This window comes from Nocardia sp. NPDC059228 (genome assembly GCF_042754245.1).
Taxonomy (GTDB): domain Bacteria; phylum Actinomycetota; class Actinomycetes; order Mycobacteriales; family Mycobacteriaceae; genus Nocardia.
The window spans coordinates 1-57,262 of the sequence record NZ_JBHZAL010000011.1; the positions used below are offsets into that span (position 1 = coordinate 1).

The following is a 57,262-nucleotide window of genomic DNA, read 5'->3' on the forward strand; positions in this document are numbered from 1 at the left end:
TTTTTTTTTTTTCCTGGTGGGTGGTGGTTGGTTTGTCCTTGGGGCCCTCCGCCTCCCCCCCCCCCCCCCCGCGCGCGCTTCTACTTCTGGGGTCGGCGGGGGGGGCGCCCGCCGCGGGGGCCCGCCCCCGCCACCGGCCCTGCTCAATGCCGCGGACGCCTCAGGGCGTCTCGCGCACGCGATACCGCAACGCGGTCTCCGGCCCGGGCGCCCGCGGACTTCAGCACCTCGAATTCCGGCGCGACCACACCCGGCGGCAGCCCCTTCTCGTCCAGGCGGCGGCGCAGGGCTCGCAGCTCACCCCAGAGGGAAACCAGCACCGCACCGAATCCGGCCGCCACCCCCATCGCGACCACATGGTCCACCGGCAGACCGCCGGGCACCCGCGGCTCCGCCAGCGTCGCCACGGCCGTCACGCCGGCCAGGACGATCAGCACGATATTGCGCGCCACCGTGCCTCGCCCGATCGGGGCGGCGCTGGCGGCTCCGAAACATGAACAGACGGGGCGTTTTCCCTGGCGCAGCAGGCGCACCACCGCACCGGTGAACATGCCCAGCAGCAGTATCGCCACCAGCGCCGCACCGGCCGCGGTCCACGGCGGCAGCAGCGCCACCGCCACCACGGCCTCCACCGCCGGGAGCGCCCAGGCCACCGCGGGTATCCAGGCCAGCGGGATCCCGAACTCCCCCACCGCCTTCCGGGTGCCGGGCCCATCGGCGAGCTTTCCCCACGCCGACAGGCCGAACACCACGGCCAGCACCAGACGCGCGACCCACACCACGTAGTCGATAGCCATGACCGCACCATCGCACACTCATGTGGACAGCGAATTACGAATCCGGGGAACAGATCTCATCCGCGCGATCGGGCGGCCACGGCGACCGCCACGAAGGTCAGCACGCAGCCGATGATCGCCGACACCGAGAGCCCGACCCCGGTCGGCGCCACCACGTCCAGCACCAGCGACGCCAGCAGCTGGCCCGCCACCGAGGTCAGGCCCAGCAGCAGCACCCCGATCCAGCGGACCACCAGCACCGCCAGCGCCACGAACGAAATGCCGATCAGGCCACCGAGATACAGCCACGGTTCGCTCGGCAGCGGCCCGAGACCACCGCGCCGGACCAGCACTCCCGCCTCGATGACCACCAGCGCCGCCGTGCCGGTCGCGAAGTTGCCCAGCGTCGCCGACAGCGGTCCGCCGACCGCACCCACCCGGCCGTTCACCGCCTGCTGCCAAGCCACCAGCAGGCCGGCGACCAGCGGTAACGCCACCAGCAGCATCGAGGCCGTCGAATGCCCGCCGGCCGGGCCGGTGCCGCTCCGTCCGATCACCGCGAGCAGCACGGCGACCAGCCCCAGCACCGCCGCACCGATCCGCCCGGCCGTCACCGGCGTCGGTCCGCCCGGACCCCAACCCAGCCGATCCACCACCAGACTGCTCACCAACTGCCCGGCCACCGCAGCCACCGTGAACGCCGTCACCCCGATGGTCGCCACCGTGAGCCCCTGACACGCAACGAAATACGCGCCCGACAGCCCACCCAGCAGCTGCCACCATCGCAGCTCCCCCGTATCGAGCGCGGCCCGCACCCGCCCGACCCCCGCCCGCAGGCGCCCGCTGCCCGCGAACACGACGGCCAGGATCAGCAATCCACTCCCGAAACTGATGGTGGCCGCCGCAATCCCATCGCCCAGCCGCTGCCCCAGCTCCCCATTGATCCGCGCTTGCAGGGCCACGGCCGCGCCGATGGACCCCCCGAACCCCAACCCCGCCCACTGCCGCATCGCCACCGCCCGATTGTCCCCGCCTTTCCCGGCATAGAGCCTGCCGACCAGATCATGTCGCGCGTCGCTCCGACACGCCACGCCGCGCTGCGCTCGGATCCCGTTCCGGCACAGGACGACCCGCAACCACGGTCGGGCGCTACCCGCCGCCGCCCTGCCGCTCCGGATCAGAGCTGCTCCGAATCTCGTGCAGCAGGCCCCGGCACCAGATCCGAGCCCGCTGCCGCTCGGGGCAGCCAGGTGGGGACCAGGACCGCGGCCAGTAGCAGCGGCACTCCCAGCAGGGCGACCATGACCGGCAAGGACAGCCAGGTCGTGGCCACCGCGGCGAAAACGAAGACCAGCAGGGCGATCATCTCGGTGGCGAAACCGGACACCGAGGTCACGGTCGCACGGGCCGGGCCCGAGATGGCGTCCTGCAGCCGGGCCGAGGCGATGACATCGGCGTTGTAGTCGATGCCGTAGGCGACGCCCACCGCCGAAAAGCCCACGGCCGTCAGCACATACAGGGCCCCCGGGTGGCCGGCGGCACTACCCGCCAGCAGCGCACCACCGATGAACAGGACCCCCGCCACGGCCAGCGCCGACGCCATCACGCGGGCGGATATGCCCTCGGTGCGGCCCGCCAGCGTCGCGCCGGCCAGGGCTCCGGCTACCGTGACACCCACCAGGATCGCGGCCAGCGACGGCCCGGCGCCGGCGTGGTCGGCCAGCAGGGCGAAATATTCGTCGAACGCGGTGATGCCGTTCAGCAGCGCCACCAGGATGACCCCGCGCCGAATCACCCGCACCCGCAGGGCCTCTCGCATACCAGCGCGCAGCATGGCCAGGTAGCCGCTGGATTCCGGTTCAGCCGTGCGGGTTTCGGAGGTGGGGTCACCGTCATCCGGTCGTGCGCTGTCCGGCTCCTGCTCGGCCACACCGTCATCCGAGTCCGCAGCGTCGGTATCCGGGGCCTCGACACCACCGTCCGGGTCTTCGAGCTGCTCCACCTCCGCCGCGGACACCGACTTCGGCGCGGTCGGCAGCAGGGCCGCGGTGGCGGTGTGCACGGCGGCGATCGCAACGCTGGACCAGGCGACCAGCGCGTAGCCGCCCCACGCGTAGAGCGGGGCCGCGACCAGAATGCCCGCCAGCGCTGCCGATTCGGTGGCGGCGCGGACATGGCCCATCAGCCGCGGGTATCCGGCCGGCGCGGCACGGGCGTGCAGGTCGTCGTAGATCAGCGCCTCGAAGGTGCCCGAGCGGAGCGCGCCCGAAGTACCCCACAGCACGAAGCCGACGGCGAATCCCAGGTAGGAGGGGTACAGGGTCCACACCGCGAAGCCCGCCGCCAGCAGCGCACCCGACAGCACGAGCAGGCCGCGCCGCGAGACCGTATCGGCCCAGGCGCCGGAGGGAATCTCCAGCAGGAACGAGGTCGCGGACCAGATGGCGAACAGCGACGAGATCTGCGCCGCGTTCAGGCCGTGGTCGGCGAACAGCAGCGCGTAGATCGCGTAGAGCGGGATCAGGTCCGCCGTGACGGCGAACAGCATCGCCCGCAGCGTCAGCGCGCGTATCGAGTCGGTTGGTACCCGTATCGAGTGGAGCGGTACGCGTGTAGAGCCCACGCGCTCGGCGTGCGCCCGGGGCAGCGCACTACGGAGTACGAATCAACAGGCGTAGATGAGCAGCCGCATGGGATCAACCCTGCGCGCCGGGCGCCCCACCGTCAAGCGGATTGTCCAGCGGTACCCAGCCATTGGTCGACGGCTCGCCTTCCGACACCGCCGCGCCGACCAGGCCGTGCCGGTCATTGAGGTCGTTGATGAGCTCGGACACCGGGTGCGAATCGCTGTAGTGGTAGCCCTGGGCCAGCGCGAAACCGAGCTCGGTGAGCACGGCTGCCTGGTATTCGGTCTCCACGCCCTCGGCGATGACCTGCAGGTCCAGCGACTTGCTCAGCGCCGCGATCACGCCCAGCAGCGGCGGCGCGGGGGAATCCGACTGGATGGACGCCACGAAGGACTGGTCCACCTTGAGGATGTCCGACGGCAGCGTGGCCAGCCGGCTGAGCGAGGAGTAGCCGGTGCCGAAATCGTCGATGGCGATGCGGACGCCGAACTCGCGCAGCTTGTGCAGGTTCGTGATGGCCGTCTCGGATTCGGCGGCCAGCTCGCTCTCGGTCACCTCGAGCACGAGTTGCTCGGCGGGCCAGCCGGTTTCCGCGAGGATGCCGGAAACCCGGTCGGCGTACTCGGTTTCGGCCAGCTCCAGCCCGCTCACATTGACGTTCAGGGTCAGATCCAGCTGGGCGAAGGTCTCCTGCAACCGGGCGGCATCGGCGCAGGCCCGCCGCAGCACCAGCTCGTCCAGATCGGAGATGAGGTCGTATTCCTCGGCGACCCGGATCAGCCCCTCGGTGGTCACATCGGGCTGCGCGTGCGAAGACCAGCGCAGCAGCGCTTCCACGCCGACCGCGCGGGTCGCGCCGTCGGTGAGACTCACGATCGGCTGATACTGCACGTCCAGGGTGCCGCGATCGATGGCCTCCCGCAGCTCCACCGCCAGCGGCAGCTGCCGCGAGGACTCCAGCACGGTGCGATTGCGGCCCGCCTGCTTGGCCCGGTACAGGCCCACATCCGCACGCGACACCAGCAGCGACCCGGATTCGCCCGGCTGCCAGGACGTCACACCCGCGGAACAGCCGGTGGTGACGGCCGCGCGCAGCTCCTCGGTCAGCAGGATCGCGGCCTGCTCGGTGGTCCCGGGCAGCAGCAGCGCGAACGCGTCACCGCCGTAGCGGGCCAGCCGCTGCTCCGGCGCAAGCAGTTTCGACCACGAGTCGGCCACCCGCTGCAACACGGCGTCACCGGCCCGGTGCCCGAGGTGATCGTTGATCTTCTGGAAGCGGTCCAGGTCCACCAGCACCAGGGCCAGGCCCTGGCCGGTGCGGGTGGCGTGCGCGATGGCATTGCTCAGCGCTCGATCGAAACCACGCCGGTTCAGCAGCCCGGTCAGCACATCGATATCGGCGTCCGACGCCATGCGCGTCAAAATGCCGACCACGATGCCGATTCCGAAAGTGATACCCGCCGGAATGATGCCCGACCACCACGGCAACCCGCGCGACGGCACCACCCACAGACAGCAGACGATGGCGAACGCTATGTGCCCGCCCAGCCAGCGCCAGGAGAAGAAGATGGCGGCATCACAGGCGACGAACACATAGAACGCCGCCAGACTGATCGCGCCGACCGTATTCGGAAACCAGTGCACCGCAACGGTCACCAGCACGGTCGCGGTCGCCACATACGCGTGATGCACCGAATGCGGCAGCCGTGGACCCCAGATCAGCAGACTGATACCCAGCAGCAGCGCCACGAACGCCGCCGCACCCACCAGCGGCCGATTGCCCTCGTTACCCGGAGCGACCGCAGTCAGAACCAGGCCCAGGACCCCGCCCATGACGTAGAACGCCCCGGTGGTCCGAGCCATGACCATTGCCGTCGCCAGCGCCGACGCCGCCCGTACCCGGGTCCGGGTATCGCCGCGGGACCCGATTCCTCGCACGCTGCCTAGCCTAGACACAAGCCCTGCCACCAGTAGACACAACCGACGGAATAAGCCACGCCGAGTAGCGAATATTCAGCGAGGTACCAGCACGTCGGTGCCCACGAAAGGCACCAGCGCAGCGGGCACCCGCACCGAACCATCGGCTTGCTGATGGTTCTCCAGCAAAGCGACAATCCACCGAGTCGTGGCCAAAGTGCCGTTCAGGGTGGCGGCGATCTGCGGCTTGCCGTTCTCGTCCCGGTACCGGACACTCAGCCGACGCGCCTGGAACGTCGTGCAATTCGAGGTCGAGGTGAGCTCGCGGTAGGTCTGCTGCGTGGGAACCCAAGCCTCGCAATCGAATTTGCGGGCGGCCGAGCTGCCCAGGTCGCCGGCGGCCACATCGATCACCCGGTAGGGCACCTCGATGGCGGCGAGCATCTCCTGCTCCCAGGCCAGCAGCCGGCGGTGCTCGGCGTCGGCCTGGTCCGGGGTGGTGTAGACGAACATCTCCACCTTGTCGAACTGGTGCACGCGGATGATACCGCGCGTGTCCTTGCCGTAGCTGCCCGCCTCCCGGCGGAAACACGACGACCAGCCGGCGTAGCGCTTGGCGCCCGCGCTCAGATCCAGGATCTCGCCCGAGTGATAGCCCGCCAGCGGCACCTCCGAGGTGCCGACCAGGTACAGGTCGTCGTCCTCCAGGTGGTAGACCTCGGCGGAGTGCTGGCCCAGGAACCCGGTGCCCTGCATGATCTCCGGGCGCACCAGCACCGGCGGGATCATCATGGTGAACCCGTTGGCCACCGCCTTCTGCGCGGCCAGCTGCAGCAGGCCCAGCTGCAGCAGCGCGCCGTTGCCGGTGAGGAAATAGAAGCGCGAGCCCGACACCTTCGCGCCGCGCTCCATGTCGATCAGGCCCAGCGACTCACCCAGGTCCAGGTGATCCTTGGGCTCGAAATCGAACTCCCGCGGCGTGCCGATGGTGTCGAGCACAATGTAGTCGTCCTCGCCGCCGGCGGGCGCGCCCTCCTGCACCACATTCGACAGCGCGCGCTGGGCGGCGTCGAGGTCGGCGTCCGCGGCGGTCTCGGCGGCCTCGGCCTCCTTCACCTTCGCCGACAGTTCCTGACCCAGCTGCAGCAGCGCCGGACGCTCGTCCGGGGACGCCTTGCCGACCTTCTTGCCCAGGGCCTTCTGCTCGGCGCGCAGATTGTCGGCCGTCGCGACCGCGGCGCGGCGGGCGGCATCCGCCTCGAGCAGGGCATCCACCAGGGAGGGGTCCTCACCGCGAGCGCGCTGCGACGCACGGACCACATCCGGGTTTTCCCGCAGGAATCGAAGGTCGATCATGGCCATTGAGCCTAGTAGGCGACCGCCAGTGGATTTCGTGTAGGTCCACGGCCTCGGTATTCGATCTTGATCGGCGCGGTTTCGCCCCCGATCCCGCCGATCCACCCCACGACCGGCCGATATCCACCCTAGGGTTAGCGGCATGGGACGGCAGGGAGTCCGGCAGCGGCTCCGCCGTGGTCTTTCCAAGGAGTGAGCATGCCCCAATACACCCCGCACACCGCCGATTTCGTGGTCGTCGGAGCCGGATCCGCGGGGGCCGCAGTGGCCGCGAAACTGAGCGAGCGACCCGGCGTCAGCGTCGTGGTCCTGGAGGCCGGCGGCGAGGACAGCGACAAATTCGCCCACATTCCCGCGGCGTTCAACCAGCTGTTCCAGGGCCCCAACGACTGGAACTACCGCACCGAACCCCAGCCCGAGCTCAGCAACCGGCGCGTCTACTGGCCGCGCGGCAAGATGCTCGGCGGTTCCTCCTCCATGAACGCCATGATGTGGGTGCGCGGCTTCGCCGCCGACTACGACGAATGGGCCCGCTACGCCGGACCGAGCTGGTCCTTCGAGCAGGTGCTCCCCATCTTCCAGCGAATGGAAGCCGTCGAGGAGGCCGGCGAGCCCGGTGAAGGCCGCAAGGGACCGCTGCACATCTCCCGCCAGCGCAGCCCGCGCCCGCTCACCCACACCTACCTGCAGGCCGCCACCGAAGCCGGGTACCCGGTGGAACGCGCGAATCAGGATCGGCCACAAGGCTTCTCGCAGACCATGGTGACCCAGAAGCGCGGCGCGCGCTGGAGCACCGCCGACGCCTACCTGCGGCCGGCGCGCCAGCAGGGACGCAATATCACCGTCATCACCGACGCGCACGTCACCCGGGTGCTGTTCGAGGGCAAGCGCGCCACCGGAGTGGAATTCCGGATCGGCGGCGAGACCAAGCAGATCACCGCCAAGCGCGAAATCATCCTGTCCGGCGGCGCCATCAACAGCCCGCAACTGCTCATGCTCTCCGGCATCGGCGACGGCGACCGGTTGCAGGAGCTGGAAATCCCCGTCGTGCAGCACCTGCCCGAGGTCGGGCGCGGCCTGCGCGACCACCTGGCCGCGCCCATCATCTACCGCACCAGCGGGGGCAGCCTCTACGGCGCGGACAAGAACCTGCTCGAGCTCGCCAACTACCTGGTGCTGCGGCGCGGGCAGCTGACCTCGAACATCGGTGAGGCCTACGGGTTCGCGCGCAGCCGCGAGGATCTCGACCTGCCCGACCTGGAACTCATCTTCGCGCCCGCGCCGTATATCGCCGAGGGACTGGGTGATCCGGACGGGCACGCGCTCACCTTCGCCGCCGTGCTGCTCAAGCCGGAATCCATCGGCAGCGTCACCCTCACCTCCCCGGACCCGTTCACCGCGCCGCGCATCAACCCGCGCTACTGCGCCGAGCCCGCCGACCGCGCCGCCCTGCTCGCCGGCCTGCGCATCTGTACCGAACTGGCGAACCAGCCGGCGCTGAAGGAGCACATCGGCGAGCTCATGCAGCCCGCCGTGCCCTCCGACACCCCGATGGAGGAGATGCTGCGGCACTGCCTCGAGGACCACTCGCACACGCTGTACCACCCGGTCGGCACCTGTGCCATGAGCCGCGACGAATCCAGCGTGGTGGATCCGGAACTGCGGGTGCGGGGCATCGAGGGCCTGCGCGTGGCCGACACCTCGGTCATGCCGGTGATCACCCGCGGCCATACCCACGCCCCGGCGGTCATGATCGGTGAGAAGGCGGCGGACCTGATCCTGTCGTGACGACCCGTACTGCACGCTGAACGCCGCAATAACAGCACCCGAAGGTTCGCGGCCCGGCTCGATTCTGGACGGCGCTCCGCCGCCCCGCGCTTGCAGCGGAGGAGCGGAGGAGCGGAGAAGGAAAGAACCGAGCTTCCGGCTCCATAGACCTGCGCCTCGGCCGCGAACCCGCCGGAGCGAAGCGGAGGCAATTAAGCTCAGTCGCGATGCCTGAGCAAAAGATGCCTCCGCAGTGGCCCGCGCCTCCGTCCTCGCAGCGTCCCGGGCCGCCGAACCGTCGGAAACCGACGGCGCTGGATCGTTTGCTGACGCCGTTCCGCGCCATGGAATCCAAGCTGGACCAGAACGGTCCGCTCTCGGCGTCGACGGTCCGGTGGGGACTGCTGGCCATGGCGGTGGGCGTCACGCTGGCCGTACTCATCACCATGTTCGTCTCCAACGGCTTCGACTCCAATCGCGTGAAGGCGCACGCGCCGGGGGCCGCCCAGCCCACCGGCGCGGTCGCGGGCGCGGCCTTCGGCACCGCCCGGGAGGGCGACTGCCTGACCTGGTCCAAGGCCAACGCCGGCGACCTCACCAAGGTCGACTGCGCCAGCAAGCACCTGTTCGAGGTCACCGCGGACATCGACCTGAGCAAGTACCCGGGCAAGGAGTTCGGGCCCGGCTCCCGCTTCCCGGACTCGCTACGCTTCTCCGAGCTGCGCGACGAGCACTGCGTCAGCGCCGCCCAGGAATACCTCGGCGGCCGCCTGGACCCGCGCGGCAAATTCGTTGTCGGCCTGATCAATCCGGGTGAGGCGGGCTGGAAGGCGGGCGAGCGGACGCTGCGCTGCGGCCTGCAGGTCTCCGGCAGCCAGGGCCTCGCCACCAAGCCCATCACCGGCAGCGTGCGCGACATCAACCAGTCGAAGGTCTACGACCTCGGCACCTGCATCGGCATCAAGTCCAACCTGCCCACCGATCCGGTCGACTGCACCCAGCCGCACGCCTTCGAGATCGTCTCCACCGTGGACCTGGCCACCCACTTCAACGGCGGCCCGCCCTCGAAGGACGACCAGGACAAGTTCATGGAGGACGAGTGCGCCAAGGACGCCGGCGACTACCTCGGCGCCCCCGACGCACTGCGCAACAAGACCCTCACCCTGTTCTGGGACGCGCTCGACGCGCGCAGCTGGCTGGCCGGTTCCCGCAGCCTCAACTGCATGGTCGGCAAGGGCGCCGATCAGGAGGGCTTCGCCACCATCACCGGATCGGCCAAGGGCGACATCCAGATCGACGGCCAGGCCCCCGTGCCGCCGCCCAACAACGGCCGCTACACCCCGCCGCCGCTGCCCGGCGCGGCCCCGCCGGTCATCCCCCAGCCACGGTGATGCGGCGGAAGCTGTAGGCATGCCCGTCTCCATGTCCGACGACCGCTTCGAGGAACTGGTCGGCGACGCCCTCGATCTGATTCCGCGAGAGTTGTCACAGGCGATCGACAATGTGGTGGTGCTCATCGAGCCGCGCAGCGACGAGGACCCCCACCTGCTCGGTCTCTACCACGGCATCGCCCTCACCGACCGGGACTACAGCCACTACGGGGGCGCGCTGCCGGACACCATCACCATCTATCGCGAGGCCATCCTCGGGATGTGTCACAGCGAAGAAGAGGTGGTCGAGGAGGTGGCGATCACCGTGATTCACGAGATAGCGCACTATTTCGGGATCGACGACGAGCGCCTGCATCAGCTGGGCTGGGGCTGACCAGCGGCATCGGGAACCGATCGGCGAACCTCCGCGTCCAATCCTCACAGCCGGGGTGGAACGGAGAAGGGAGCTCGATCATGGTCGGCCACGTGCTGGTGCAGCCCGAGGTGATCCTCGCGGCCGCCCTGGAACTCGATCTGCTCGCCGAACGCCTCGCCGCGGCCGCGAGCGCGACGGGTCCGGCCACCCATGTGCTTCCGTCCGGCACCGAAGAGGTGTCCTTCCTGGCCGCGGCGCATTTCAACAATGCCGCGCTCACCCACGACCACTCGGTCGCCCAGGGCATTCTCGAACTGCATCATGCCGCCGCCACCCTGCGCAGCCAGCTGGCCCAGTACCTGGCCCAGGACGCCGTGCGCGCGGCCGATATCGCCGCGATCCAGGTCTAGAGGGGAGACGCACCATGACGCTGGGAATCACGGGGGTGTTCTGGCTGCCCCGGATGGCCGAATTCAATTCCCTCTGCCTCGATTCCGGGGCGCACGCCATTCCGATCGCGGCCGCGGGCAGCGCCTGGGGCGCGCTCACCGCCTCCTGGGTGGACGCCACCACCACGGTGACGCGGGTGATGGCCGAGATCGGGGCCGGTCTCGAAGGACTGAACGGGCTCGCCGTGCTGGCCCGGCTGGGCGGTTTCACCGTATGGGCCGAACAGCAGGCCGTCATGGCCGGCGTGATGGCGGGCAAGGCCGCCGCCAATGCCACCGCCTACACCGTGGCCTCCCTCGCCATGCCGAGCCTGCCGGAGATCGCGGCCGTGGAGACCGCGCGGGTGGCCGCGTATTCCAGCGGCGGCGCGCTCAACGGCACCGCGGAGGCAGCCGAGGCGGCCAAGCTGGCGCTGGACATCCGGGCCGCGCTGGTGATGGAAACCTATGAGGCCGCGACGAGTTCGATGGTGGCCACGCCCGGCCAGTTCCTGATGCCGCCACCCATCGCCGTGGGCGCGGGCTCGGCCGATGCGGGTGGCGACGCGCTCGCCCTTGGCAGCGATCCGCTGCGGGCGGCGCTCGGCGCGGCCGCCGTCCTGGCGCAGAATCCGGCCGTCACCAGTGCCCTGTCGCAGGTTGCACAGGTGGCGGGAACGGTGGTCACCAGCGGTATGACCAGCGCGGGAAACGTTGCTGGTACAGCGATTACGGCGGTCGCGAATGCGGTGACGCAAACGCCTGGCCTCGGTACCTCCGGCCCGCCGGTCACGGCGGACGCGGGTGTCTCGACCGCCGGCGCGGCGCTGGCCACGCAGGCGGTGTCCGTCACCGGCGGCGGCGCGTCGGTGAACATCGGAAACGGCGCGGGCACACTGAAGTTGCCCGAGGGCTGGGGCGCGGGTCTCGGAAACACCGGTGGCGCACCGCCTCCCGCGGCACCGATCGCCGAACCGGTGACCGTGACCACCACCCCGGCCGCGACCGCGCCGGTCCGGTCGGCCGCAACCAGCCCGCTGCTCGGCACCCGGGGCAGCGACGAGGAAGAGTCCCACCGCGGCCACCACTACGGCCGCTCGGTGCAGGTGTTCGCCGACGGCCGGGTCATCGCGCCCGCGGTCATCGGTGGCGACGCACTGGCCGACCGGTGACCGTGCTCGGCGCGGGCCGCGGGCCGTCGACGCTGCGATCGGTCACGCTGTCGCTCGACGAAATGCAGTATCTCCTGGAGACATTGGGGATCGACGAGCTGCCCGTGGTGCTGGATGCCATGGGCCGCTACGACAATGCCGCCGACCACGACACCGCCATGGCCACGGCGGCCGCCGCCCTGACCGAGCGTGACCTGCTCGACGGCGACGAGGTGCATCCGGAACTGGCCGAACGGCTGCGCGTGCTCTACCGGCCGCACTGGGTGCTGGCCGTGCGCTGGTACGTGGCGGGGCAGGTCAACCGGTGCTGTGTGGCCAAGGGCGACGACATCGAGGTGGTGGCGCTGCGCGGCCCCGGCTCCTGTGTCGTCGACGCGGCCGGTCACGATCTGCCGGGCACCGTGATGGCCGCGCTCGGCCCGGCCGATGCGCTGGAACTGTCCGGAATGAACGCGCCCACCGCGGATCTGGCTCCCGTGTTCGACGACGCGGGCGATGCCGCCACCACGGCCGGCCGACTGGCCGCGGTGGGCACACCGGCCCGCGACGCACCGATCCTCGCTTCGGCTCTGGTGCAGGTGAATTCGCACGCGGAGATCGTCGGCGTGCACTACGGCGACGGCACGCGCGACGTGGCGAGCACCCACCTCGCGGTGTACAACACCCGGCACGGCCGTTTTCTCGCCTGCACCGGCACCGCCGCGGACGGCACGAAGTGGACGTCGCTGGCGGGCGGCACCCCGGCCCGGCTGCGCACAGCGCTGCGGGATCTCATCGAATCCCTGCCGCTGCGAACGGAATTCCCGGGCTAACCCATGGGGTCGTCGCCGCCGGCCGCGACGGCGTCGCCGAACGGTGCGAGATAGCGGCCCCAGCGGGTGCACTCCCAGGTGCCGTCCTCGAACGGCTGCAGCTCGATGGTCTCGGTATTGTCCAGGTGATTGTTGGCGGCGAAAGGCCTTGGTACCCCGGTCAATTCGCGCGAGACCAGCCGCATGGCCGCGCCGTGGCTGACCACGATGACATCGTGGGCGTCCGGGCGGCTCAGATAGTCGTCGCGTAGTCGCTGCAGCGCCGGGACATAGCGGGCGAGCACGTCCTCCCCGGATTCGCCACCGGGCACCCGGACGCTCAGATCACCGAAATGCCAAGCGTGATACACCTTCTGGAATTCCTCGTGCGCGGCCGGGGTGTTCAACCCCTCGAGGTCGCCGAGCTGCACCTCCTGCAGATCCTCCAGCACGTCCAGGGTGACCCCGGTGGCGGCCTCGATGTAGCCGCCGGTCTGCCGAGCGCGCAGCGCGGCCGAGGAGAACAGCCGCTGCGGCGGGACGGCCAGGTTCGCGCCGTAGCTCTTCGCTTGCGCCACACCGCGTTCGGTGAGCGGCAGGCCCGGCAGCCGGGTGTCGAGGATCTTGCCGACATTGCCCTCGGTCTCGCCGTGCCGGACCAGGATGAGTTTGCCGGTCACAGGTCGGCCACCCCCTTCTTCAGATCGGCCAGCCAGGCCGCGCCGGGTGCGTCCGGCGGTGGCGGGGTGCCGGTGGCCGCGGTGGCGGGCCAGGAGCCGAGGAATCGGATCCGGGCGGCCGTGCGGTGCAGTGCCTTCAGCGCCTCGGCGACCGCGGCGTCGTCGATGTGCCCGACGCAGTCCAGGTAGAAACGGTAGGTGCCCATGCCGGTGCGGGTGGGCCGGGATTCGATGCGGGTGAGATCGATACCGCGGGTGGCGAATTCGGCGAACGCGCGCATGAGCGAGCCCGGCTCGTTGGCCAGCTCCAGCACGATGGAGGTGCGGTCGGTCCCGGTGCGCGGCGGCGCCGGCCGCGGGGCCGTGACCAGCACGAAGCGGGTGACGGCCCGATCGACATCGGCGACGCCGTCGGCCAGGGTGGTGAGCCCGAGGCGGGCGCCGGCCAGCGCGGTGGAGACGGCGGCATCGGCGTGCCCGGCGACGACGTCCTCAGCAGCCGCGGCATTGGAGGCGGAGGTGTACAGCTGTGCCAGCGGCATGGTGACGGCCAGCCACATGCGGACCTGCGCGGCCGCGACCGGATAGGCCGCGATCCGGCGCACCTCGTCGAGCTCGATGCCGGGGCGGCCCACGATGGTGAAGGCCACGTCCAGGTCGGTTTCCGCGATGATCTGCAGCCGCGGGCCGACGGCCAGCGCATCCAGCGTCGGCGCGATGGAGCCCTCGACCGAGCTCTCGATCGGCACCACCGCGCCCGTGGCGTTACCGGCCCGCACCAGCTCGACGGCCGCGCCCTGGCTCGGGGCCGGGACACGCTCGACCGGTCCATCGAAGACTCCGGTGGACTCCAGTTTGGCGAGGGCCATCTCCGTGAAGGTTCCCGACGGCCCGAAGTAGGCGATACGCGGCACGGTTACGACATTACTTGCGTGCGCCCGGTCACCCCCGGCTTTGGTCAACTGCTGGGTAACTTCGCACCCCCGGGCACGGTGGGTTCAGGCGCCCAATATGGCGAGGGCGGTGGTCACGGCCGCGACCTCGCCGGTTTCGATGGCCAGCAGCACCTCACGGAACGCCTCGACCGCGGGTGGTTTCAGCCCGGTGAGGAACGCGATGTCCGGCGCGGCGAGCGCGCCGCGAATGTCCTCGCCGCAGAGCGCGGCCACGGTCGCCGCCACACCCGCCAGCGCCCGCTCGCCCGAGTCGGTGCGGGCCACGAAACCGCTGTCGCCGTGCACGATTCGCACCAGGAACTCCGACACTGCCTCGTCGTCGAGCGCCAGGTCCAGCACCTCGACGCCCGGATCGGCGGAGACCGGGCGGACCAGCTCCTCGGCCAGTCCGCGGGCCGGGCGGGGCGGGACGGACAGGGTGAGGGCGACCGGTTCGGGCGCGGGGGACGAATCGTGCGGCACGTCTTCACGGTAGCGATCGGCGCGACACCGCCGGCGCGGCCACCCGGGAAGCCCTTGCGCACGCGACCCACGTCACTTAGCTTAGGTTTACCTAATTCAACTCCCGGAGGTGTGTATGCCACCCGCGGCCCAGGTCGTCGCACCCACTACCGCCGAACGCGTGCACACCGCCTGCGCGCACGCCGAGAACGCGGTCCTGGCCCTGCCCGGCCTCGACCCGGTGCCCACCTCCGTACACCTGCTGCGGCAGTGCGGGGACATGGTGCTGGCGGTCCCGATGAACTCCACCGCCGCCGGTCTCGTGCTCGGCTGCGGCGCGAACGGGTCCCCCGCGGTCCTCGAACTCACCGACCAGGCCCCGCTGCCGCTGCGCGAACGCGTCCGCGCCCTGGTCTGGCTGCGTGGCTGGGCGCACGCCGTGCCCGCGCACGCCCAGCGCGCGCTGGCCGGCGCGGTAGCCGCCGACCATCCGCATCCGGACCTGCTCGACGTCGGCCACACCGCCGTCCTGCTGCGGCTGGTCATCGACTCCGCGGTGGTGGCCGACACCGCCGGCGCCGACTCGGTCGACCGCGAGCAGCTGCGCGACGCCCGGCCCGATCCGTTCTGCGCGCTGGAAGCCGGTTGGCTGCAACACCTTCAGGCCGATCACCCCGATGTGGTGGACCGCCTGGCCCGCCGCCTGCCGCACGCGCTGCGCCGCGGCGCCCTCATCCATCCGCTGGCCATCGACCGCTATGGCGTCACCCTGCGCGTCGAGGCCATCGAGGCCGACCACGACATCCGCATCCCGTTCGAGGCCCCGGCGCACGACATCGAATCCCTCAGCCGCGCGGTGCACGCCTTGGCGGGCAACCCCTTCCACGGCGGCCTGCACCGCATCTGACGAGTTCGCCGGGCGCCCGCCTAGATTGGCGGGCATGGTTTCGGCTGATCCCGCACCCGTGTGGCCCGCACCCGAATCGTCCGAATCGGGCCGGCGGGCGATCAAACTCGAGATCGCGGTGGTGCTGGTCGTCACCTTCGGGCTGAGCGGGGCCAATGCGGCACTGTCACTGCTCGAGAGCGCCCTCGCGCCCGGCGGGGTGGGCGGGCAGACCGTCGCGCTGAATGCGCCACGGGCCACCCGGTCGACCATCGACCTGCTCTTCCAGCTGCTGAGCGTGGCCCGTCTGCTCGGCTGGGCGGCGCTGGGCCTCTATCTGTTGTGGCGCAGCGGGATCGCGCCGCGGGCGATCGGACTGGCGCGGCGGCTGCGCTGGCGGGCGGACGTGCTCCCGGGACTCGCGCTCACGGCCGTGATCGGAATCCCCGGGCTGGGGCTGTATCTCGCGGCACACGCACTGGGTGTGAGCGTCACCATCGTGCCCAGTTCGCTCGCGCACTGGTGGCGGCTGCCGGTGCTGGTGCTGTCCGCGTGGGCGAACTCGGCGGCCGAGGAGGTACTGGTCGTCGCCTACCTGATCTCGCGATTACGGGCACTGGGGTGGACGGAGAATCGATCGCTGCTGGCGTCGGCGATCCTGCGCGGCAGCTACCACCTCTACCAGGGCCTGGGCGGCGGGCTCGGAAACCTGGTGATGGGATTGATCTTCGGACGCTACTGGCAGCGCACCAACCGGCTCTGGCCGCTGCTGCTGGCGCACGCGCTCATCGACTCGATCGCCTACATCGGGTACACCTTCCTGCACGGACACGTCTCCTGGCTGCCGTAATCCGATCGGAACGAGCCACGCGGGCGCCGCGGTCGGTACTGTTTTCAGTGATGAACGGCGACGACCCCCAGCACTTTGCACGGATACGCCGGGAGCCGCCGCCGGGACGCCCGGGCGAGCCCCCGGCGTACCCGCCTCGACCCGCGGCGAATCCCGGGCAATCACAGAGACCTTCGTCTCACCGGCCGCCCGCGGACGGCCGGCCCGTTAACGACGGCAGGCCGCGGATAGAACCAACTCAGGTGATCCGACGCCATGAATCCGGTCCGGACCTGGCCTATTCGCAGGTCCCGCCCGGGAACCCGGCCCCGCGGCAGCGGCCGCCGGGGAATCGCGTTCCGACGCAGCACAATCGCGGGCCCGGGGACAATCGGATGCCGCCGCCGGGCAATCGGGTGCCGCCCCCGCGGGAGCGTGCCGCCGCCCCCATGGGTCACGCGCCGACCCAGCGGCCGGTTCCCTTCCGGGATGAGCCGCCGCGCACTCCCCCGCCACCACCGCCCGGCCGGCGACGCGGCGGCGAAGGCCGGCCGCCGCGCGGCTCCCGGCCCCGCGGGAAGCGGCACTGGTTCCGGTGGATCCTGTCGCTGCTGCTGGTGCTCCTGCTGCTGCCGATCGCGGCGGCCGTCTATGTCGACACCCATCTCACCCGGATCGACGCCCTCGCGAACTATTCGGGCCGAATCGGCGACACGCCCGGGACGAATTGGCTTCTGGTGGGTTCCGACAGCCGCTCGGGACTGTCCAAGGATCAGGAGCAGCAGCTGTCCACCGGCGACTCCTCCGATGTCGAGGGCGAGCGCACCGACACCGTCATCCTGGTGCACGTTCCGAAGTCGGGGCGGCCGACGCTGGTGAGCCTGCCGCGCGACTCGTATGTGAGCATCCCTGGCGTCGGCAAGGACAAGCTCAATGCCTCCTTCGCCGCCGGCGGCGCATCGCTGCTGGTCAAGACGGTGGAGGGCGCGACCGGCGTGCACATCGACCACTATGTGCAGATCGGCTTCGGCGGCTTCGCCAATGTCGTGGACGCGGTCGGCGGCATCCAGATGTGCCTGGACACGCCCATGAAGGATCCGCTGGCCGGTATCGACCTGCCCGCGGGTTGCCAGACGCTCAACGGACCCGAGGCACTGGGCTTCGTGCGTTCCCGCGCCACCCCGCGCGCGGACCTGGATCGCATGCTCAACCAGCGGAAATTCCTCAGCGCCCTGCTGAAGAAGGCGGCGAGCCCGGGCACGCTGGCCAATCCGTTCCGGTCCTGGCCGCTGGTGCGGGATCTGACCTCGGCGCTGAAGGTCGACAAGGGCGCGCACATCTGGGATCTGGCGAGCCTGGGCAATGCGCTGACCAGCGATCCCATCACCACGACGGTCCCGGTCGGTGGATTCGAGGACGTGGCCGGCAGTGGCAATGTCCTGCTCTGGGACAAGACGAAGGCGAGTGCTTTCTTCGACGCTCTGGCCAAGGATCAGCAGATCCCGCAGGACTTGATCACCACCGTCGGCAGCTAGGCAGAATTAGGCAATACTTGCCTCAATAAGGCTGTGCTCAATAAGGCTGTACTTGGATGACACGCGGTTTGACCAGGGATTAATGTCATCCGCATGTCCACCCGAACCCAGACGAAGCGCAGCAAGTTCCAGGCCCTGCTCCAGGATCAGATCCGCAACGAATTCAATGCCGAACACCAGTACATCGCGGTGGCGATGTGGTTCGACAATGCCGATCTGCCGGTCCTGGCCAAGTATTTCTACAAGCAGGCCGTCGAAGAGCGTAACCACGCGATGATGATCGCGCAGTACCTGATCGATCACGACATCGCCGTCGAGATGCCCGGAACCGAGGCCGCTACTACGCAATTCGCGAATGCGAAGGAGCCCATCGCGCTGGCGCTCGCACAGGAGCAGACCGTCACCGAGCAGATCATCCAGCTCGCCAGGACCGCCCGGGAAGAGGGCGATTACCAGGGCGAGCAGTTCATGCAGTGGTTCCTGAAGGAACAGGTCGAAGAAGTCGCGACCATGAATACCCTGCTCACCGTCGCCGAGCGGGCCAGCGCGAATCTTTTCGACCTGGAGAATTTCGTGCAGCGGGAAATGAGCGGTCCGAAGGACGCGTCCGGCGCGCCGCACGCCGCGGGCGGCTGACTGTAATTACTCCGCGGGCCGAAGGTAATTCGGTTCCCGCCCGGTGGATTCACACAGCAGGCCCGGTCCCTTGCGCTGGACCGGGCCTGTTGCATGTGCTCGGGCGATACGTACCCGCCCTTACTTCTGCGGCACTGTGACGGTGCCGGTGGCGTTGGCGGACAACGTACCGAACAGCGACTTGACCACGGCCAGAATGGCATCCATGGTTTTTCTCCTCATCTGAAATCCGGTGTGATGATCACCGGATCCCCTGAACTTCCGGGGTGAGGAGAACTTAACCGAGCGCTCGGAGCGAAACAGGCATTTTTCAGAAAAATCCCGCAAAATCCGGGCCGTTCACCGAGTGAATCCAGTTCACCGGAGAACGGCCCGGACCGTGCCGGTTCGGCGGGTACTCAGCCCGACGGGGTCAGCGCAGCGTGACCTGGCGCGACCGCAGGCCGTCGCGGGAGCGGCGCTCCTCGGAGGTCAGCGGGGCATCCGACTGCAGCGCGGTCGCCAGCTTCGCACCGAACTCGCGGGCCGGGCCCTCCCACTCGCTCGCGTGCCGCTCCGGATCCAGGTCGAAGACCGGCACCAGCAGGCCGTGGGTGCGGAACGAGCCCGCGAAGCGCGAACCCTCACCCAGGTGCAGATCACCGGCCGCGTGCAGCCGCGCCAGCGCCAGCATCAGCTGGTCCTCGTCCTCCGGCCGCACCCAGCGGATGTGCGCCTTCTCGCCGGCGTCCACCCACCAGGCCGCGCCGACGGCGTCCGCGCCCAGCTCCAGGCGGGCCGACGGCATGATGGCCTGATTGGCCTGCTCGATGGTGGCGGCCACCTGCGGATCCGGGGTGACACCCGCCGGCACCCACCAGTTGAAGTCCTGGTGCACGGTCAGATCCAGGGCCGCACCCGGATCCAGCACCTCGGTGAGCCGCGGCGTGCCATCCACGGTCGCGGCACTCAGCGACTCGCCGGGGGTGGCGGACTGGGTCCACAGCACGGCGGCGGCCAGATCCGCGGCCGGATCGGCGGACTGGAACTGCACCTGCGTGCCGACGAAACCGATCGGCTCGTCACCGGCCCGCACCAGCGCGGCGACCGCGCCCGGCAGCACGGTGGCGAGGGTGACGGCCCGCTCCGCGGCGACATTCGGCGACAGCTTCAAGATCGCGGTCGCCGACGGCACGAACTCCCGTAGCGCCACCAGATCGCATTCGGCGGCCAAGCCCTGGAAGGGCCGCGTCACGGCCTGCGCCGCCGCCTCCTGTTCGGCGCGGCGGGCGGCCAGCTTCTGCGCCCGATTGGAGTCCGGCTTGGGACTGTTGCGCTTGCTCTTACCCATGACTGGCAAACCTACTGGGTCTTTGGCCCTACGCTTCGCTCCGGGCGGGGTTCGCGGCCCCGAAGTCTCGATTCTTCCCTCCTCCGCTCCTCCTCCGCTCCTCCGCTTCGCTCCCCCGCTCCGTCAGTCCAGAATCGAGACGGCCGCGAACCACTGGGAAATCCTTTGAAGCGGTTGTGGGTGCGGGGGCGTGACTTGTCGATGGCGTGCTCGGGCGCAGGGGGCCGGGCGGATTCAGGCGTTGGCCAGCACAGCTTTCGTCCGGGCGGGGTAGTTGGTAGCTATCCAATCCACGCCCAGGTCGGCGCAGAGCTGGACATCCTCGGGATCGTCGCAGGTCCAGACGTAGGTGGCGCGGCCCGCGGCGGCGGCCTTGTCGACCAGGTCCGGGTGTTCGCGCAGGGTGCGCACGGACGGGCCGATGGCGGTCGCGCCGACGGTGTGGGCGGCGCCGCCGGACAGGTACAGGGAGGACTCGCCCAGTAGGACGGTCGGGAGCAACGGGGCCGCGCGGCGGATCCGCCAGACCGCGGTGGCGGCGAACGACATGACCACCGCGCGTGAGTGATCCGCGGAGGCGGGTGCGCCGATGCCGTAGCGGGTGAGCTCGGCCAGCAGCGTGGTCTCCACCAGCGCCCCGTAGCGGACCGGGTGCTTGGTCTCGATGAAAAGCTTGGTGGGACGGCTCTTCCAGTCCAGCACCAGCTCGATCAGCTCGGACAGCGTGAGCACGCCCTCCGGTTCCTCCGCGGTACCGACGTTGAGCGCCTTCAGCTCTTCGAGCGTCATCTCGCTGACCGCGCCCGATCCGTTCGAGGTGCGATCCACGGTGCGGTCGTGCACGCAGACCAGGTGCCCGTCGCGGGTCAGGCGGATATCGCATTCGACGCCGTCGGCGCCCTCCTGCAGGGCGAGATCGTAGGCGGCGAGGGTGTGTTCGGGTCGCGCCGCCGACGCCCCCCGGTGCGCGACCACGAACGGCGCACGACTGGCCCGGCTCACTTCGCCACTACCTCCTGTTGCTCCGCGGCCGGGGACGCCTCCGCGTCATCCCCGGAAGCTGCGTCATCCCCGACCACTGCATCATTCCCGACCACGGCGGCGGGCGCGCGTCGCACGGGTTCGATCACCGGCCGCGCGGGCCCGGTGGCGATCACCCAGCGCCGCAGCGGCTTCGGGCGGCCCCGCAGATCCAGGCCCGCGAAGGCGTGCACCAGCCCGAGCGAGGCCACCGCGACACCGGCCGCGACCAGATCGGTCCACATGCTCGCCAGCACGCCGTCGGCCTGCACCTGCAGCGAGGACGCGAACCGGTACAGGAACGCCACCAGCACCAGCACCGCATCGAGAAGCCAAGCCGCCCACCAGATCCGGACCGCCCGCAGCAGCCGCGGATCCGCACCGCCCGCCGACCGCAGCCGGGCCGCCTCGGTCAGGAAGATGCCCGGCCACACCAGATTCACGATCGGCACCAGACAGCCCAGCACCAGGGCGCGCAGCGATCGCGGATCCGACTCTCCCACACTCGCGTACGCGGCGCGGCGGGTTTCGGTGAGCCAGCCGACCAGCGCCACCGCCGACACCAGCGCCAGCACCAGGGCCAGCACCGCGGAAACCGTCACGGCCGCATCGGAAATCCACAGCAGCCAGGGCGGGATGAGGCGGGTGCGGTTGCGCAGCAACACGCCGTACCGGCCGAGTTCGGCCAGGGCGGAGAACACGAACACACCGGCGGTGGCCGGCAGCAGCACGGTGATGCGGTCACTCAGCGCGGCCAGCGGGCGATGCGGTGCGGCGGCCGCCACCGGGGGCCGATCCTGCAGGCCCCACTGCGGAATCCGGTGGTACCGCGGCGTCTGCAGCGAACCCGGACGCCGGACCGGCTGCGCGCCATGGGTTCTGCGGCCGGGCGGGCGGGCCACCCAGCGGTAGTTGCGGCGGTCGGCGGGCGCGTCCACCGGTGCGGGGGAGAGCAGGACACCGTGGCAGCGCGGGCACCAGTGCAGCGGCTTGCCCTGTACCGCCCAGCGGGCGCCGCAGCGGGCGCACGGCTGTACGACGGCGGATCGCGATCGGCCCACCTGTCCCCCGTTCATCGCTCCACCTCTCCGCGCCTAGTAGATCTTCGCCTCGGGACCGTCACCGGTGAGCGGCCTGCCGATCTGCTGCCAGGCCACCATGCCACCCGAGACCATGACGGCCTCGTAGCCGATCTGGTTCAGGTACTCCACCACCGGTACGGACCGGCCGCCCTGCCGGCAGATCACGTAGATCTCGGCGTCGATGTCGAGTTCGTCGAGCCGGGCGGGCACGTCGGTCATGGGGATGTGGATGGCGCCGGGCGCGCGGCCGAGCTGCCATTCGTCCTCCTCGCGGACGTCGAGGAGCTGGGCGGGCGCGGGCGCGGCCGAACCCCAGCCGTTCGCGGCGTCGAATTCCGCGGGAACCGCGTCGATCGGCACCGTGGGCACGTGGGGGTTCGTCACGGTTCCGATCCTGCCACGCGCGCGCGAGGGCTGTGGAGTTCCGTACCTGCGCAGGGTTGGTTTCGGGAGTTATCCACATAATCCACAACCTGATCCACAGGTTGATAGACGACCGATTCGTCCTGGTCGGCCGATCCGGAAGTCCCCTCCCCGTTCCGGAGCGACCGACCTCGGGCCTCTGTCCCAGAAGGCCCCATCCAGTCTGACGCCGCGGGTGAGCGCGCGGTTCCTTTCGCACTCGAAAAAAACGACAACACTACCGAATAACGGAAATCCTGGGTCCGGCCAGGCAAGATCGGTAGCCTGGCGCTATGACTGTGAGCAGGGGGCTACTCGACGGCCTGGACATCGACGGACTCAACCGCGCGCTGTCGGAGGCGACATGCCTCGGCATCGACGTCGACACGGCGCGCGCCACACTACGGCTGGAACTCGACGTGCTGACCCTGCCCGAGGACGGTCCCCCGCCGGCGGACTGCGATATCTATCTGACCCTCACCGGGGTCAGCCGGGTCGCCGCCTCGCTACGCCGGCAGCGCTGGGACGACAACGAGCCCATTGTGCTCCCGCTCACCCTCGACGGCCTGCACGACGCCGTCCAGAGCTTCGGCGGCGGCGCGCTGCACGGCTGGGACTTCCTCGACCTCGCCGACAGCTCCTGGAGCCAGTGGCGCAAACTGCTGAGCTTCGACACCGCGCTGAGCGACACGCCCGGCGCCCACATGATGGAGTTCTCCCAGGAGGAGGGCGTCGACCCGCGCGAACTCGACGTGCGCGTGTGGTTCGAGGGCGTGGAGGTCACCGACCGGCAGGGCAACCCGATCCCGTTGCCGCACTTCATCGCCGGCGGCGTCCGCTGGTGGCAGGCGCACGACGCAGGCGACCCGCGCACCATGCGGCCGGATGTCGTCCCGCCGCTGTAGCGAGCGGCGGACACGCCCGAGGGGTTCGGGGACCAAGTCCCGGAACCCCTGTCGAGGTGGTCTGCCGGCGTGCCTCCGCGATGGTCCGCCGAAGTGCTTACGCACCAAGCCCGATCGCGCAGCTCACGCCGGTGCCGTGGTCCGGGCAGTAGCCGCCGGGGTTCTTGGCCAGGTACTGCTGGTGATAGCCCTCGGCGTAGAAGAAGGCGGAAAGGTCCGGCAGCGGGGCGATCTCGGTGGTGATCTCGCCGAATCCGGCCGCCGTCAACCGTTCCTGATAGCCGGCCCTGGTCGCCTCGGCCACCGCGCGCTGCTCGTCGCCGAGGGTGTAGATCGCCGAACGGTATTGGGTGCCACGGTCGTTGCCCTGCCGCATGCCCTGCGTCGGATCGTGGTTCTCCCAGAACTGCTTCAGAATCGCGGCGTAGCCGATCACCTGCGGGTCGAAGACCACCAGCACCGCTTCGGTGTGCCCGGTCCGGCCGGAACACGCCTCCTCGTAGGTGGGGTTCGGAGTGAATCCGCCCGCGTAGCCGACGGCGGTGCTGTACACGCCTTCCAGCCCCCAAAAGCCCTGCTCCGCACCCCAGAAGCAACCCATGGCCAGCACCGCGAGCTGCGTGCCCGCCGGAAACGGAGGTTTGAGGGAATGCCCGCTGACATAGTGTTTGTCCGGTACCACCAGCGGCTCGGAGCGGCCGGGCAACGCTTGCCCGGCTGTCACCATGATCGGTTCCGGTAGTCGCACCCGCCCGACGAATTCGTCGTACCACGACATGACTCGATGCTACGGGACCCGGCGCGACCGGCGACGATGTTGCGTTCAGGCGAATTCCAAAGGTTGGGAAAGATATACATCGGGTGGAATGTGGGGGCGCGCAACCCGGTTGGAGACGAGCGGGTGTACGAATGATGGTTGGGTGCGCCTCGGCACCTGCCGAGGGCACACGGCCCCGACACGGAAAGGGACATCGTGGCTGTTTACACGCTGCCAGACCTCGATTACGACTACAGCGCCCTGGAGCCCTTCATCTCCGGGCAGATCAACGAGATCCACCACACCAAGCACCACGCGGCCTACGTCGCGGGTGTCAACGCGGCCCTCGAGAAGCTGGAGGAGGCGCGTGCCAAGGACGACCACGCCGCCATCTTCCTGAACGAGAAGAACCTCGCGTTCCACCTCGGCGGCCACGTCAACCACACCCTCTGGTGGAAGAGCCTGTCCAAGGAAGGCGGCGACAAGCCGGTCGGTGACCTGGCCTCGGCCATCGACGAGGAGTTCGGTTCCTTCGACAAGTTCGTCGCGCAGTTCTCGGCGGCCGCCAACGGCCTGCAGGGCTCCGGCTGGGCCTGGCTGGGCTACGACACCCTGGGCAACAAGCTGCTCACCTTCCAGCTGACCGACCAGCAGGGCAACGTGCCGCTCGGCATCATCCCGCTGCTCGGCCTGGACATGTGGGAGCACGCCTTCTACCTGCAGTACAAGAACGTCAAGGCCGACTACGTGAAGGCGTTCTGGAACGTCGTGAACTGGGCCGAGATTCAGGACCGCTACTCCAAGGCGGTCAACCAGGGCAAGGGTCTGATCTTCGGCTGATGCCCGTCGGGCTCCGGCCCGCTCGTACGCCTGAGGCCCGCGAACCGCATCGGTTCGCGGGCCTTTCGCATTTGCCGGGTCCGGGTGCTAGCACTCTCTGGTACTTGTGTGCCAGTTCTGTTCGGGTACAACCTGGTGTTCCCAACAGCAGTACCGGGCACCGTCGCCCCCGGGAGGTTCGGGAGGCACATCATGAATGGTCAGGTCGGCGTCATGCCGTTCCATGCGCATGGTTCGCTGCAGGGTTTCGTGATCTCCGGACGCTGGCCGGACTCCACCAAGGAATGGGCGCAGTTGCTGGTGCTCGCGGTGCGGGTGGCCGGCCTGCCGGGGTTGTTGCCGACCTCGACGGTGTTCGGGGCGCGCGAGGAACTCCCCGAGGACCCGGATCCCGCGATGGTCGGGCTGGTGATCGCCGAGGGCACGGTGCTGGGGACGGAAGGGTTGCAGCCGGGCATGTTTGCCGGGCATGTGCCACCGGCGCTGATCATGTTGCACCCGCCGCGCGAGACGCGGCCCTCGCTGCCCGAGTGCACAGGCGCGGCCTCGGGGTGCCTGCTGCTGCCGGGGCTGCCGCATCTGGGACTCGAACATCGGGCGGCCTGGGTGGAGACCGACAGCGACGGCACGGTGACCTCGATGGTCTCGCGGGTGGGGGTGGATCCGATCAGTGATCCCGACACCGCGGTTCTGGCCATGCTGCTGGCCGCATAAGGGTAACCGAAACCTTTCGGCAGCATCGCCAAACTTATTGTGCGCATTGCGATTTGGGTAACGGCCATTTGCCCGCGCTCGGTTTGCCGGAGTAGCATGGCGGCCGAGCGAAGGGGAGTAGCCCCCAATCACGCCGTCGACATACTGATCCTCCCGGATCCGGCGCGTGAACCGGATTCTCTCCGGTGGGCGAGACCTTCGGCCGACGAGAAACCAAACCGATTGACCGGTGCGGTGTCGGCTGAAGCGTCCCCGCATTTCAGCCGACAGGCCGGAGACCTGGGAGCTGACCTTCATGATCGCCACGATATTGCTGAGTTTCGGCGTACTGTTCCTCGCCGAACTGGGCGATAAATCCCAACTCATGGCCCTGACCTTCGCGCTGCGCTACCACTGGTGGGTGGTGCTGTCGGGCATCACCGTCGCGAGCGTGCTGGTGAATCTGATCGCCGTCGGTGTCGGCCACTTCCTGGGCGCGGCGCTGCCGACCGGAGTCATTTCCCTGTGTGCCGCAGCAACTCTCATCGTGGTCGGCCTGTGGACCCTGCGCGAGACGCTGCCGTCGAACTCCGGCGCAGACGAGGGAGAGATCACGCCGCAGCCGAAGTCGCGTTCGGCGTTCCTGGTGGTGCTGTCGGCCTTCCTGCTGGCCGAGCTCGGTGACCGCACCATGTTCGCCACCATGGCCCTGGCCACCAAGAACGGCTGGGTCGCGGTGTGGATCGGGTCGGTCGCGGGCATGGTGGCCGCGGGCGCGCTCGCCATCCTGATCGGCGTGACCGTCGGCAAGCACATTCCGGAGCGGTTCATCGCCGGCTGCTCGGGCCTGCTGTTCCTCTACTTCGGTGCGCTGACCCTGCTGGAGGCCTTCGCCCACGGCCTGGGCACCCCGGCCATCGCGGTGCTGTCGCTGGCCCTGCCGGCCCTCGCCGGCGGCGCGCTGTGGCTGCTGCACCGCCGGACCGCGACCATCCCGGCGAGCTCAGTCACCGAGCACGGTATTGCCGAACAGGTCCCCGCTGCGCCGCACGAGGTCCAGTAGCGGTTCCCGCAAGTCCCGCAGCCCGTCCAGGTCGCCCACCGCGATCCGGGCGGTGACCATGGCGCTCAGGGCCGCGACCAGGGTCTGACAGGCGAAGCGCTGCTCCTCGGTGTCCGCGCCGAGCACATCGGCGACCATGGCCACGAAGGTCTCCTGCAGCTGGGTGCGGCGCGCGATGGCCTCGGGGCCGACGGCGTAGACCTCGACGAGAAACAAACGGGCGTAAGCGGGTTGGCCCGCGAGCGCATCCAGGTACGCGCCGAGCACGCGTTCGATGCGCTCGGTGCGGGTCTCGCCGTCGAATTCCGAGCCGGTGGCGGTCAGGATGCCGGTCAGCATGAGTTCGGCGGCGCGCTCGTAGGCGGCCTCGAAACAGTCCTCCTTGGAACGGAATTGCTCGTAGAAGGTCTCGCGGGAGACGCCGGCCCGCTTGATCACCGCGGCCACCGGCGTTCCGACATAACCGTTCTCGGCCATCGCCTCGGCCAGGGCGAGCAGGATGCGGTCGCGCTGGGCGGCCACCACGGTTTCGCGGGGCAGGCCGTGGCGGCCGCGGGGCAGTTGGCGGGTTGCCGATTCGGGCATGTGCAGGACTCCGTTGGCCTCGAGCGATTCAGGCGAGCTTTCTCATTCTGCTGGGGCGAGCCGGTTGATCGGTGGTGAAATCCGCCGGTTCGGTGCGGGCGATCTCGAGTCCGCCGGCCACGCCCCCGCGTAGTGAATAGTCCACCAGGCGCTGGGCGAGCGGACGACACCACAGCACCATGCTCACCCAGTACGGCGAGACGATGTGACGAGAGCGGCGGGCCAGGGCGCGTTCACAGGCGTCGATGGCCGGGCCCAGGGGGGCGATGCCGGAGACGGTGGAGCGACCCAGAATGCTACGCGCGGCCTCGGTGCCGAAACCGCGGCTGGTCATCTCGGTGTCGAGTTCGGCGAAGTAGGCCATGCCGACCCGGGCGCCGGTGTGGCGCAATTCGATCCGCAGGGTGTCGCCGAGCGCCTCGACCGCGGCCTTGGAGGCGCTGTAGGCGCCGGCCAGGGGCAGGTGGATGGCCGCGGCGAGCGAGGAGATGAGCAGGACGTAGCCGCCGGGGTGCGCGAGGTGGGGTCCGGCGGCGCGCAGCGTGTAGTAGGCGCCGAGCACATTGACCGTGAGGGTCTCCTCGAGCACGCCGGGGTCGCCGTCGAGCAGGGACAGTTGCCGGGCGATCCCGGCATTGCACACCACCGCGTCCAGGCCGCCCAGTTCGGCGGTGAGGGAGTTGACGACCCGCTCCACCTGCGCCGGGTCACCGACGTCGCAGTAGCGCCAGGGCGCGTCCCCGCATTCGGCCGCGACGTGGGCCAGCAGTGACTCCTCGATGCCGAGCAGGGCCACGTGCGCCCCGTGCACGTGCAGCTGGCGTGCCAGGGCGGCCCCGATGCCACGGGCCGCGCCGGTGATCAGGATGCGTTTGCCGGCCACTCGCGGGGCCGGACGGCGGAATCCACGGCGAAGACCGGCCGTGCTGACGTTCATGTCTGCGAAACTACCACTTATACGAACACCCGTGTTCGCAAATCTTGCGAGCCTCTTGCGTAAGCGTGCGCACAGCCCGGCTATGGTGCCTATTGACGGAGGGCCAGTGAGAGGGCCGTCCACAGTCGAGAGGACCAATCACCGTGGAGATTTCGGGCTCCGCCGCCATTGTCACCGGAGGTGCGTCCGGGCTGGGCGCCGCCACCGCCAAGCGCTTCGCCGACGCGGGCGCGACCGTGTTCGGCCTGGATCTGGCTCAGTCCATCGAGCGCGCGGGCGACAGCGTCCCCGCCGGTGTCACCCTCATCCCGACCGACGTCACCAGCGGTGACGAGGTGGCTGCCGCGGTCGCCACGGTCGTGGAATCCGGTGTGCCGCTGCGCATTGTCGTCAACTGCGCCGGTGTGGGCTGGGCGGGACGCATCCTGTCCAAGAACGGCCCGCACGACCTGGAGCTGTTCCGCACGGTGATCACCGTGAACCTGCTCGGCTCCTTCAACGTGATGCGCCTGGCCGCCGACGCCATCGCCAAGACCGACCCGGTCGACGAGTACGGCTCGCGCGGTGTGATCATCAACACCGCCTCGGTCGCGGCCTTCGAAGGCCAGATCGGCCAGATCGCCTACTCCGCCTCCAAGGGCGGCGTCGCCGGCATGACCGTCCCGGCCGCGCGTGACCTGGCGCAGTTCGGCATCCGCGTCAACACCATCGCCCCCGGCATCATCGACACCCCGATGCTGGCCGGCGTCACCGAGGAGTACCGCAAGGGCCTCGAGTCGGGCGTGCCGTTCCCGTCCCGCCTGGGCCGCCCGGACGAGTACGCGCAGCTCGCGCAGTACATCACCGAGCACGACTACCTCAACGGCGAAACCATCCGCATGGATGGCGCGCTGCGCATGGCGCCGCGCTAATCGCGTGAACGAGCAAGGCCCCGCACCGAATTCGGTGCGGGGCCTTGCTGTTTGTTATCTCAACCGCGACAACTGATCTCGTAAGGATCCGGGTAACTCACCGGGTACCCCCGAAATCGGTTCGGCACCTGACCGCCGGCACGCGTGCTCGGCGGTCGACGGAATTCAACCGTGCGCTGACGTCGCGGGGAGGCGGATCAGTGCGGGCGGACGGCCGCGGCCTGGGGGCCCTTCTTGCCCTCGGTGATCTCGAAGGAGACCGCCTGGCCCTCCTCGAGCTGGCGGTAGCCGTTGCCCTCGATCTCCGAGTAGTGGACGAAAACGTCGGGGCCGTCTTCGCGGGCGATGAAGCCGTAGCCCTTCTCCGCGTTGAACCACTTGACGGTGCCCTGAACCATTACCTTCTCCTGACGAGGTGTTTCTTTTAGTGCGTGGGTACCGCGGCCGCGGTACCCGGGGTCGATCAGAAGGCGGCTTACAACTTGCCTGGCAAGGTGAAGCGACGCCCGCACACTGTTCCGCGCGAGCATGTTGAACACGAACACGAAAACTTACGACCAAGACGTACAACGTACGCGTTCGCGGCTGGTTCCCGAAATCACCGGGAGATGCGGATCGTCACACTCGCCACAAACCGGGCATGACCAATTCCCGCTTGCTATGGGTCGGGCTCCTGCGGAAACACCGCAGGAGCCCGATCCGTGAACGACCCTCAGAGGGTGCGGGTGAGGCGGTCGGCGAGGATGCGGGCGAAGTGCGCCGGATCCTTCAGCTCGCCGCCCTCGGCGAGAACCGCGGTGCCGTAGAGCAATTCGGCGGTCTCGGTGAGCTCCACCGGCTTCTCGTCCGCGCCGGACACCGCCGCGTACGCCTCGCGCAGACCCGTGACCAGCGGATGCGCCGGATTCAGCTCGAGGATGCGCTTGCTGTGCGGCAGCTCCTGCCCGGAGGCGCGGTACATGCGCTCCAGCATCGGGGTGAAATCGAACACATCACCCACGATGCAGGCCGGGGAGGTGGTGAGCCGGTTGGTCAGGCGCACCTCCTTCACGTCCGCGTCCAGCGTCTGCTGCAGCCAGCCGAGAATGCCGGCGAAGTCCTTCTCCTGCTGCTCGCGCAGCTGCTCGGAGGCCTTCTTCTCGTCCTCGGTCTCCAGATCGACCTCGCCCTTGGCGATGGAGACGATGGGCTTGCCCTCGAACTCGGTGACCGAGCCGACCCACATCTCGTCGACCGGATCGGTCAGCACCAGCACCTCGAGGCCCTTGGCCCGGAAGGCCTCCATGTGCGGGGAGTTCTCGATCTGCTGGCGGGTCTCGCCGGTCATGTAGTAGATGGCCGACTGGGTCTCCGGCATGCGCTCGACGTACTGCGCCAGCGAGGTCAGCTCGCTGTCCGAATGCGTGGACGCGAAAGACGAGACGCCCAGGATGGTTTCGCGATTGTCGTGGTCGGAGAGCAGGCCCTCCTTGAGCACCCGGCCGAACTCGCGCCAGAAGTCCTGGTACTTGGCCTGATCCTCGGCGTTCTTCAGATCCTTGACCGTGGACAGCACCTTCTTCACCAGGCGCTTGCGGATCATCTGGATCTGCCGGTCCTGCTGCAGGATCTCACGGGACACATTGAGCGACAGGTCCTGCGCGTCCACCACGCCCTTGACGAAGCGCAGATACTCCGGCATCAGCTCTTCGCAGTTGTCCATGATGAACACCCGGCGCACATAGAGCTGCACGCCGCGCTTGTGCTCGCGGGTGAACAGATCGAACGGCGCGTGCGAGGGAATGAACAGCAGCGCTTGGTATTCGAAGGTGCCCTCGGCCCGCATGGGGATGATCTCGAGCGGATCGTCCCATGCGTGCGCGACGTGCTTGTAGAACTCCGTGTACTCCTCGTCGGAGACCTCGCTGCGCGGGCGGGTCCACAGCGCCTTCTGGGAGTTCAGGGTCTGGGTCTCGACCAGGGTCTTCTCGGTCTTGTCCTCGCCCTCGCCGTCGAGCACGGTGCGCTCGACATCCATGCGGATGGGCCAGGCGATGAAATCCGAGTACTTCTTGACGATCTCGCGGAGCTTCCACTCCTGCGTGTAGTCGAAGAGGTGATCGTCCTCATCGGCCGGCTTCAGGTGCAGCGACACCGTGGTGCCCTGCGGGGCGTCGTCCAGTTCCTCGATCGAGTAGGTGGAGCTGCCCGCTGCGGATTCCCAACGGGTGCCGGTGTTCTCGCCCGCCCTGCGGGTGGTCAGGGTGACCTTGTCGGCCACCATGAAGGTCGAGTAGAAGCCGATGCCGAACTGGCCGATCAGCTCCTCGGCCTGCTGGTCACCGGCCTTGGCCTCCAGCAGCTGCTTGCGCAGCTGCGCGGTGCCGGACTTGGCGAGGGTGCCGATCAGGTCCACGACCTCGGCGCGGGACATGCCGATGCCATTGTCGCGGACGGTCAGCACGCGGTTGTCCCGATCGACCTCGAGCTCGATGTGCAGGTCGGAGGTGTCGGCGTGCAGGTCCTTGTCGCGGAAGGTCTCCAGGCGCAGCTTGTCCAGTGCGTCGGAGGCATTGGAGACCAGCTCCCGCAGAAAGGTGTCCTTGTTCGAATACACCGAGTGGATCATCAGCTCCAGCAGCTGATGGGTCTCGGCCTGAAACTCCAGGTGTTCGACGTGTTCGGTCACGACGCGATATTACGTCGGGCGAAGTCGGCGATGGCCGGAACCTCGGCGTCGGCCCGGTCGGTCATCCAGTCCCGCAGTACCTGGGTGGCCTGCACGTCGTCCTCGTTGTATTCCAGGATGCGGGTGCGCTGGGACAGGTCCGGCTCGCCGCCCTCGTACCCGACGGCCAGGCGGTACCAGGCCATCGACGCCTCTCCCCCGGCCTCGGCGTCGCGCCAGTGGAAGCCCGCGACCGGCGCGATCTTCTTGAGCCCCTTGCCGTTCGGGCAGATGAACTGCTCGGACACGGCCTGGAACATGTCCACCCACTGCGGGCCGTCCACGAACCGCTGCACCTCGCGCTCGGTGGGGATGCCCGGGCGGCCGGCGAAGCGGCGGGCCGACTCGTAGAGCCACTTGTCCTCGGCGGTGCGCGAATAGCAGTAGGCGGCAAAGGATTTGCCATCCGCGGCGGCCTGGGCGCGCACCTCCATGAGCCAGGTCCAGAACTCGGCGAAGGAGCGGCCCTCGTCCTCGGTCGGCAGCGGGTCCCAGGTGACGAACGGGCGGTACACGCCGTCCAGCAGGGTGCCCCACAGGTAGGCGCCGTGCTCCTGGAAGCTCTCCAGGTCCACATCCACCTCGACGTCGGCGCGGGTGACCCGCACCCGGTCGACCCGGCGGACCAGGGGCGCGCCGGTGGCCCAGGCGCGGGCTGTGACCACGGCCTCGGTGAACGGCTCGTACTGCCAGTCGTCGGGATCGTCGCCGCTCCAGGACGCCAGATCGTCGATGGTCTCGACGCCGTGGCGGCGCAGCACCTCCGCGCGCGAGCCCGGCGCCACCAGGCTCACATCGCGGTGCTCGGACAGCCACTGCTCACAGCTGCGCCCGCCCTCCTCGGGCGAGCGGCTCCACCAGGGGCACTGGCGGCACTCGGGGACTTTCGAAGGGACGGTGGGGAGTTCGCCGCGGACCACCGCGATGCGGTCGGCGTAGCGGATGTCGTAATCGGCCAGGACGGGGCCCAGGTCGTGGACCAGGACCCGGTCGAAGTGATAGCCGATGGCGCCGCCGACCAGGGCCGGGCTGGCCAGCCCGTGCCGCTGCAGCATGCGGTAGAGGTGCGCGAGGCGCTGCAGGTCCCGCGGTTGCGGCCGGGTGCGGACGTGCCGGTCCGGCTGCGGATTCCAGTGGTACAGATCGCTGGTCGTCGGGTGGTAGTCGGCCGGGTCCGGCTGCCGCGGATCGGTCACCTTGTGGTTCACCACGATGACCGGGATGTATCCGCCGCGATCGCTGTCGCGCCACAGGATTTCGCAACCGCCGCGGCGGCCGGTGTCGGGCTCCTGCGGCAGCAGCGCGCCCCAGATCCGGTCCGCCCCCGCCGCCATGGCGGCCATGGTGGCCGCGGCCCGCTGCGGCGCGGGCTGCTTCGGATCGATGACCGTCCAGCTGCCGGGCGCCGCGGCGACCAGCGTGTCCCGCACGTGAGATCGGTGCGCCGCGGCGGCTTCTCGTCGCTGCTGCACGCCCGCGTCCTCGGCGACCCCCGTCAACACGCCCGGGTTACTCGCGTCCAGATGCAGCCGGTGCCGACAGCCGATCAGCGCACGCGCATCCAGGAATGCCGCACGCTCACCATGGTCACCGATGCCCGAATACACGCCAGTCAGTATGGCCTCAACCCCCGACATCCCTACGAACTGGCACCGAAACCCCAAGGCGCTCGCTGCGTGGCGAACCCACCCGTTAGGGTGATTCGCAAACTGTGTTTCATGGGCGGACAGGCATTTCCCCCGGCCCTGTGCTGCCATGGCGAACCAGCATGACGGAGGCCATCAATGGGGTTGTTCGGCAAGCGCAAGAAGCGGGTCAGCCGCCGGGCCGAGGCGAAAGCCCTCAAACACAAGGCCGGCATGGAGGCCAAGCTCGGCGCGCGCAACGAGCGCAAGAGGAATCGGGCGGAAGCGCGCACGCAGAAGCAGGTCGCCAAGGCGGAGATCGCCAAACTGCACGCCGAGGAGAAGGCCGCGCAGAAGATCGCCGCCCGGGCCGAACGGGATCCGTTCAGCGCGGCCTCGATCCGCAAGTACCTGGGCGTGGCCCGGGTGCTGGTGCCGGTGCTGGCCCCGCTCGCCTATCGCGGCGCGACCTTCGTGCGCGGGCAACTCGACACCCGCCGCGCCCAGCAGCTGGGCATCGGGCTCGATCAGCTCAGCGAGTTCTCCGGCCCGGGCGCGAAGCTGCAGGCGCGCATCGCGGGCGTGGAGTCCACGCTGTCGGAGATCGAGTCCAAGAACTCCGACACCGAGACCAAGAAGTTCGTGACCGCCAGCCGCGACCGGCTCGACAGCCTGACCGCTGCCGTGCGCACCGCCGCCCAGATGCCGGTGCCGCGCCGCCGCGCCGTGCACGCCTCCATCTCCAACGAGCTCTCCGGCATCGAGGCCGACGTGCTCGCCCGCCTCGGCGTGAACTGAGACACCCATGAGCCCGATGCGCGGTGGACTGGCAGGCGTCGCCATGGCGACCCTGGCGGTCGGCGCGCACGGGTTCGCGGGCGGCGGCTACCCCGGCTCCTCCGGGCTCATGCTGCTGATGCTGGCGGCGGCCGTCATCGGCGCGCTCGCCGCCGCGCTGCGGCCCCCCGCCGCGCTGCCGATCCTCATGGTGGCCGGCCAGCCCGTCTGCCACCTCGCTCTCAGCGGCCTCGTGCAGCACGGGCATGCGGCGGGGGCAATGGAATTCACCGCGCACGGGCCGATGCTGCTCGCACACGCGGTGGCGGCGGCCGGCTGCGCGATCCTGATCCTGGCCACCGAGCGGCTCTACGGGCTGATCTCGAGCGCCGTCCGGGTGATCCTCACCCGGCCCGGCGGACGTCCGGCACGGGCCGCGCAGGCGCGCCGCCCGCGATCGGTCCCGACCCCGAAAACCCTTCTCGCCCTGGGCGCGAGCGGACCGCGCGCGCCACCGGTTACGGCGTAACCCCCGTTCCTATCTACCCGTAACCATTGTCAGAGAAGGCAATACAGTCATGCACACCTCCCTTTCGCGCACCCTCGTCACGTCGGTGGCCGCCGCCGGCCTGCTGCTGTCCGGCGCGGGCATCGCCGCCGCGCACGTGGTGGTCGACGCCCCCGGCGCCAGCCAGGGCGGCTACGCCGTCGCCACCTTCCGGGTGCCGACCGAGTCCGACACCGCCGCCACCACCAAACTCACCGTGACGCTGCCGAATCTGAAGAGCGCACGCACCGAGCCCATCGCGGGCTGGACCGCCAAGGTCGACAAGAACGCCCAGGGCGAGGCCGTGGCGGTCACCTGGACCGCCGATCCGGGCAACCCGGGCGTCGGCCCGGGCCAGTTCCAGCGTTTCGCGCTCTCCGTGGGCCCGCTGCCCAAGCAGGAGAAGGTCAGCTTCAACACGTCCCAGACCTACAGCGACGGCAAGGTCGTCGACTGGAACCAGCCCATGAACGCCGACGGCAGCGAGCCCGATCACCCGGCCCCCAGCCTCACCCTGGCCAAGAGCAACGGCGGCGATGACGACGCCCCGGCCGCCACGGATGCCGCCGCGAGCGACAAGAGCAGCGACAACACTGCCCGCTGGCTCGGCGGCGCCGGTCTGGCACTCGGCGCGCTGGGCGCCGCCCTCGGCCTCGGCAGCGTGATCCGGGGACGGCGGTCGTGAACCGCAAGCTGCTGGCCGGACTGGTCACCGGACTGCTGGTCATCGGATTCGCGCTGCTGGGCGGCGGTGTCGCCGATGCGCACTCCGCGCCCATCTCCTCCAGCCCGGACAATGGTGCGCAGATCGACACCTCCCCCGCGTCGGTGAGCATCACCTTCAACGAGAACCTGCAGCCGGCCTACCCGTCCATGACGGTCACCGGGCCCGACCGCAACCTGTGGTCGAAGGGGCAGCCGAAGGTGGAGGGGCCGACCATCAGCATCGAGGTCGGTGAGCTGGGACCGGCCGGTGAATACACGATCGCCTACCGGGTCACCTCCGCGGACGGGCACCCCGTCAGCGGCAAGCGGACGTTCACACTCACCAAGCCCGGCAATGGAACTCCCGGTCCCAAGGCCGACAGCGCCGCCAAGTCCGGCGGTTCCGACGGCGGCGGTGTGCCGCTGTGGATCTTCATCGTGGGCGCGGTGGTGCTGTTCGGTGGCGGCCTGGCCTTCGCCCTGTTCGGCGGACGGGGCAAGCAGCGCAGGTGAATCGGCCCGACCGCACCGATCGTCGCCGGGAGCGCGGGACGAACGGCGGTAGCAGCTCACCGAGATGGCTACTGGCGCTGGTCATCCCGATCGCCCTGGCCGGTGCGGCCCTGGCCTGGGCGCTGGCCGCCACCGACCCCGTGCAGACCGAGGCCCCGGTCCGGGTCCTCGCCGACTGCGCGGGGGCGACGGTGCTGGGCCTGGCCGCGCTGCCGCGGCTGTCGGACCGGCTGACGCCGCGGTGGCGGCCGCTCACCGTGCTCGCCGCGCTCTGGGCGGCAATGGAATTCGCCATGCTCGCGCTGGAAGCCGCGGAGGTGCAGGGCATGACGGCGCGGCGGCTGAGCGCCGCGCAGTTCGGCGACTACCTCGCGCACGTGAGCGGCGGGCAGATCGGTATCGCGCTGCTGATCGGCAGCGGCACGGTGGCGATCTACAGCGCCTTCGGATTCCGGCGGCCCGATCGGGCCACCGGCGACCTGGTGCTGGTGTTCACCGCCGTCACGCTGGCATTGCGGCCGATCACCGGGCATATGTCGCAGCAGCCGCTCGGTTCGGTGCTGGCGGCGCTGCACGCGCTGGCGGCCGGCGCCTGGTTCGGCCTGCTGCTGGCGCTGGCGCTGACCGTGCGCACCCGGGGCGAGTGGGCGGTGCTGCTGCCGCGGTACTCGGCGTGGGCGATGCCGCTGGTGGTGACGGTGATGGTGACCGGGGTGATCAACGGGCTGGTGCGGATCGGCGGGGTGAGCCCGCTGTTCACCAGCGGGTACGGGCGGATCCTGCTGGCGAAGACGGTGCTGCTGGCGGTGCTGCTCGGGCTGGGCTGGTGGTGGCGGCGCAGCTGGGTGCCGAAGGTCGCCGATCACCGCATGACCGCGGACGACTCGCTGCGGCGCGCGATTGCCGAAGTGCTGGTGATGGCGCTAGTGTTCGGGCTGGCCGGTACGCTGGCCGTCACCGCGTGAGGTGGTCCGCGGTTCCCGAATTCGGGTGTGCCGGTTCATAGATGGCATGCATCACAAGACCTGCGGGGAAAACTAGAACACGTTACAGTTGCGCCCATGACCGAAGTCAAGATCGTCGCGGACTGCGCCGCCTCGGCCGAATCGGCCTTCGCCTACGTCAACGATTACCGGCACCTGCCGAAATTCATCAATGAGATCAGTGCCTTCACCCCGCTGACCGACCAGGTCGAAGGCGTGGACGCCACCTTCGACGGCACCATTCAGCTGGGCCCGATCACCCTGCACTCCACCATCAAGATCGTCCGGCACGAACCCGGCTCCGCCATCGCGGTGAAGTCCATCAAGGGCTTCGAGATCGAATCCACCTTCCTCTTCCACGACAAGGGCGAGGAATCCTGCACCATCGACGCCATCGTCGACTACCGGGTCCCCGGCGGCATCGCGGGCAAGATCCTCGGCAAGACCATCGAGCCGTTCGTGAAGCTCGCGGTGAAGGGCTCCACCCACAATCTGGTCACCCAGGTCGCCGCGTTCCACACCACCCGCACGTCCGCCTAGTCACCCGGGGTCGCCAGAGCCGCCGACCCCCGCGAAGGCCCGCAGATCGGCCTCGGTCCGGCGGAACAGCCAATAGTCGCCGAGGAACCCGAGCACACCCACCGCGCACAGCGCGTAGATGGAGATCAGCTCCAGCGAAACCTCTTCGGCGGTCAGGAACGTCAGACTCGCGATCACTCCGATCAACGGAATCGCCACCGCCACCGCGAGATACCGGGTGCAGCGACGGCTCAGGGCGCGCAGGGCATCGTGATCGCGCGCCGTCTCACCGTGGGTGAGCAACCGCGGATAGAAGCAGCGCACCACGAAGAACGTCACCACGAAGAACGGGTACGCGACCGCGATCGCACCCGAAACCAGCATCGTCGCAACCAGATTCACAATGCGCCCCGGCGGCAGACCGGTGTACACGACCAGCGCGATGGCGGTTATCGCGGCCGACACCACCCACCAGCCGAAGGCCAGCAGCGCCACCCGGTCGCCGTCGATCAGGGTGTCGCGCCGCGCCCGGGCCAGAGTCTCCGGATCGTAGGTCCGGCCCCGCCGCAGTCCGCGCCACACGATGAACGCCCGGCGGCACAGGTAATTGGTGAGCGCGATGGCTGCCGGCGTGGTGACCAGGAACAGCACATTGCCCACCAACCGCAGCCGCGTCTGCTCCCCCGCCGAGAACCAGAGCGCGAACAGCGGATGATTGTGCAGGTTGGCGTAGGCGATGCCGAGCCCGTCACCGAACATGCTCGCCGCCGTGATGAGCGCGACCAGCGACCACGGGCCGACCCGGGACCGCCAGCTGCTCGCCGGCGGATCCACCAGATCCCGGGCCCGCTGATCCAGGCACAGGTCCAGCTGCTGGGCCAGCGCCGCACCCGTGGCCCAGCGGTCCTCGCGATCGGGGGCCAGGCACTTCAGCAGCACCCGCCGCAGCGTGGCCGGGCAGTCCGGCGGCAGGTCGCCGAGGCGGGCGGGCTCGATCTCGCGGCGGCGCAGCCGGAGCATGCGTTCGAGCGAGGATTCCGAATCGCCCGCGCGGGTTTCGTCGTCGAAGGGGCGGCGGCCGGTGAGCAGCTCCCACAGCACCACCCCCAGTGCGTAGATGTCGCTGCGACCGTCCAGCTCCGCGGCGGTCTCGGGCAGCTGCGGGTGACAGGCCGCCAGCTGCTCGGGCGACATGTACGCCAGCGAGCCGCCGAAGTAGGCCAGCGGGCTGGTCCCCGCTATATGCGCGCTGAAACTGATATTGAAATCCGCCAGTTTCGGGCTGCCATCGGCGGTGAGCAGCACATTGGCGGGCTTGATATCGCGGTGCAGCACCCCGTTCCGGGCCGCGTGGTCGAGTGCGCGCGCCAACCGGCTGCCCAGCCACGCAACGGTTTCCGGCCAGCTGCGCTCCGGCATCGCTGCGCGCGTGGGTGATTCGCCGGGCACCAGGCCGCCCCGGTCCCGCATGGCCGCGTCCACCGCCTCCAGCAGCAGCCCGCCGTCCCGATCCGCCGGCTCGCGAGAACGCACCAGTGCCAGCACCTTCGACAGCGTGCCGCCCGGAAGATATTGCATGTACAGCAGTTTCAGCTCCCGGTCGCCGAGCAACCGCTGGTCGAAGACGCGCACGATGTGCTCGTGATCCAGCCGCGCCAGGGTCTCGGATTCGGTGCCGTGGTTCTGCGAGACCTTCACCGCCACCAGTCGCTGCATGGACCGCTGCCGGGCCAGGAAGACCCGGGCGAAGGCGCCGCTGCCCAGTTCCACCAGCAGATCGAAATCGTCCAGCCGATCGCCGACCTCGATGCCCTCCAGGGCGTGCTGCGCCTGCGGCCGGGCGATGAGGGTGCTGCGGTAGTCGTGCTCGGCCCATTCGGTGGCGGCGACCTCGGTCGGATGGCAGCCGCCATCCACCGCAGCAGCGTGCCCATTCCCGTGCGGCCCGGAGCGACCATTCCCGTGCAGCCCGGAGCGCCGCAGCGCATGGAACTCCTCGTAGGCCAGATCGGGCGGCAGTGGACCGGAACGCAATTCGTGGAACTCGGCCCGGTAGTCGGCCAGGCGCTTGGGGAAGTCGTAGCGGATCCAGCGGTATTCCAGGTCGACCTTGATCAGTTCGATCAGCACCAGGCGGCGCAGGTGCGGTGTGCGTGGCAGGAATTCGGCCAGGCGGGGCGGCGCCGCGGCCGCCTCCCAGGCGGCCTGGAATCCGGCGAGCACGGACGCCAGCAGGGAGCGGGTCTCGTCGACAGCACCCGAGTCGATCGCCTGTTCTACGTTCATGCCTCTCCCGACCTGGACTCATCGGGTGCCGCCAGTATGCGCCCGAGAATCCGACTGCACGGTTGATTAACTCTTGTGGATAGATCGTTCGGCAGCCGCAGAGCGCATCGCGACGGCACAACATCGCCGGTCACGGGCCACTAGAGTCGCGGTATGAGTGAGCAGTTTCCCGAGCGGATCTGGGGTTCCCGCACCAATCTGCTGTCCCGCCTGGCCAGTCCGTTCGCCGCCACCAAGGTCGGCTCGCTGGTCATCCGCAAACTGACGCCGCTGGATCGCAAGCTGCTCGAACGCACCGGCGGCAAGTACACCGTGCTCGGCCCGATCGGCGCGCCCGTCATCCTGCTCACCACCGTCGGCCGCAAATCCGGGCAGCCGCGCACCACTCCCCTGCTCTACGTGCACGAGGGCGACACGCTCTACGTGATCGGGTCCAACTTCGGCCAGTCCCACCACCCGGCGTGGACCGCCAACCTGCTCGCCAGTCCGGCCGCCGAGGTCGCGATCGCCGGGCAGCACATTCCGGTCACCGCCGCCCTGGTCACCGACGAGGACCGCCTGCAGGCGATCTTCGAACGCTTCGAGGAGACCACCCAGGCGTACACCGCCTACCGCAATCGCACCGCTCGTGACTTGCGCATATTCGCCCTGACAAGATAGTTCCCGTGACCGAATCAGCGAACGCCATTGCCACCGCCGACCTCGCCGACGAGATCGGCCCCGAGATCCGCAGCTGCGACACCCAGTTCATCCAGTTCGGCGGCCACGAAGTCTTCGCCGGCCGCATCGTGACCATCCGGACCTTCCAGGACAACCTGCTCGTCAAGCAGACCCTCGGCGAACCCGGCGAGGGCCGCGTGCTCGTCGTGGACGGCGGCGCGAGCGTGCACACCGCGCTGGTCGGCGACATCATCGCGGGCCGCGGCGTCGACAACGGCTGGGCCGGGGTCGTCGTCAACGGCGCGGTCCGGGACTCGGCCATCCTGCGCACCCTGCCCATCGGCATCAAGGCGCTGGGCACCAACCCGCGCAAGAGTACCCAGACCGGCGCGAATGCGGAGAAGGATGTCACCGTCGAATTCGGCGGCGTCACCTTCGTTCCCGGCGACATGCTCTACAGCGACCATGACGGCATTGTCGTTCGCAGCGAGGATTGACCCAACTCTCGGGAAGCTCTCAGGGGTAACGGCCGCCGTACCCCCGAGAATGGGGAGCCGGGGGCCCAGCCCCCGAGCCCCCGCGGGAGTCACGCCGCCGGCAACCCGCAGGGAACGCGGTGAGCCCGGCCGCGCGGGGCGCAGACCGAACCCCTACGGATCCGGGAGTACCTTGCCCGCGAAGCGCGCTCAGCCGCTGGTGACCCGGGCCTTGTGCCCGGCCAGTGCCACCACATCGCCCGCATGTAGCTGGCGACCCCGTCGCAGCTCCACCTCGTCGTTGACACGAACCAGGCCCTGGGCGATAACCATCTTGGCTTCCGAACCGGAATCGATGAGGTTCGCCAGCTTCAGGAACTGGCCGAGTCGAATGACATCGTCTTCGATGGGGACATCGACTGGATCCGACATGGGGTACATCCTCACCCGCGGCCGTCTCCACACCAAACGCCGCCCCCACCACCAGCCGCCACGCGGCGGCCACGAGACACGAACCAGGTTCTGAGTGCATATGGGCATCGGCAACATTCACACTGGTGCAGTGACTTCGACGCAGGACCGGCTGCCCCACGACTCCGACCAGAGACCGGAGCCGCGATCGCCCGAGGTGCCACACCGCGGGCACGGCCGGCTGCGCGAGGTGCCGCATATCGCGGGCACCACGCTCGGCGTCTTCTCGGTCCTCTGCTTCGCCTGGAGCATCTCGCCCGGGCTGCGGTTCCTGACCTCGCACCTACGCCACTTCGTCGACACCTACTACTTCGACGCCCCCGACACCTCACTGGTGTGGGCACTGGTGGTGGGGCTGCTGGCGGGCGCCACCGCCAGCCGGAAACGGATCGCCTGGTGGCTGCTGGTCGGGTACATGGCGGCCTTCGCGCTCGCCAACGCCCTCGACTTCGCCGCCGAGGGCGACATCAATGCCCTGGTGGCGTTGATCGTTCACGTCGTGGTCATCGGCGTGCTCATCGCCGCGTGGTCCGAGTTCTACACGCACGTGCAGCGCGGCGCGGTCTGGCGCGCGCTCGGTGTGCTGGCCGGCGGGCTCGCGCTGGGCTGCCTGGTCGGCTGGGGACTGGTCGAACTGTTCCCCGGCAGCCTGCCCGACCACACCGAACGCGCCCTGTGGGCGGTGTCCCGGGTCACCGGCGCGATCCTGGTCTCCAACGAGGACTTCGACGGGCACCCGCCGCACCTGGTCAACCTGCTGCTCGGCCTGTTCGGCGCCATCGCGCTGCTGGCCGCCGTCATCACCCTGTTCCGATCGCAGCGCTCCTCCAACGCGCTGACCGGGCTGGACGAATCCGCGATTCGCGGGCTCATCGAGCGCTCCGATGTCGAGGACTCGCTCGGCTACTTCGCCACCCGCCGCGACAAGGCCGTCGTCTTCGCGCCCAGCGGCAAGGCCGCCGTCACCTACCGCGTCGAACTCGGCGTGTGCCTGGCCTCGGGCGACCCCATCGGGCAGAAGGAGTCCTGGGGCCACGCCATCGACGCCTGGCTGCGACTGGCCGACCAGTACGGGTGGGCCCCGGCGGTGATGGGCGCCAGCGAGATCGGCGCGACCGCCTATCGGCGGGCCGGCCTGTCCGCGCTGCGGCTGGGCGACGAGGCCATCCTCGAGACCCGCAACTTCTCCCTCGCCGGACCCGAGATGAAGCCCGTCCGCCAGGCCGCCAATCGTCTTGCCAAGCAGGGCATCACGGTCCGGGTGCGGCGGCACCGGGAGGTCCCGCCCGAGGAGATGGCCGACGTCATGCGGCGCGCCAACGCCTGGCGCGACACCGAGACCGAACGCGGCTTCTCCATGGCCCTCGACCGGCTCGGGGATCCGCTGGACGGCGACTGCCTGCTGGTCGAGTCCGTCGCCCCCAACGGCCAGGTGCTCGGCATGCTGTCGTTCGTGCCGTGGGGCCGCACCGGCGTCTCCCTCGATCTCATGCGCCGCGACCGCACCGGGCCCAACGGGCTGATGGAACTCATGATCTCGCGGCTCGCCCTCACCTCCGAGCAGTACGGCATCACCCGAATCTCGTTGAACTTCGCGGTCTTCCGCGCGGTCTTCGAGGAGGGCGGCCGCATCGGCGCCGGCCCGGTGCTGCGTCTGTGGCGCGCCGTGCTCATGTTCTTCTCCCGCTGGTACCAGCTGGAGGCGCTCTACCGCTCCAATGTGAAGTACCAGCCGGAATGGGTGCCGCGGTTCTCGCTGTTCGAGGAACGCCGGCACCTGGTGCGCGTCGCCACGGCCAGCGCGCTCGCCGAAGGCTTCCTGCCCCGCATCGGCCGCGAACACGACGCCTCCGCGCACACCGGTCTGCGGCCCTCGGTGCCGCCCGCCATCACCGGGCTGCACGCCGACGGCAGCCCGCCCGACCTGCCGCCGGAGGAGCTCGAGGAGCACGGCCCGCGCCGCCCCGAACAGGTGCGGGTGCGCATGGACAAGCTGGAGAAGCTCCAGAAATCCGGCGTCGAGGCCTACCCGGTCGCCTACCCGCCCACCCACACCGTGTCCGCCGCCCGCGGCTGCCCGCAGGGCACCACGGTGCGAGTCTGTGGGCGGCTGTTGCGGATTCGCGACTACGGCGGCGTCATCTTCGCCGTGCTGCGCGACTGGTCCGGCGACATCCAGCTGCTCATCGACCGCGCCCGGGTGGGCGCCGACCGCAGCGAGTCGTTCACCGAATTCTTCGACCTGGGCGACCTGGTCGAGGTGAGCGGGCAGATCGGCCGCAGCCGCCGCGGCGAACTCTCGCTGCTCGCCCAGGACTGGCGGATGATCGGCAAATGCCTGCACCCGCTGCCGGACAAGTGGAAGGGTCTGTCCGACCCGGAAGCCCGCGTGCGGCAACGCTATGTCGACATGGCCATCAACACCGATATCCGCGAGGTGCTGGCCAAGCGCAGCGCGGTGGTGCGGTCGCTGCGAGACACCCTGCACGGCTGGGGATTCCTCGAAGTCGAGACCCCCGTCCTGCAGCAGGTGCACGGCGGCGCCAACGCCACCCCGTTCACCACCCACATCAACGCCTACGACCTCGGTCTGTACCTGCGCATCGCCCCCGAGCTGTACCTCAAGCGACTGTGCGTGGGCGGCATGGAGAAGGTGTTCGAACTCGGCCGCGTCTTCCGCAACGAGGGCGTGGACTACAGCCACAACCCCGAGTTCACCATCCTGGAAGCCTATGAGGCGCACAGCGATTACGAACGCATGATGCACGCCTGCCGCCAGCTCATCCAGGAGGCCGCGGTGGCCGCCAACGGCAAGATGGTGGCGCTGCGCCCCGGACCCGACGGCGCGGTCACCGAGGTGGACATCTCCGGCGACTGGCCGGTCAAGACCGTGCACGGGGCCGTCTCCGAGGCGATCGGCGAGACCATCACCCCCGACACCGACGAGGAGCGGCTGCGGCTGCTCTGCGAAAAGGCGGGCGTGCCCTTCCAATTGGGCTGGGACGCCGGGCAACTCGTGCTCGAGATGTACGAGCACCTGGTGGAATCGGCCACCGGGGAACCCACCTTCTACATCGACTTCCCCACCTCCGTCTCCCCGCTCACCCGGGCGCACCGGCACATTCCGGGCGTCACCGAGCGCTGGGACCTGGTGGCCTGGGGCGTCGAATTGGCCACCGCCTACAGCGAATTGACCGATCCGGTGGAACAGCGCCGCCGCCTCACCGAACAGTCCATGTTGGCCGCCGGCGGCGACCCGGAGGCCATGGAGCTCGACGAGGACTTCCTGCAGGCCCTCGAACACGCCATGCCGCCCACCGGCGGTCTCGGCGTCGGCGTGGACCGGGTGGTCATGCTGCTGATCGGCCGCAGCATCCGCGAAACACTGCCGTTCCCGCTCGTGAAACCCCGCACCGCACAGGCCGAATCCCGATAGGCGTACCTCCGCATTCGCTCCGGCCATGCGCGAGGCTGAGGACGGCTACGCCGACAGCGCCCATTGGGACCAGGGAAAACCCTGATTCCCCGGGCCGGATCCCCGGTTAATCTGGGATTCGGCCCGGGGCGGGCCCACCGGCCACACGGATTGGGGTACCCATGCACTACCTAGATCTCATGACCCAGACGACCCTGCTGGACCACCACGTGTGGACCCACCCGGACACCTGGAACGCCGCCCTCGAGAACACCGCCGCCCGCCGCACCAGCAGCCGGCGCGGCACCAGCTTCTGGGGCTTCCTCGCGGTCTGCTGCATCGGCATCGTGGTGCTGGTGCTGGGCATCGTCTACCTGATGAGCCGCCGCAAGAATCGCTAGCCCCCGCGGCGCGTCGCGGGCGGGGTGCGGCAGAGTGGTGGGCGTGCAGTTGATCCTCGTCCGCCACGCCCAGCCGCAACGAGTCCTGGCCGAATCCGGCCACGCCGACCCGGATCTCACCGCGATCGGCCTCGAACAGGCGGGCCGGGTCCCGGCCGCACTCGCCCACCACCGCATCGCCCGCGTGGTCAGCAGCCCGCAACTGCGGGCCCGCGAAACCGCCCGGCCCACCGCGGAGAAGCTCGGACTCGACATCGACGTCCTCGACGGGCTCGCCGAGTACGACCGCGACCTGCCGATATACGTCCCGATCGAGGACGCCCAGCAGGAATTCCGGGAAACCTACGCGCGCATCAAGGCCGGGCACCTGCCCGAGCAGATCGACGGCGAGGCCTTCATCGGCCGCGTGCGCGAGAGCATCGCGAGCATCGTGGCGGCCGCCGAGCACACCGACACCGTGGTCGTCTTCGCGCACGGCGGCGTGATCAACGTACTGCTGCAGGAGGTGCTGGGCCTGGCCCGCCCGCTCACCTTCCCCATCGACTACTGCTCGATCACCCGGATCCTGTACTCGCGCACCGGCGCCCGCACCGCGGCCACCGTCAACGAGAACGGCCACGTCTGGGACCTGTTGCCGCGCATGCAGCGTCCGCGCCCCTAGACGCTCAGCGGACTCCCAGCCCGGTCCCACACCCTTCCAAGGGCCGGCGCCTTCGATGGGAATTCGAGAGCCGCTCCCTCCGCGGCCCACGATCCCGACAGAAAGGCACCACGATGTCCACCATCAAGCCCCGCCGCCGTCTCGCCCTGCGCCTCGCCGCGGCCGGTGCACTGGCCGCCATCCCGCTCGCCGTCGTCGCCCTCCCCGCGAATGCCGCGACCCCCGACGACGCCGCCACCCCGGTCGTCGCCCAGCAGATCGACGACCACGGCCCCTGGGATCACGACCGTGACCACCACCGCCACGACCACGACAACGACGGCGGCTGGAACAACGGCGACAACGGCTGGAACAACGGCGGCTGGAACAACAACGGCGACAACGGCTGGAACAACAACCCGGCCCCCGCCTGGCTGCCGCCCACCGGCTCCTTCGGCATGTAACCCGGCCGGCGACGACCTCATCGGCTCGGACACCGAAAAGGCCGCTCCCAGTGTGGGAGCGGCCTTTTCAGGTTTCGCGGGCCCGGCGCCCCGCCGGGACGTCCGCTACGCGTTGGTCGCGATCCAGTTGTGCATCCAGGTCAGCGCGGTCTGGCCGCCGCCGACGCCGTAGCTGCCGTAGCTGGTGTGCTTGCCGCTGCGGTAGAACTGCTCGAGCTGGTGGGCGTACTCGCTGTCCGGACCGTCGGCCAGCTGGGCCTGCAGCGTCGGCAGACCGCCCTGCGCCATCAGGTCGTTGAGGATGGACCCGAGTTCGAGCTGGGTCTGCCACAGGTTGAAGTTGTTCGGGTTGGACGACTGCGCCAGGAAACCCGCGAAGCGGGTGAGGAAGTCGGTCTCCTCGGTGGAGCAGTACAGGTCGCCGATGGCGCACACGGTGCGCACCTTGTCGCTGATCCAGCCGAAGCCGCCGACCCGCGGCCCGCCCGCACCCGAACCGGGGGCGATCGGGCCGATCTGGGCGTCGGTGGGCGAGCGGCGCGGATCGGAGATCAGCGCGACCGCCGCGATGCGATCCGGCGGCACCACGCCGTGGCCGCTGCCGATCTCGGCGGCGAGATCGCCGGCCGCGTCGGCGCCCTGGCTGTAGCCGGTGATGGCGATCCTGGTGCCCGGGCAGCGCGCGCCCATGTCCTGCACCAGGCCGCGGGCATTGTCGACGGCTTCCTTCTTGGAGGCGGCGTAGACGTCGCCCTCCCAGGGGAAGGCGGTGGCCGCGTAGGTCACGTAGTCGACCTCACCGGGCAATCCGTTGGTCACCCCGGCCAGCATGCCGGGCTTGGGGTCCTTGTCGTGGCCGGTCTCCCAGGTGCCGGGCACGGCGACCGTGTAGAGACTCGGGCAGCCCGCGCCGGGGGCGGCCGTAGCGGGACCGCTGCCCAGGACGATTCCCGACATGAGCACGCTCGCCGCTGCCCCCGCAGCCGCGACAACATTCTTCAACCGCATACTGCTCCAGTTCCCGCTTGTGCCGGGACAGGTTGCGCGTCCCGATTCCGGATCATGGTGCGGTCGCCGGATGACAGTCCGGTGCACTGAGGGTTAACCCAAGTAACCGCCCCGTATGAGTGACTGGAACAGACCGAATGACGAGATCGGCGACACACCGCCGACAAGCATAAAGGGGCCTATTCGACCATGCCAGGCGAGACGCCGAAGACGTCCGATTTCCGGCCGAAAGTTGTGCCGGAAGCCACATTTCGGGCCTCAGCCCTGTAATGCCGCCTCGAGCATCGGCCACGACCGGTGCAGCGCGTCCTGCCAATAGCGCCAGGAATGCGTTCCGGCAGGGCTGAATTCGACCTGCGCGGGGATCCCCAACTGGCCGAGGCGATCTGCGAGCTGGTGCGTGCACCCGTTGGTCGCGGCCTCGATCACGCCACCCAGGATGATCTGGTTGGCCAGCGTCGCCGGACGCCCGCCGATCGAGGGTGAATCGAGGGTGTCCATGGGCCCGGGCAGACCGGTCGAACTCGAGATGAACAGCGCCTTCCCACGCAGGGCGGCGGCATTGAGCACGGCGTCGTGCTGCTGCCAGTCCGGATCGCCGGGCTCGCCCCACATATTGCGAGAATCGGCGTCACCGCGGTCGAGGACCAGCTGGATGTACCGGCGGCTGTTCTCGTCGGCGGTGGAGGCGCAGCCACTGTAGGAGGCGACCGCCCGGTACCTATCGGGGGCCGCGATGGCCAGATTCAACGCGGAGGTCGCCGACATCGACACGCCCGCCACCGCGTTCGCGCCGGAGGCGTGCAGCGCCGAATCCAGGATCGGCGGCAGTTCCGCGGTCAGAAAGGTCTCCCATTTCTGGCGGCCCAGACTCGGGTCGTCTTTCTGCCAGTCGGTGTAATAGGAGAATTTGCCACCGATCGGGGAAACAACATTCACGTTCTTGTCCGCGAAGAATTGCACGACATCGGTTTGGCGATACCAGGTCGCGGCATCCTCACCACCGCCCGCACCATTCAGCAGATACAGCGTGGGCCGCGGCACACTGTTGTCGAACGGGGTAATCACCTGGAGCGTGATCACCCGGTCCATCGCGGCCGAATAGACCGAGATCTCCTCTTGCCGCTGGCCGGGCCGATCGATCGAAACCAGATGGGATCCGGTGGAATCATCCGCCGTGGCCGTACCAATGGTCCCGGGCGCGGACGACAATGCCAGGGAGAGTGCAATTGCCGAGACCGCGGCGAGCGCCGAGAGCTTACCGGTGAGCATCGGTACGGTTTTCCTATCGATCGAATCGGCCCGGAACGGGAATCAGCTGCCGATGTACTTGCGGATCGCGTCCGACAGGATGGTGCTGAGCGAACCGGTCGAGCTGAGCTGGCCGTCGGCCGAGCCGAGGCCGTTGTTGTTGAGGCTGCCCAGCGCGCTCTCGCCGACGGTGTTGGCCCGGGCGGTGAAGCACGCGGTCAGGTTGGGGAGCTCGTTGCTGACACCGACGGTGCCGGCGACGCCGATGCCACCGCTGGTGACCTGCTGACCGGTCGAGAGGTTGGTCGGAACCGGGTAGGTGATGTCGAGGGTCACCGGGTTACCGGAGTTCACGAACCAGCCCGTGCTGGTCACCTTCCAGCCGCCGGCGTTCGGCTCCGGGGTGACGTCCTCGGTGCGCTGACCGCCCGCCAGGTGGTAGGCGGTGATGCTGGCCTTGACCGGCGCGCCGAAGCCCGACGGCGGGAAGTCGGTGATGGTGTTGACGTACGGGTTACCGATACCGGTGGTGCCGACGACGACCTTGTAGGTCACCGTGGTGCCGACGCCGATGGAGTCGAGGTTGGCGCTCTTGTCGTACGTCATGGTGATGCCGAGCGTGCTGATGTCATTCTTGGTGGCATGCGAGCTCAGGGCACAGGTCGTATCCGCTGACGCGGCGCCCGTCTCCAGCGTGGTCATGCTCAGGCCCGCGAAAACCATTGCGGCAGAGGTCGCGATCGCGGCCGCACGGCGATTACGGAACATATTTTCCTCCAAGTGTCCCGAGATCCTCCGGGACCGATCCATACTTACCGAGCGCTGCGGACGACTCGGAGGGTGGACTCCACACGGGGAGTAAGTAAACAGGTGTAACTGGTCCCCTGTCCAGGGTTTGACAAAACTGCTCCCAGTTACTGACTAGTACACATTTCAGATCGTTTCCCTGCATAACAAAAAGCGCTCCCGGACCGAAGTCCGGGAGCGCTCCGCAGGGTTTCAGCTCAGCGCTGGATCACCGCTGGGCGACCATGGTCGGGGTGATCGGGGACGGCAGCGCCGTCTCACCCTCCAGGTACTTGTCCACCGCGGACGCGCACGCGCGGCCCTCGGCGATGGCCCACACGATCAGCGACTGACCGCGGCCCATGTCACCGGCGACGAAGACGCCGGGCACGGTGGTGGCCCAATCCTTGTCGCGCATGACATTTCCGCGCTGGTCGTAGCCCACGCCCAGGCCCTCGAGCAGACCGTTCTTCTGCGGTCCGACGAAGCCCATGGCAAGCAGCACCAGGTCGGCCTCGAGGGTGAAGTCGGTGCCCTCGACCTTCTCGAAGCGGCCGTTGACCATCGACACCTCGTGCGCCTGCAGCCCGGTGACCTTGCCGTCGGCGCCGATGAAACGCTCGGTGTTGACGGAGAACACGCGCTCGCCGCCCTCCTCGTGCGCCGAGGAGACGCGGTACATCAGCGGGTAGGTCGGCCACGGGGTCGAGTCGGCCCGCTGCTCCGGCGGACGCGGCATGATCTCGAACTGGTGGATCGTCTCCGCACCCTGCCGGTGCGAGGTACCCAGGCAGTCCGCGCCGGTGTCACCGCCACCGATGATGACGACCTTCTTGCCGCGCGCGTTGATGCGCGGCAGGCCGTCCTCGTCGGTGATCGGGTCGCCCAGCTGCACCCGATTGGCCAGCGGCAGGAACTCCATGGCCTGGTGGATGCCGTCCAGGTCGCGGCCCGGGATCGGCAGGTCACGCGCGATGGTGGCGCCACCGGCGAGCACGACCGCGTCGAACTGCTCACGCAGCTGCTGGGCCGTGATGTCCACGCCCACGTTCACGCCGGTCTTGAAGATGGTGCCCTCGGCCTCCATCTGCGCGATGCGGCGGTCGATGAAGCGCTTCTCCATCTTGAATTCCGGGATGCCGTAGCGCAGCAGGCCGCCGATGCGGTCGTCGCGCTCGAACACGGTCACGGTGTGGCCGGCCCGGGTCAGCTGCTGGGCGGCGGCCAGGCCCGCGGGGCCGGAGCCGACGACCGCGATGCGCTTGCCGGTCAGGCGGGTCGGGTAGACCGGGGTCACCCAGCCCTCGTCGAAACCGTTCTCGATGATCTCGACCTCGACCTGCTTGATGGTCACCGGATCCTGGTTGATGCCCAGGACGCAGGACGCCTCGCACGGAGCCGGGCACAGGCGGCCGGTGAACTCCGGGAAGTTGTTGGTCGCGTGCAGCCGATCGAACGACTCCTTCCACGCGCCCTTGTACACCAGGTCGTTCCACTCGGGAATCAGGTTCCCGAGCGGACAGCCGTTGTGGCAGAACGGGATACCGCAGTCCATGCAGCGGCTGGCCTGCTTTTGCAGGGTCTCGTGGGAGAACTTCTCCTCGTAGACCTCTTTCCAGTCCAGCAGTCGCAGCGGAACCGGACGGCGCTTGGGCAGTTCCCGGGAAGTGTGCTTCAGGAAGCCTTGTGCGTCACCCATTTACGAACTCCTGACTAATGCGCAGCGCGCACGGAACAACGACAGTGGTGCTGCGTTGCACCGCCAGAGTGAGGTCAGCCACGTGCCGCCTTGAATGGTTACAGCGCCTCGTCGACATGAGTGCGAAGTTACCCACGCGCCGCCTCCATGATCGCCTCGTCGACATTCCGGCCGGCCTTCTCGGCCTCGGAGATGGCGAGCAGGACCTTCTTGTAGTCGCGCGGCATGACCTTCGCGAACTTCGTCACCTGCTGCGACCAGTCGCCCAGGATCTTGTCGGCGACAGCGGATCCGGTCTCGTCGCGATGCTGGACCACGATGTCGTGCAGCATCTGCGCGTCCTCGGCCGACAGCTGCTCGAGGTCGACCAGCTCGGTGTTGAGGTTGGCCTCGAAGGTGCCGTTCGGGTTGTAGACGTAGGCGATACCGCCCGACATGCCGGCGCCGAAGTTGCGGCCGGTCTCGCCGAGGATGACCACGCGGCCACCGGTCATGTACTCGCAGGCGTGGTCGCCCACACCCTCGACGACCGCGGTGGCGCCCGAGTTGCGGACGGCGAAGCGCTCGCCGGCCACACCGCGCAGGAAGGCCTGGCCGCTGGTGGCGCCGAACAGGATCACGTTGCCCGCGATGATGTTCTGCTCCGCGACGAACGCCTCCGGCGCGTCATCGGACGGGCGCACCGTGATGCGGCCACCCGAAAGACCCTTGCCGACATAGTCGTTGGCGTCGCCGATCACCCGCAGGGTGATACCGGCCGGGACGAACGCACCGAACGAGTTACCGGCGGAACCGGTGAACGTGATGTCGATGGTGTTGTCCGGCAGGCCGACTCCGCCGTAGAGCTTGGTGACCTCGTGGCCGAGCATGGTGCCGACGGTCCGGTTCACGTTCGTGATCTTGGATTCGAACTTGACCGGCTTGCCGCGCTCCAGCGCGTCCGCGGACTGCGCGATGAGCTCGTTGTCCAGCGCCTTGTCCAGACCGTGGTCCTGGTCCTTGGTGCGGCGGCGGTCCTGGAACATGAACGCCGTCTCGACGTCGTCCAGGATCGGCGACAGGTCCAGCTTGGCGGCCTTCCAGTGCGCCTTGGCGGCGGTGGTGTCGAGCAGGTCGACCCGGCCGATGGCCTCGTCCAGGGTCCGCAGACCCAGCGACGCCAGCAGCTCCCGCACCTCTTCGGCGATGTAGAGCATGAAGTTCTCGACGAACTCCGGCTTGCCGGTGAAACGCTCACGGAGAACCGGGTTCTGGGTGGCTACGCCGACCGGGCAGGTGTCGAGGTGGCAGACGCGCATCATGATGCAGCCCGAGACCACCAGCGGAGCGGTCGCGAAACCGTACTCCTCGGCGCCCAGCAGCGCGGCGATCATGACGTCGCGGCCGGTCTTCATCTGACCGTCCACCTGCACCACGATGCGGTCGCGCAGACCGTTGAGCAGCAGGGTCTGCTGGGTCTCGGCCAGGCCGAGCTCCCAGGGGCCACCCGCGTGCTTCAGCGAGGTCAGCGGCGAGGCACCGGTGCCACCGTCGTGGCCGGAGATGAGCACCACGTCGGCGTGCGCCTTGGAGACACCCGCGGCGACGGTGCCGACGCCCGGCTCCGCGACCAGCTTCACGTGAATCCGCGCCTGCGGGTTCGCGTTCTTCAGGTCGTGGATCAGCTGCGCCAGATCCTCGATCGAGTAGATGTCGTGGTGCGGGGGCGGCGAGATCAGGCCGACACCCGGCGTCGAGTGCCGGACCTCGGCGACCCACGGGTACACCTTGTGGGCCGGCAGCTGGCCGCCCTCACCGGGCTTCGCGCCCTGCGCCATCTTGATCTGGATGTCGGTGCAGTTGGTCAGGTAGTGCGCGGTCACACCGAAGCGACCCGAGGCCACCTGCTTGATCGCGGACCGGCGCCAGTCGCCGCCCTCCTCCGGCTCGAAGCGCGCCGGGTGCTCGCCGCCCTCACCGGAGTTGGAGCGGCCGCCGAGACGGTTCATGGCGATGGCCAGGGTCTCGTGGGCCTCGGCCGAGATCGAGCCGTAGCTCATCGCACCGGTCGAGAAACGCTTCACGATCTCCGACGCCGGCTCGACCTCGTCGATCGAGATCGGGTGCCGGTGCCCGGACTTGAACTTGAACAGACCACGCAGCGAGGCGAGACGCTCCGACTGGTCGTCGACCAGCTTCGTGTACTCCTTGAAGACCTTGTACTGGCCCGAGCGGGTGGCGTGCTGCAGCTTGAACACCGTGTCCGGGTTGAACAGGTGGTACTCGCCCTCCCGACGCCACTGGTACTCGCCGCCGACCTCGAGCTCGCGGTGCGCGCGCTCGTTGCGGTTCTCCAGGAACGCGACCCGGTGCCGCTGCGCGACCTCGTCCGCGATGTCGTCCAGGCCGATGCCGTCCAGCGGCGACTTCAGACCGGTGAAGTACTCGTTCACCAGCTCCTGTGCCAGGCCGACGACCTGGAACAACTGCGCGCCACGGTAGGAGGCGATGGTGGAGATGCCCATCTTGGACATCACCTTCAGCACGCCCTTGCCGGCCGCCTTGTTGTAGTTGTAGACGGCCTTCTTGTAGTCGGCCGCGAGATCGCCGGTGCTGCCCGGCATCCGCAGCGCGCCGCGCTCGAGCATGTCCTCGATGGACTCGAAGGCCATGTACGGGTTGATGGCCGCCGCGCCGAAACCGACCAGCATGGCCATGTGGTGCACCTCGCGGGCGTCACCGGCCTCGATGACCAGGCCGACCTTGGTGCGGGTGCGTTCCCGGACCAGGTGGTGATGCACCGCGGCGGTCAGCAGCAGCGACGGGATCGGGGCCAGCTTCTCGTTGGACTCGCGGTCGGACAGCACGATGATGCGCGCGCCGCCGTCGATGGCCGCAGAAACCTGACGCTGCACGGCCTCGAGAGCCTTGCGCAGCCCCTTGCCGCCCTTCTTGACCGGGTACAGGCCGTGGACCACCACGGACCGCAGGTGCGGGCGCGAACCGTCGTCGTTGATGTGGACCAGCTTGGACAGCTCGTCGTTGTCCAAGATCGGCTGGGTCAGGGTGATCTGGCCGCAGGACTCCGGTCCCGGGTTCAGCAGGTCGGCCTCCGGGCCGATCATGCTGCGCAGCGAGGTGACGACCTCTTCGCGGATGGCGTCCAGCGGCGGGTTGGTGACCTGCGCGAACAGCTGCGAGAAGTAGTCGAACAGCAGGCGCGGCCGCGCCGACAGCACCGCGATCGGGGTGTCGGTGCCCATCGAGCCGAGCGCCTCGCCACCGGTCTGCGCCATCGGCGAGACCAGCAGGTTCAGCTCCTCGGTGGTGTAGCCGAAGATCTGCTGACGGATCAGCACGCGGTCGTGCGACATGTGCACGTGCGGGCGGTCGGGCAGGTCGCTCAGCTTGGTCGGGCCCTCGTCCAGCCACTGCTGGTACGGGAACTCGGCGGCCAGCGAGGACTTGACCTCGTCGTCGCTGATGATGCGGCCCTGCGAGGTGTCGACCAGGAACATGTGGCCGGGCTGCAGGCGCTTCTTGTAGACGACCTTGGCCGGGTCGATGTCGAGCACGCCGACCTCGGAGGCCAACACGACCAGGCCGTCCTCGGTGACCCAGATGCGGCCGGGGCGCAGACCGTTGCGGTCCAGCACCGCGCCGACGACCGTGCCGTCGGTGAAGCACACCGAGGCCGGACCGTCCCAGGGCTCCATGAGGAAGGAGTGGTAGCGGTAGAAGGCGCGCTGCTCCGGGGTCATGGACTCGTGGCGCTCCCACGCCTCCGGAATCATCATGAGCACGGCGTGCGGCAGGCTGCGGCCGCCCAGGTGCAGCAGTTCGAGCACCTCGTCGAAGCGCGCGGTGTCCGAGGCGCCGGGGGTACAGACCGGGAAGATCTTCTCCAGGCGGTTGTTGCCCGCGTGGTCGGTGCCGAACACGTTGGAGTTCAGCAGCGCCTCACGCGCCCGCATCCAGTTCTCGTTGCCGGAGACGGTATTGATCTCACCGTTGTGGGCGACGCGCCGGAACGGGTGCGCCAGCGGCCACGACGGGAAGGTGTTGGTGGAGAAGCGCGAGTGCACGATGCCCAGCGCCGACTCGACCCGGTCGTCCTGCAGGTCCAGGTAGAACGCCCGCAGCTGCGGGGTGGTGAACATGCCCTTGTAGACGAAGGTCTCGCCGGACAGGCTCGGGAAGTAGACCGATTCCTTACCGGTCGCGCCCTCGCCGGCACCCGACTTGCCGAGCTCGTGCTCGATGCGCTTGCGGATGACGTAGGCGCGACGCTCCAGGTCCATGCCGGACAGCTGCTCGGCGCCACCCTTGGGCGAGGCGATGAAGATCTGCCGGAAGGTCGGCATGGCGTCACGCGACAGCGCGCCCAGCGACGACCCGTCGATCGGGACCTCGCGCCAGCCGAGGACCTCGAGGCCCTCCTCGCGCACGATCTTCTCGACGCCGTACCCGGCGCGGGCGGCCTCGCGGCGGGCCTGCGGCAGGAAAGCGATACCGGTGGCGTACGAACCTTCGGCGGGGAGCTCGAAGTCGACGACAGCACGGAAGAACTTGTCCGGGAGCTGGATCAGGATGCCCGCGCCGTCACCCGAGTTGGGTTCGGCACCGGCGGCACCACGGTGCTCCAGGTTCAGCAATGCCGTAATAGCCTTGTCGACGATGTCGCGGCTGCGGCGGCCGTGCATGTCGACGACGAATGCGACACCACACGCGTCGTGTTCATTCGCCGGGTCATAGAGCCCGATGGGTCCAGGGGACCTGTGGCCAGGAAGTTGCGTCATGCCTCTGCCTTCACAAAAAACAGGCCTTCGAAGAATGCGGCCTTCGTCGAACGCCTCCGGTCTGGACTGCGTCCGGACGTTCGGAGACCAGCGGCGCTGATGGTCACTCCGTGCAGTCAACTTTGCAGTTGTCCACCCGCTTCGATTACCTAGTCGGGTGCTCGGTGGTAACGGAACCCTTACGTCTTCGCTACACACCGCGCAGGTCTCGCCCGCTAGGCTGAGCACCGATCGGGCCTCTGACCGTATGGGGAGATATGCCGAATTGTGTAGTTCGGCGTAAGAGCAAACGATAAGTCAGGACTTGAGCCCAACCAACTTAGGTTGTACTAATTCCGGGTTCTAGCTGGGCTTCTTCATCGGTCCTCCAACACACGCGCGTTCTCCAGTGTAAGGCAGGGGTGCACGTGCGTTTCAGTTGAGTTCACCACTGCATCGCACGCACGCGAGGACTCCGGCCGGGCGGTCCAGCGCAGCTCCAGACTGCCTCTCACCTGCAATGAATCAGATTTCCCCACAATGGGATCCGGCAAACCGGGCATTGGCGGGCTAACTTTCCGGACAAGTTCCGTCGCCGCGGCGGCCGTCCGGGAGACATGGGCAGGTAACCTGCGGACCGTACGGAATTTTTCCTGAATGTGGGATTCAGCACACATTCAGCAAACCGTAAATCCGCCTTCCGGCCGCGTTTTCCGCGCCATCCGAGCCGGTCCGCAAGTGATCAACACCACGTCGCACGCCCGAAACGTGGCATTGTGAGCCTGACCACATCCCAGCCGCCGCGGTCGATGGAACAGGTGTACGCCTGTCACGCTGAGACAACGAATCAGCGACGGTTTCGAGAAGCCGAATCACCCGGGACTCAGAGGATGTGAACTCCCATGACCGTTCACCATGTCCCCAGGTCCGCCGGGCTCGGCGCCTTGCTGGTCTGGCTGGGCGGCGCACAACCGCAGCTCACCGACGGGCCCGAGCGCGGCGGCTACACCGTCACCGGCGCCGTGGTGGCGCTGTTCGCGGGCACCGCGGGCGCCGTCACGGCCGCCGCGACGGGAGCGGCGCGCTGGCCGGTCATCGCCATCGTGGCGGTCGCGCTCATCGCGACGGTCCTGATAGGGGCCATCGCCCGGGCGCTGGCCACCGCCGCCACACCCGATCGCCGGGAAAATCGCCGGGCGGTAGCCGAATTCGGCGGCCGCATCGCGGTGGCGGTGCTCGCCGGGGTGGTGATCGCCGAATTGGCCTGCACCATCCTGTTCTCCGGCACCGTGAACCGGCTGCTCGACGAATCCGCCCAGCACGCAGTGGAATCCGCGCCCGCCGTGGTCACCGCGCGCACCGAGCTGGAGCAGGCCAGGACCGATCGCACCGCGCTGGACCAGCAGATCACCAAGGCGCAGAACGACGTCACCAATGCGCTGATCATCGCGCGCTGCGAATTCAACCCGGGGGCGGAATGCCCGCAGAACATGATCACCCGCGT

Annotated in this window: 53 protein-coding genes (1 of these 53 cut by a window edge); 28 read left to right on the top strand and 25 right to left on the bottom strand. The window is 69.0% G+C overall.

All coding sequences use genetic code 11. The annotated features are described in order from the left end of the window. Positions 1-143 precede the first annotated feature (143 nt). The 5 genes from ACFXKA_RS18435 to serS form a co-directional block, all read right to left on the bottom strand. Positions 144-797, bottom strand: coding sequence for a MauE/DoxX family redox-associated membrane protein (locus ACFXKA_RS18435; protein ID WP_379428162.1), 654 nt, complete (start codon positions 795-797; stop codon positions 144-146). A 56-nt stretch (positions 798-853) separates the two neighbouring features. Continuing rightward, positions 854-1,786 (bottom strand): DMT family transporter, encoded by a 933-nt coding sequence (locus tag ACFXKA_RS18440; RefSeq protein ID WP_379428278.1) that lies wholly within the window; start codon positions 1,784-1,786, stop codon positions 854-856. A gap of 167 nt (positions 1,787-1,953) precedes the next feature. Beyond that, positions 1,954-3,324, bottom strand: coding sequence for an MFS transporter (locus tag ACFXKA_RS18445; RefSeq protein WP_379428163.1), 1,371 nt, complete (start codon positions 3,322-3,324; stop codon positions 1,954-1,956). A gap of 148 nt (positions 3,325-3,472) precedes the next feature. Next, positions 3,473-5,341, bottom strand: a complete 1,869-nt coding sequence (locus ACFXKA_RS18450; RefSeq protein ID WP_379428164.1) for a putative bifunctional diguanylate cyclase/phosphodiesterase — start codon at positions 5,339-5,341, stop codon at positions 3,473-3,475. Between the two features lie 75 nt (positions 5,342-5,416). Further along, complete coding sequence (gene serS / locus ACFXKA_RS18455) at positions 5,417-6,676, bottom strand: serine--tRNA ligase (protein WP_379384708.1); 1,260 nt, start codon at positions 6,674-6,676, stop codon at positions 5,417-5,419. Positions 6,677-6,874: 198 nt separating this feature from the next. Here serS and ACFXKA_RS18460 point away from each other — a divergent pair, with 198 nt between their 5' ends. The 6 genes from ACFXKA_RS18460 (at position 6,875) to ACFXKA_RS18485 (ending at position 12,601) form a co-directional block, all read left to right on the top strand. Beyond that, entirely contained in the window at positions 6,875-8,464 is a 1,590-nt protein-coding gene (locus tag ACFXKA_RS18460) for a GMC family oxidoreductase (RefSeq protein WP_379428165.1), read from the top strand. 323 nt (positions 8,465-8,787) lie between these two features. Then, positions 8,788-9,834 (top strand): septum formation family protein, encoded by a 1,047-nt coding sequence (locus tag ACFXKA_RS18465; protein ID WP_354847568.1) that lies wholly within the window; start codon positions 8,788-8,790, stop codon positions 9,832-9,834. A 19-nt stretch (positions 9,835-9,853) separates the two neighbouring features. After that, positions 9,854-10,207, top strand: coding sequence for a metallopeptidase family protein (locus ACFXKA_RS18470; RefSeq protein ID WP_354847565.1), 354 nt, complete (start codon positions 9,854-9,856; stop codon positions 10,205-10,207). An 80-nt stretch (positions 10,208-10,287) separates the two neighbouring features. Next, on the top strand, positions 10,288-10,599 hold the full coding sequence (locus ACFXKA_RS18475) for a PE family protein (RefSeq protein ID WP_379428166.1): 312 nt from the start codon (positions 10,288-10,290) through the stop codon (positions 10,597-10,599). A gap of 14 nt (positions 10,600-10,613) precedes the next feature. Next, positions 10,614-11,789, top strand: a complete 1,176-nt coding sequence (locus tag ACFXKA_RS18480) for a PPE domain-containing protein (RefSeq protein WP_379428167.1) — start codon at positions 10,614-10,616, stop codon at positions 11,787-11,789. After that, positions 11,786-12,601 carry an ESX secretion-associated protein EspG gene (locus ACFXKA_RS18485; RefSeq protein WP_379428168.1) on the top strand — a complete coding sequence of 272 codons (816 nt, stop codon included), beginning with the start codon at positions 11,786-11,788 and terminating at the stop codon, positions 12,599-12,601. The genes ACFXKA_RS18480 and ACFXKA_RS18485 overlap by 4 nt, the downstream gene beginning before the upstream one ends. On the opposite strand, the gene ACFXKA_RS18490 is transcribed toward ACFXKA_RS18485, so the two are convergent. The 3 genes from ACFXKA_RS18490 to ACFXKA_RS18500 form a co-directional block, all read right to left on the bottom strand. Then, positions 12,598-13,260, bottom strand: a complete 663-nt coding sequence (locus ACFXKA_RS18490) for a histidine phosphatase family protein (RefSeq protein ID WP_379428169.1) — start codon at positions 13,258-13,260, stop codon at positions 12,598-12,600. The two genes, ACFXKA_RS18485 and ACFXKA_RS18490, sit on opposite strands and share 4 nt — an antisense overlap. After that, positions 13,257-14,174: a prephenate dehydratase gene (gene pheA, locus ACFXKA_RS18495; protein WP_379428170.1), complete on the bottom strand. Its 918-nt coding sequence runs from the start codon at positions 14,172-14,174 to the stop codon at positions 13,257-13,259. The genes ACFXKA_RS18490 and pheA overlap by 4 nt, the downstream gene beginning before the upstream one ends. Positions 14,175-14,258: 84 nt before the next feature. After that, entirely contained in the window at positions 14,259-14,678 is a 420-nt protein-coding gene (locus ACFXKA_RS18500) for a hypothetical protein (RefSeq protein WP_354847552.1), read from the bottom strand. Between the two features lie 115 nt (positions 14,679-14,793). Here ACFXKA_RS18500 and ACFXKA_RS18505 point away from each other — a divergent pair, with 115 nt between their 5' ends. The 4 genes from ACFXKA_RS18505 to ACFXKA_RS18520 all read left to right on the top strand — a co-directional run bounded on the left by ACFXKA_RS18505 (position 14,794) and on the right by ACFXKA_RS18520 (position 18,543). Next, positions 14,794-15,564 (top strand): DUF2470 domain-containing protein, encoded by a 771-nt coding sequence (locus ACFXKA_RS18505; RefSeq protein ID WP_354847550.1) that lies wholly within the window; start codon positions 14,794-14,796, stop codon positions 15,562-15,564. 34 nt (positions 15,565-15,598) lie between these two features. Further along, the gene (locus ACFXKA_RS18510) at positions 15,599-16,393 is read left to right on the top strand and encodes a CPBP family intramembrane glutamic endopeptidase (protein WP_354847548.1); all 795 of its coding nucleotides are present in this window, start codon (positions 15,599-15,601) and stop codon (positions 16,391-16,393) included. A 242-nt stretch (positions 16,394-16,635) separates the two neighbouring features. Further along, complete coding sequence (locus ACFXKA_RS18515; protein ID WP_379428171.1) at positions 16,636-17,907, top strand: LCP family protein; 1,272 nt, start codon at positions 16,636-16,638, stop codon at positions 17,905-17,907. A gap of 93 nt (positions 17,908-18,000) precedes the next feature. Beyond that, positions 18,001-18,543 carry a ferritin gene (locus ACFXKA_RS18520; RefSeq protein WP_379428172.1) on the top strand — a complete coding sequence of 181 codons (543 nt, stop codon included), beginning with the start codon at positions 18,001-18,003 and terminating at the stop codon, positions 18,541-18,543. A 412-nt stretch (positions 18,544-18,955) separates the two neighbouring features. Here the strand turns inward: ACFXKA_RS18520 and ACFXKA_RS18525 are convergent, their stop codons facing one another. From ACFXKA_RS18525 to ACFXKA_RS18540, 4 genes are all read right to left on the bottom strand, one after another. Next, positions 18,956-19,873 carry a DUF5926 family protein gene (locus ACFXKA_RS18525; protein ID WP_354847541.1) on the bottom strand — a complete coding sequence of 306 codons (918 nt, stop codon included), beginning with the start codon at positions 19,871-19,873 and terminating at the stop codon, positions 18,956-18,958. Between the two features lie 234 nt (positions 19,874-20,107). Next, positions 20,108-20,875, bottom strand: a complete 768-nt coding sequence (locus tag ACFXKA_RS18530) for a glycerophosphodiester phosphodiesterase (protein WP_379428173.1) — start codon at positions 20,873-20,875, stop codon at positions 20,108-20,110. Then, positions 20,872-21,969 (bottom strand): DUF4328 domain-containing protein, encoded by a 1,098-nt coding sequence (locus ACFXKA_RS18535; protein ID WP_379428174.1) that lies wholly within the window; start codon positions 21,967-21,969, stop codon positions 20,872-20,874. Before ACFXKA_RS18535 ends, ACFXKA_RS18530 begins: the two co-directional genes overlap by 4 nt. 18 nt (positions 21,970-21,987) lie before the next feature. Then, the gene (locus tag ACFXKA_RS18540) at positions 21,988-22,359 is read right to left on the bottom strand and encodes a rhodanese-like domain-containing protein (RefSeq protein ID WP_379428175.1); all 372 of its coding nucleotides are present in this window, start codon (positions 22,357-22,359) and stop codon (positions 21,988-21,990) included. Positions 22,360-22,670: 311 nt separating this feature from the next. Between ACFXKA_RS18540 and ACFXKA_RS18545 the strand changes: the two genes are divergently transcribed. Further along, positions 22,671-23,282, top strand: coding sequence for a hypothetical protein (locus ACFXKA_RS18545; RefSeq protein ID WP_379428176.1), 612 nt, complete (start codon positions 22,671-22,673; stop codon positions 23,280-23,282). Positions 23,283-23,379: 97 nt separating this feature from the next. Here the strand turns inward: ACFXKA_RS18545 and msrA are convergent, their stop codons facing one another. Further along, on the bottom strand, positions 23,380-24,060 hold the full coding sequence (gene msrA, locus ACFXKA_RS18550; protein WP_379428177.1) for a peptide-methionine (S)-S-oxide reductase MsrA: 681 nt from the start codon (positions 24,058-24,060) through the stop codon (positions 23,380-23,382). A 195-nt stretch (positions 24,061-24,255) separates the two neighbouring features. Here msrA and ACFXKA_RS18555 point away from each other — a divergent pair, with 195 nt between their 5' ends. The 3 genes from ACFXKA_RS18555 (at position 24,256) to ACFXKA_RS18565 (ending at position 26,635) form a co-directional block, all read left to right on the top strand. Next, the gene (locus ACFXKA_RS18555) at positions 24,256-24,879 is read left to right on the top strand and encodes a superoxide dismutase (RefSeq protein ID WP_364608842.1); all 624 of its coding nucleotides are present in this window, start codon (positions 24,256-24,258) and stop codon (positions 24,877-24,879) included. A gap of 192 nt (positions 24,880-25,071) precedes the next feature. Beyond that, positions 25,072-25,593: a peptidase gene (locus tag ACFXKA_RS18560; RefSeq protein ID WP_354847523.1), complete on the top strand. Its 522-nt coding sequence runs from the start codon at positions 25,072-25,074 to the stop codon at positions 25,591-25,593. A gap of 295 nt (positions 25,594-25,888) precedes the next feature. After that, entirely contained in the window at positions 25,889-26,635 is a 747-nt protein-coding gene (locus ACFXKA_RS18565; protein ID WP_379428178.1) for a TMEM165/GDT1 family protein, read from the top strand. Here ACFXKA_RS18565 and ACFXKA_RS18570 read toward each other — a convergent pair. Next, positions 26,576-27,220: a TetR/AcrR family transcriptional regulator gene (locus ACFXKA_RS18570; protein ID WP_379428179.1), complete on the bottom strand. Its 645-nt coding sequence runs from the start codon at positions 27,218-27,220 to the stop codon at positions 26,576-26,578. The two genes, ACFXKA_RS18565 and ACFXKA_RS18570, sit on opposite strands and share 60 nt — an antisense overlap. A 28-nt stretch (positions 27,221-27,248) precedes the next feature. Beyond that, positions 27,249-28,157, bottom strand: coding sequence for an SDR family NAD(P)-dependent oxidoreductase (locus tag ACFXKA_RS18575; protein ID WP_354847514.1), 909 nt, complete (start codon positions 28,155-28,157; stop codon positions 27,249-27,251). Positions 28,158-28,300: 143 nt separating this feature from the next. On the opposite strand from ACFXKA_RS18575, the gene ACFXKA_RS18580 reads away from it, so the two are divergent. Then, positions 28,301-29,068 (top strand): SDR family NAD(P)-dependent oxidoreductase, encoded by a 768-nt coding sequence (locus tag ACFXKA_RS18580; RefSeq protein ID WP_354847511.1) that lies wholly within the window; start codon positions 28,301-28,303, stop codon positions 29,066-29,068. Between the two features lie 197 nt (positions 29,069-29,265). Here the strand turns inward: ACFXKA_RS18580 and ACFXKA_RS18585 are convergent, their stop codons facing one another. From ACFXKA_RS18585 to ACFXKA_RS18595, 3 genes are all read right to left on the bottom strand, one after another. Then, positions 29,266-29,466 carry a cold-shock protein gene (locus tag ACFXKA_RS18585; RefSeq protein ID WP_033085228.1) on the bottom strand — a complete coding sequence of 67 codons (201 nt, stop codon included), beginning with the start codon at positions 29,464-29,466 and terminating at the stop codon, positions 29,266-29,268. 314 nt (positions 29,467-29,780) lie between these two features. After that, the gene (htpG, locus tag ACFXKA_RS18590) at positions 29,781-31,736 is read right to left on the bottom strand and encodes a molecular chaperone HtpG (RefSeq protein ID WP_379428180.1); all 1,956 of its coding nucleotides are present in this window, start codon (positions 31,734-31,736) and stop codon (positions 29,781-29,783) included. Then, positions 31,733-33,382, bottom strand: coding sequence for a TM0106 family RecB-like putative nuclease (locus tag ACFXKA_RS18595; protein ID WP_379428181.1), 1,650 nt, complete (start codon positions 33,380-33,382; stop codon positions 31,733-31,735). Before ACFXKA_RS18595 ends, htpG begins: the two co-directional genes overlap by 4 nt. A 177-nt stretch (positions 33,383-33,559) precedes the next feature. Between ACFXKA_RS18595 and ACFXKA_RS18600 the strand changes: the two genes are divergently transcribed. The 6 genes from ACFXKA_RS18600 (at position 33,560) to ACFXKA_RS18625 (ending at position 37,465) form a co-directional block, all read left to right on the top strand. Continuing rightward, a complete protein-coding gene (locus tag ACFXKA_RS18600; RefSeq protein WP_354847501.1) occupies positions 33,560-34,198 on the top strand; it encodes a DUF6474 family protein in 639 nt (212 codons plus the stop codon). Positions 34,199-34,205: 7 nt separating this feature from the next. After that, the gene (locus tag ACFXKA_RS18605; protein ID WP_379428182.1) at positions 34,206-34,706 is read left to right on the top strand and encodes a hypothetical protein; all 501 of its coding nucleotides are present in this window, start codon (positions 34,206-34,208) and stop codon (positions 34,704-34,706) included. A gap of 49 nt (positions 34,707-34,755) precedes the next feature. Beyond that, positions 34,756-35,409, top strand: a complete 654-nt coding sequence (locus tag ACFXKA_RS18610; protein ID WP_379428183.1) for a YcnI family protein — start codon at positions 34,756-34,758, stop codon at positions 35,407-35,409. Then, positions 35,406-35,942 carry a copper resistance CopC family protein gene (locus ACFXKA_RS18615; RefSeq protein ID WP_354847492.1) on the top strand — a complete coding sequence of 179 codons (537 nt, stop codon included), beginning with the start codon at positions 35,406-35,408 and terminating at the stop codon, positions 35,940-35,942. The genes ACFXKA_RS18610 and ACFXKA_RS18615 overlap by 4 nt, the downstream gene beginning before the upstream one ends. Beyond that, on the top strand, positions 35,939-36,907 hold the full coding sequence (locus ACFXKA_RS18620) for a copper resistance D family protein (protein WP_379428184.1): 969 nt from the start codon (positions 35,939-35,941) through the stop codon (positions 36,905-36,907). Before ACFXKA_RS18615 ends, ACFXKA_RS18620 begins: the two co-directional genes overlap by 4 nt. Before the next feature lie 96 nt (positions 36,908-37,003). Then, positions 37,004-37,465: an SRPBCC family protein gene (locus ACFXKA_RS18625; protein WP_354847486.1), complete on the top strand. Its 462-nt coding sequence runs from the start codon at positions 37,004-37,006 to the stop codon at positions 37,463-37,465. Here ACFXKA_RS18625 and ACFXKA_RS18630 read toward each other — a convergent pair whose 3' ends face one another. Further along, on the bottom strand, positions 37,466-39,730 hold the full coding sequence (locus ACFXKA_RS18630) for a serine/threonine-protein kinase (protein ID WP_379428185.1): 2,265 nt from the start codon (positions 39,728-39,730) through the stop codon (positions 37,466-37,468). 153 nt (positions 39,731-39,883) lie between these two features. Here ACFXKA_RS18630 and ACFXKA_RS18635 point away from each other — a divergent pair, with 153 nt between their 5' ends. Next, positions 39,884-40,390 carry a nitroreductase/quinone reductase family protein gene (locus tag ACFXKA_RS18635; RefSeq protein ID WP_354847480.1) on the top strand — a complete coding sequence of 169 codons (507 nt, stop codon included), beginning with the start codon at positions 39,884-39,886 and terminating at the stop codon, positions 40,388-40,390. Positions 40,391-40,395: 5 nt separating this feature from the next. Beyond that, complete coding sequence (gene rraA, locus ACFXKA_RS18640; RefSeq protein WP_379428186.1) at positions 40,396-40,887, top strand: ribonuclease E activity regulator RraA; 492 nt, start codon at positions 40,396-40,398, stop codon at positions 40,885-40,887. Positions 40,888-41,076: 189 nt separating this feature from the next. Here rraA and ACFXKA_RS18645 read toward each other — a convergent pair whose 3' ends face one another. Next, complete coding sequence (locus ACFXKA_RS18645) at positions 41,077-41,298, bottom strand: RNA-binding S4 domain-containing protein (protein WP_364608891.1); 222 nt, start codon at positions 41,296-41,298, stop codon at positions 41,077-41,079. Positions 41,299-41,398: 100 nt separating this feature from the next. Between ACFXKA_RS18645 and lysX the strand changes: the two genes are divergently transcribed. From lysX to ACFXKA_RS18665, 4 genes are all read left to right on the top strand, one after another. Then, entirely contained in the window at positions 41,399-44,773 is a 3,375-nt protein-coding gene (lysX, locus tag ACFXKA_RS18650) for a bifunctional lysylphosphatidylglycerol synthetase/lysine--tRNA ligase LysX (RefSeq protein ID WP_379428187.1), read from the top strand. 179 nt (positions 44,774-44,952) lie between these two features. Beyond that, entirely contained in the window at positions 44,953-45,153 is a 201-nt protein-coding gene (locus ACFXKA_RS18655; protein ID WP_354847471.1) for a hypothetical protein, read from the top strand. Between the two features lie 43 nt (positions 45,154-45,196). Further along, the gene (locus tag ACFXKA_RS18660) at positions 45,197-45,814 is read left to right on the top strand and encodes a histidine phosphatase family protein (RefSeq protein WP_379428188.1); all 618 of its coding nucleotides are present in this window, start codon (positions 45,197-45,199) and stop codon (positions 45,812-45,814) included. A gap of 113 nt (positions 45,815-45,927) precedes the next feature. Beyond that, positions 45,928-46,257 carry a hypothetical protein gene (locus ACFXKA_RS18665; protein ID WP_379428189.1) on the top strand — a complete coding sequence of 110 codons (330 nt, stop codon included), beginning with the start codon at positions 45,928-45,930 and terminating at the stop codon, positions 46,255-46,257. 105 nt (positions 46,258-46,362) lie between these two features. Here the strand turns inward: ACFXKA_RS18665 and ACFXKA_RS18670 are convergent, their stop codons facing one another. The 5 genes from ACFXKA_RS18670 to gltB form a co-directional block, all read right to left on the bottom strand. Next, complete coding sequence (locus ACFXKA_RS18670; protein ID WP_354847462.1) at positions 46,363-47,265, bottom strand: cutinase family protein; 903 nt, start codon at positions 47,263-47,265, stop codon at positions 46,363-46,365. 258 nt (positions 47,266-47,523) lie between these two features. Then, a complete protein-coding gene (locus ACFXKA_RS18675; protein WP_354847459.1) occupies positions 47,524-48,537 on the bottom strand; it encodes an alpha/beta hydrolase family protein in 1,014 nt (337 codons plus the stop codon). Positions 48,538-48,579: 42 nt separating this feature from the next. Beyond that, positions 48,580-49,284: a hypothetical protein gene (locus tag ACFXKA_RS18680; protein WP_379428190.1), complete on the bottom strand. Its 705-nt coding sequence runs from the start codon at positions 49,282-49,284 to the stop codon at positions 48,580-48,582. A gap of 247 nt (positions 49,285-49,531) precedes the next feature. Beyond that, a complete protein-coding gene (locus ACFXKA_RS18685; protein ID WP_364608912.1) occupies positions 49,532-51,001 on the bottom strand; it encodes a glutamate synthase subunit beta in 1,470 nt (489 codons plus the stop codon). A gap of 128 nt (positions 51,002-51,129) precedes the next feature. Further along, entirely contained in the window at positions 51,130-55,779 is a 4,650-nt protein-coding gene (gene gltB / locus ACFXKA_RS18690) for a glutamate synthase large subunit (protein WP_379428191.1), read from the bottom strand. 881 nt (positions 55,780-56,660) lie between these two features. Here gltB and ACFXKA_RS18695 point away from each other — a divergent pair. Continuing rightward, positions 56,661-57,262: the beginning of a DUF4407 domain-containing protein gene (locus tag ACFXKA_RS18695; protein ID WP_379428192.1), read on the top strand. Its footprint extends 1,249 nt past the window's final position; the window shows 602 of its 1,851 coding nt (coding positions 1-602); the start codon lies at positions 56,661-56,663; its stop codon lies beyond the right edge, outside the window.

Bases quoted from the DNA above. Each gene is read 5' to 3' on its own strand.
- ACFXKA_RS18610 (WP_379428183.1), top strand. From the start codon at position 34,756: ATGCACACCTCCCTTTCGCGCACCCTCGTCACGTCGGTGGCCGCCGCC.
- ACFXKA_RS18570 (WP_379428179.1), bottom strand. From the start codon at position 27,220: ATGCCCGAATCGGCAACCCGCCAACTGCCCCGCGGCCGCCACGGCCTG.
- ACFXKA_RS18635 (WP_354847480.1), top strand. From the start codon at position 39,884: ATGAGTGAGCAGTTTCCCGAGCGGATCTGGGGTTCCCGCACCAATCTG.
- ACFXKA_RS18520 (WP_379428172.1), top strand. From the start codon at position 18,001: ATGTCCACCCGAACCCAGACGAAGCGCAGCAAGTTCCAGGCCCTGCTC.
- serS (WP_379384708.1), bottom strand. From the start codon at position 6,676: ATGATCGACCTTCGATTCCTGCGGGAAAACCCGGATGTGGTCCGTGCG.
- ACFXKA_RS18655 (WP_354847471.1), top strand. From the start codon at position 44,953: ATGACCCAGACGACCCTGCTGGACCACCACGTGTGGACCCACCCGGAC.
- ACFXKA_RS18525 (WP_354847541.1), bottom strand. From the start codon at position 19,873: ATGGGTAAGAGCAAGCGCAACAGTCCCAAGCCGGACTCCAATCGGGCG.
- ACFXKA_RS18565 (WP_379428178.1), top strand. From the start codon at position 25,889: ATGATCGCCACGATATTGCTGAGTTTCGGCGTACTGTTCCTCGCCGAA.
- ACFXKA_RS18535 (WP_379428174.1), bottom strand. From the start codon at position 21,969: ATGAACGGGGGACAGGTGGGCCGATCGCGATCCGCCGTCGTACAGCCG.
- gltB (WP_379428191.1), bottom strand. From the start codon at position 55,779: ATGACGCAACTTCCTGGCCACAGGTCCCCTGGACCCATCGGGCTCTAT.
- ACFXKA_RS18685 (WP_364608912.1), bottom strand. From the start codon at position 51,001: ATGGGTGACGCACAAGGCTTCCTGAAGCACACTTCCCGGGAACTGCCC.
- ACFXKA_RS18625 (WP_354847486.1), top strand. From the start codon at position 37,004: ATGACCGAAGTCAAGATCGTCGCGGACTGCGCCGCCTCGGCCGAATCG.
- ACFXKA_RS18665 (WP_379428189.1), top strand. From the start codon at position 45,928: ATGTCCACCATCAAGCCCCGCCGCCGTCTCGCCCTGCGCCTCGCCGCG.
- ACFXKA_RS18440 (WP_379428278.1), bottom strand. From the start codon at position 1,786: ATGCGGCAGTGGGCGGGGTTGGGGTTCGGGGGGTCCATCGGCGCGGCC.
- ACFXKA_RS18560 (WP_354847523.1), top strand. From the start codon at position 25,072: ATGAATGGTCAGGTCGGCGTCATGCCGTTCCATGCGCATGGTTCGCTG.
- ACFXKA_RS18480 (WP_379428167.1), top strand. From the start codon at position 10,614: ATGACGCTGGGAATCACGGGGGTGTTCTGGCTGCCCCGGATGGCCGAA.
- msrA (WP_379428177.1), bottom strand. From the start codon at position 24,060: ATGTCGTGGTACGACGAATTCGTCGGGCGGGTGCGACTACCGGAACCG.
- ACFXKA_RS18630 (WP_379428185.1), bottom strand. From the start codon at position 39,730: ATGAACGTAGAACAGGCGATCGACTCGGGTGCTGTCGACGAGACCCGC.
- lysX (WP_379428187.1), top strand. From the start codon at position 41,399: ATGGGCATCGGCAACATTCACACTGGTGCAGTGACTTCGACGCAGGAC.
- ACFXKA_RS18600 (WP_354847501.1), top strand. From the start codon at position 33,560: ATGGGGTTGTTCGGCAAGCGCAAGAAGCGGGTCAGCCGCCGGGCCGAG.
- ACFXKA_RS18460 (WP_379428165.1), top strand. From the start codon at position 6,875: ATGCCCCAATACACCCCGCACACCGCCGATTTCGTGGTCGTCGGAGCC.
- ACFXKA_RS18475 (WP_379428166.1), top strand. From the start codon at position 10,288: ATGGTCGGCCACGTGCTGGTGCAGCCCGAGGTGATCCTCGCGGCCGCC.
- ACFXKA_RS18575 (WP_354847514.1), bottom strand. From the start codon at position 28,157: ATGAACGTCAGCACGGCCGGTCTTCGCCGTGGATTCCGCCGTCCGGCC.
- ACFXKA_RS18465 (WP_354847568.1), top strand. From the start codon at position 8,788: ATGGAATCCAAGCTGGACCAGAACGGTCCGCTCTCGGCGTCGACGGTC.
- ACFXKA_RS18680 (WP_379428190.1), bottom strand. From the start codon at position 49,284: ATGTTCCGTAATCGCCGTGCGGCCGCGATCGCGACCTCTGCCGCAATG.
- ACFXKA_RS18470 (WP_354847565.1), top strand. From the start codon at position 9,854: ATGCCCGTCTCCATGTCCGACGACCGCTTCGAGGAACTGGTCGGCGAC.
- ACFXKA_RS18505 (WP_354847550.1), top strand. From the start codon at position 14,794: ATGCCACCCGCGGCCCAGGTCGTCGCACCCACTACCGCCGAACGCGTG.
- ACFXKA_RS18675 (WP_354847459.1), bottom strand. From the start codon at position 48,537: ATGCTCACCGGTAAGCTCTCGGCGCTCGCCGCGGTCTCGGCAATTGCA.
- ACFXKA_RS18545 (WP_379428176.1), top strand. From the start codon at position 22,671: ATGACTGTGAGCAGGGGGCTACTCGACGGCCTGGACATCGACGGACTC.
- ACFXKA_RS18670 (WP_354847462.1), bottom strand. From the start codon at position 47,265: ATGCGGTTGAAGAATGTTGTCGCGGCTGCGGGGGCAGCGGCGAGCGTG.
- ACFXKA_RS18510 (WP_354847548.1), top strand. From the start codon at position 15,599: ATGGTTTCGGCTGATCCCGCACCCGTGTGGCCCGCACCCGAATCGTCC.
- ACFXKA_RS18445 (WP_379428163.1), bottom strand. From the start codon at position 3,324: ATGCTGTTCGCCGTCACGGCGGACCTGATCCCGCTCTACGCGATCTAC.
- ACFXKA_RS18435 (WP_379428162.1), bottom strand. From the start codon at position 797: ATGGCTATCGACTACGTGGTGTGGGTCGCGCGTCTGGTGCTGGCCGTG.
- ACFXKA_RS18645 (WP_364608891.1), bottom strand. From the start codon at position 41,298: ATGTCGGATCCAGTCGATGTCCCCATCGAAGACGATGTCATTCGACTC.
- ACFXKA_RS18605 (WP_379428182.1), top strand. From the start codon at position 34,206: ATGAGCCCGATGCGCGGTGGACTGGCAGGCGTCGCCATGGCGACCCTG.
- ACFXKA_RS18585 (WP_033085228.1), bottom strand. From the start codon at position 29,466: ATGGTTCAGGGCACCGTCAAGTGGTTCAACGCGGAGAAGGGCTACGGC.